A 55,996-nucleotide genomic window follows, 5' to 3' on the forward strand; every position below is an offset into this window, starting at 1 on the left:
ATCGCGTCAAGCGAGTAAGATCCCTCAGAGATGATGAGGTTGATAGGTCTGGTGTGGAAGCGTGGTGACACGTGAAGCTGACAGATACTAATCGATCGAGGACTTAACCACAATACTTAAACATCGAAGATGTTTTCAAGAACCGTTATCTAGTTTTGAAGGAATGGTTCCTTCAACTTCATAGTCTGGTGACGATGGCGAAGAGGTCACACCCGTTCCCATGCCGAACACGGAAGTTAAGCTCTTCAGCGTCAATGGTAATTGGGGGCTTCCCCCTGTGAGAGTAGAACGTCGCCGGGCAACAACAGAGCAGCCTTATGAGGCTGTTCTTTTTTGTGTTTCAAAAGAAGGACCGTAAGGTCCAAAGGCTACGAAGTTGAGGGTTGAGAGGAACAAGGAGGTCGAGGAAACAAGAGAGCCACGACCGGAGCGTATGATATACGCGAGGACGGAGGCGAGTGCAGATGACGAAGAGATCCGCCGTTCATCGCAAGCCGAAGACTGAACACGGAAGTTAAGCTCGCGCGTCAATGGACTATTAAAAGGATCTTCGACTAAGTACCAGCACGTCCTGTGCTGAACGTCGAAGTCAGTACATCCTGTACAAGTCCTGTGAGAGTAGGACATCGCCGGGCACATCGAAAGGACAGCTGCGAAGCTGTTCTTTTTTGTGTTTCAAAAGAAGCTCGGAGGTCTAATCATCGAAGTGAGACTATGAGATCCATCGTTTATTGCAGGAAAAAGTAGCAACATTTTACTAAATTCCCTAAGTCAGCTTGAAAGTTCCCCAATTGAGAAACAAAAATCTTCTCACGAAGGGAATAAGGGAGAAAATGCCACAACATTTTCTCTTCAAAAGAGGTGATTTTTACTCCTCTGCGCAAAAAACAGTTCCAAAGAGTAATAAATCGCTTTTAAATCAATTCTTTTAGGTTTAAAACCAGATTTTTATTAAGCTCGTGGTCCAATGTTATTAAGTAAAGGATCATCGGCTAAAGACTACCACATCCTGTGGAAGTGAGGCTCGCGGTTCGCCCGCGGAAAGGGATTGAATTTCGAAGAAATCAACCTTCCACATTTACCTTTTTCCCTCGATTGCCTATAATTGAATACTATAAACCATAAGATGATAATAATTAGACATATTGGGAGAGATGACAATGGACTTATTATCCTATGATTGGATATCAGATAAAACAGTGACCATTACAGTTCGCTTACTCATCGCAGCTATATTATGCGGACTCGTCGGAATCGAACGGGAGTTCAAACGACACCCTGCGGGATTCCGTACACATCTGCTAGTAGGGGTAGGTTCTTGTCTCATGATGCTCTTATCGATATTCGGATTCGAAGACTTCTTATCCACACATGAACAAGTCCAGGGCTTTGATCCATCCCGTTTACCAGCTTATGTTGTCAGTGGAATCGGCTTCTTGGGTGCAGGAACGATTCTTGTCCATGGCGTTACAGTAAGAGGATTGACGACCGCTGCTTCCATCTGGGTCGTAGCAGGTATAGGGTTGGTCGTTGGAATCGGCATGTATTACGAAGCGATTTTCACAACATTTGTCATGATCCTGAGCTTGCTTTTCTTAAACAAATTTGAAGATCTCTACCTACGTAAACAGCGATTCCATCATGTGACGGTGATTGTAGAAAATAAAGAGGTTCCACTCTCTCTAATCATCAATGAACTGGAATCGTGCAAGGTGCCCATCTCGCACGTGACAATCGACGATCATCCGAATGATGCATCGACCTCATTGATAAAGTATTCTTTTAAAATTCAAGTTTCGAACACAAAAAAGCTTCCTGAAGTATATGACAAGATTCAATCGATCGATCACGTTCATAAAGTATTTGCAACAGAGTAATTTCACTCATTCTCTTCATATGCTTCCCGCAAAATCGGGAAGCATCTTCTTTCCTTCTGCTTCGAACAAATTTAACAAAACCTAAAGTTTATAACAAAAAATCCCTGTCTATAATAGAAACATCAAACACTTTGCAACTTGCACCCAATTGTATATAATTATAGTCAAAGAAAGTCAAAGTCAGAGCAGAAGGAGGGGCTGTGATGGGATGAAAAACATTTCTGACATCATTGAGGCGCATTTGAAAGAAATTTTAAAGGGAAGCAACAAGAAGGAAATTGAGATCAAGCGCAGTGAAATTGCTGAAAAGTTTCAATGTGTCCCCTCACAAATCAATTACGTAATCAATACGCGGTTTACGATTGAGAAAGGCTTTATTGTGGAAAGTAAAAGAGGAGGAGGAGGATATATTCGGATCATTAAGGTAGAGACGGATAGTACGACAATCCTGCTCGATCAGATCCTTAAATTGATTAAGAACCGCATCAGTGAGTCTGCCGCTGAAAACATCATTTATAGATTGTTAGAAGAACAAATCATCAGTATACGTGAAGCAAGGTTGATGAAGAGTGTAATCGATCGATCCACCATCAATATCGTGCTTCCTTACCGAGATGAACTCAGAGCAAACCTGATGAAATCCATGATCTACAGCTTAAAGTATAAGAACTAAAAAGGGGAGTGTAAGGCGTGTATTGTCAAGAATGTCAACAACGACCAGCAACTTTGCACTTCACGAAAATCATTAACGGGGAAAAGAACGAATTCCATATTTGTGAACAGTGTGCAAAGGAAAAAGGGGACTTCATACCAGGCTCTAATTCGTTCTCGATTCATAACTTGCTGTCGGGGTTATTGAATTTTGAACAACCACTTAATGAGACCAATGCTGCGCCACGAAGCAAACAGGTCACTCAGTGTTCGAAGTGTGGCATGACGTATCCTGAGTTCGCGAAAATCGGTCGGTTCGGGTGTACGGAATGTTATAAGACATTCGCATCGAAACTCGATCCGGTTTTTAAAAGGATTCATGGAGGCAACACGGACCACTCAGGGAAAATTCCGAAACGTCTAGGAAATGATTTGTTGGAACGGAAAAAAATCGATCAGCTTAGACAAAAATTACAACAGCTCATTAATGAAGAAGAGTTTGAAGAAGCAGCACATGTACGAGACCAAATCCGTTCTATGCAAAAGCGGCTTGAGGGGAGGGATTGACGGTGTCGTTGAAAAGATTCATGAGTGAAGCCATCAGTCCATGGATGAAACGGGAAGGACCAGACTCGGATATTGTATTGAGCAGTCGGATCCGGTTAGCCCGTAATCTCGAAAATCACGTCTTTCCCCTGGTTGCAAACGAGCAACAGTCCAAAGAAGTGAACGAACAAATCCGCAATCATTATGAAAATCAGGCATATGGTAGTGTAGGCAGCTTATCGTATATCGATGTGGATCAATTGAAACCGATCGAAAAACGAGTGCTCGTCGAAAAACATTTGATCAGCCCGAACCTTGCTGATGAACCAAAGCATTCAGCTGTTTTGATGAGTGAGGATGAATCGATCAGCATCATGATCAATGAAGAGGATCATATTCGCATCCAATGTCTTTTCCCAGGTTTTCAATTATCGGAAGCTCTGACATTAGCGAGTGGAATCGATGATTGGTTTGAGGAAAAGGTGAACTATGCGTTTGATGAAAGGCATGGATATTTAACGAGCTGCCCGACCAATGTCGGTACTGGAATGCGAGCTTCTGTCATGATGCATCTACCCGCACTGGTCATGACCCAGAAGATGCATCGGATCGTCCCCGCGATCAACCAGTTAGGGCTTGTCGTAAGAGGAATTTATGGTGAAGGAAGCGAAGCACAAGGTAACGTCTTCCAAGTTTCCAACCAGATGACCCTCGGTAAATCAGAACAGGATATTGTCGAAGATTTAAGAGGAGTCGTCATGCAGCTCATTGAGGAAGAGAGAGCAGCCAGAAATAACTTGCTCGAAACCTCGAGAATACAGCTTGAAGACCGGGTATACCGTTCCCTGGGTACCCTCGAAAACAGTCGAATCATCCAGTCGAAAGAAGCGACGAAGTGCTTGTCGGATGTTAGACTCGGAATTGATTTGCAAATGATAGAAGGGATTTCACGGAAAATATTGAATGAACTAATGATACTTACCCAACCTGGATTTCTACAACAGTATGCGGGGGAGACATTGACCCCGGATCAGAGGGATATCCGACGTGCTACATTGATTCGCGAAAGATTGAAGTTAGAGAAGAACAACGAATAGGAAGGTGATCACGATGATGTTTGGACGTTTTACTGAACGAGCTCAAAAGGTACTTGCACTTGCACAAGAAGAAGCGATTCGTTTAGGTCATAATAATGTAGGTACAGAGCATATCCTGCTCGGCCTGGTTCGTGAAGGCGAAGGAATAGCTGCAAAAGCACTTTCTGTTCTTGGTTTAAGTCCTGAAAAGATTCAAAAAGAAGTAGAAACCCTCATCGGTAAAGGTCAGGAGTCGGTTCAAACGATCCACTATACTCCACGAGCGAAGAAAGTCATCGAACTATCAATGGATGAAGCTCGTAAACTCGGCCACTCGTATGTGGGTACAGAACATATATTATTAGGTTTGATCCGTGAAGGAGAAGGGGTAGCAGCGCGCGTCCTCAATAACCTTGGAGTCAGCCTTAACAAAGCTCGCCAACAAGTATTGCAGCTTCTTGGTAGCAATGAATCTTCCTCTTCAGCTGGAGGTTCATCAGTCAATGCGAATACACCGACACTTGATAGTCTTGCAAGAGACCTGACGGCTGTTGCTCGAGATGGTAGCCTTGACCCTGTCATCGGCCGAAGCAAGGAAATTGAACGTGTCATCGAGGTGTTGAGCCGTCGTACGAAGAACAATCCGGTACTGATCGGAGAGCCAGGTGTTGGTAAAACTGCGATTGCAGAAGGCTTGGCGCAACAGATCATCAATAACGAAGTACCAGAAACGTTACGTGATAAGCGCGTCATGACACTCGATATGGGTACAGTCGTTGCGGGTACCAAATATCGTGGTGAGTTTGAGGACCGTCTGAAAAAGGTCATGGATGAGATCCGTCAGGCCGGTAACATCATTCTCTTCATCGACGAGCTTCATACGTTGATCGGAGCGGGGGGAGCAGAAGGTGCAATCGATGCTTCCAACATCCTTAAACCTGCGTTAGCTCGCGGTGAGTTGCAATGTATCGGAGCGACGACACTTGATGAATACCGTAAATACATTGAAAAGGATGCGGCATTGGAGCGTCGTTTCCAACCGATCCGAGTCAATGAGCCGAACAATGATGAATCCATTCAAATTCTGAAAGGGCTACGTGACCGTTATGAAGCACACCATCGGGTGACGATTACAGATGATGCCATCGATGCAGCTGTCAAACTATCAGACCGCTATATCTCCGATCGTTTCCTTCCGGATAAGGCGATTGATTTGATTGATGAAGCGGCTTCTAAAGTTCGCTTACGCTCTTATACAGCACCACCGAATCTTAAAGAGCTTGAACAGCGACTCGAAGGTGTACGTAAGGAAAAAGACGCAGCTGTCCAAAGTCAGGAGTTCGAAAAAGCAGCATCTCTCAGAGACTCCGAACAGAAGTTGAGAGAAGAGCTAGAAACGACGAAAAACAGCTGGAAAGAAAAACAAGGACAAGAAAATACAGAAGTGACTCCAGAAGATATTGCGCTTGTTGTAGCAAACTGGACTGGAATTCCGGTATCCAAGCTGAAGCAAGAGGAAACGGAACGACTATTGAATATGGAATCCATCTTGCATGACCGCGTTATCGGTCAAGACGAAGCGGTGAAGGCGATTTCCAAAGCGATCCGTCGAGCACGCGCAGGCTTGAAAGATCCGAAACGACCGATCGGTTCCTTCATTTTCCTAGGACCAACAGGGGTCGGTAAAACGGAATTGGCGAGAGCGCTGGCGGAAGCGTTATTCGGAGATGAAGATTCCATCATCCGTATCGATATGTCCGAGTATATGGAAAAACATACAACGAGCCGTCTTGTCGGTTCACCTCCAGGGTATGTCGGTCACGAAGAAGGCGGCCAGCTCACCGAGAAGGTCCGTCGTAACCCATATTCCGTCATCCTTCTGGATGAAATCGAAAAGGCGCACCCTGAAGTGTTCAACATCTTACTTCAAGTGCTAGAAGATGGTCGTCTGACAGACTCGAAAGGACGCACGGTAGACTTCCGAAACACCGTCGTCATCATGACTTCCAACGTCGGAGCAAGTACGTTGAAGCGAGGTAAGAGTCTTGGATTCACAGCACAATCTGAGAACCAAGAGTATGAAAACATGAAATCGAAGGTCATGGATGAAATGAAAAAAGCATTCCGTCCTGAGTTCTTGAACCGTATCGATGAGACAATCGTGTTCCATACGCTTCAAAAAGAACACCTCAAGCACATCATCAGCTTGATGTCGAACCAGCTTCAGAAGCGGCTTTCTGAACAAGGCATAGATATCGAGTTGACGAATGCAGCGCTTGATAAGATTGCGGATGAAGGCTACGATCCAGACTATGGTGCACGTCCACTACGTCGTGCATTGCAGCGTCAGATTGAAGACCGCCTCTCTGAAGAGTTGCTCAGAGGAACCATCGCAAAAGGGCAAACCGTCAAGATCGATGTGGAGAACAATGACTTCACAGTGAATACGGTCGGAGCAGGTACGTAAAGAAATCATAAAAAATGTCAGGCACCATATGTGGTGTCTGGCTTTTTTATTGGATGGGAATTCCCATTACCATCAACAATTACGCCTGACAAGGACAGGTCTCATTTCCTTAACACTTTATAACAATCGAGCGGTTTTACCCATATGCTCGAGATTATCGAATACAATACATATATAAGGTGTTCCCTGACGCGTTTGTGATATGATGGCAGTAACTTAAAACGATACGGAAGATGTCAGGGAAATGGGGAATAGTAATAATGGCTAAGAAAAAAACCGTGTTTTTATGTCAGGACTGTGGGTACGATTCACCTAAGTGGATGGGGAAATGTCCTGGTTGTAATAAATGGAATACGATGGTCGAAGAAATCATCCAGCCGGATAAAGGGCATAGAAGATCCTTTCAGACGGGGAATACGACAAGTCAAAAACCTGAACCGATCTCTCAAATCAAGAGCGAAAAAGAACCGAGAATCGATACGCGGATCAATGAGTTGAACAGAGTACTAGGTGGCGGTGTCGTGCCTGGCTCCCTAGTCCTTGTCGGCGGGGACCCAGGAATCGGGAAATCGACGTTGCTATTACAGGCCTCAGCAAAACTTGCAGAATCCTCTCAACGAGTCTTGTATATTTCAGGAGAAGAATCAATCAAACAGACGAAGCTCAGGGCACAGCGGCTTGGAATCAATCAAGACCAGCTCTATGTCCATGCTGAAACCGATATGGATCTCATCGAGAAGGCGATACAAGACATTAAACCGACATTGTTGATCATCGACTCGATTCAGACGGTCTATCGATCCGAAGTGACCTCTGCTCCAGGGAGCGTATCGCAAGTCCGGGAATGTACCTCCCAGTTCATGCGAATCTCCAAGTCGAATGGAATCGCCACGTTCATTGTCGGACACGTTACGAAGGAAGGGTCCATTGCCGGACCGAGATTGCTTGAGCACATGGTTGATGCGGTCCTTTACTTCGAAGGAGAACGGCACCATACGTACCGGATTTTAAGAGCGGTGAAAAACCGGTTCGGATCGACGAATGAAATCGGAGTCTTTGAAATGAAAGAGGCAGGGTTGGATGAAGTAGAAAACCCTTCTGAAGTCTTTTTGGAGGAACGTTCGAACGGAGCGGCAGGTTCTGCGATCGTCGCTTCTATGGAAGGTACGAGACCTGTCCTGGTCGAGATTCAGGCGTTGGTCTCACCGACAAGCTTTGGTAACCCGAGACGGATGGGGAACGGAATCGACCATAATAAAGTCTCGTTATTGATGGCCGTCCTTGAAAAACGAGTCGGCTTATTGATGCAGAATCAAGATGCTTACGTAAATGTCGCTGGAGGGGTCCGTCTGGATGAACCAGCCATTGATTTAGCGATTGCTATGAGTATCGCATCGAGCTTTCGGGATCAACCAACGAACCCGACAGATGTGTTTATCGGCGAGATCGGTTTGACAGGAGAGGTACGAAGAGTGTCTCGTGTCGAGCAAAGAGTCCATGAAGTGGCTAAGCTCGGATTCAAACGTGTCATTCTTCCAGAGAAGAACATTGGTGGATGGACAGTACCGAAAGGCATTGAAGTGGTAGGTGTAGCGACTGTCCAGGATGCACTACGTCATACACAAGGAGGATAACGTATGGATACTGCGATGAGGGAGTTGATCGTAAGTAAAATGCTACAATATGTTGCACCGGGAACACCATTGCGTGATGGGATTGACAACGTGTTACGTGCTGAAACAGGTGGATTGATCGTTGTCGGTTTTAACGAGAAAGTGCAAAAACTCGTTGATGGCGGCTTTTCAATCAACTGTCGCTTCTCTCCCGCTTATTTATACGAGCTAGCGAAAATGGATGGTGCAATCATCCTCAATGACGAAGGAAACAAGATTTTATATGCCAATACTCAACTGATCCCCGATACAACGATTCCATCGAAAGAAACGGGAATTCGTCACCGGACGGCAGAACGCGTTGCGAAGCAAACTGGGAATTTGGTCATATCCATCTCTCAACGGAGACGTGTCATCACCTTATATCAAGGGCATATCCGTTATTCCCTTCAAGATATCGGTGTGATTTTAACCAAGGCGAATCAGGCCTTACAGACATTGGAAAAATACAAGTCTGTCCTTGATCAGAGCTTGACTGATCTTGGCGCATTAGAGTTTGAAGAACTTGTTACTTTCCAGGAAGTATCACAGGTTATCCATCGGATTGAAATGGTGCTGCGCATCCGGAATGAAATCATCAAGTATGTAAACGAGCTTGGTTCCGAAGGGCGACTGATCAGCATGCAAATGGAAGAACTCGTCGCGAACATTGAGTCGGAAGCCGCTCTGATCATCAAAGATTATTCAAAGGATTCAAAAGTCGACCCGTTCTACATCCTCAATGAGTTGAAGAAGCTTTCCAGTGAAGAATTGTTAGAAGAAAATGCGATTGTGCGGTTATTAGGCTACCTGCCATCTTCGAATATCTATGAAGAACCAGTCAAGCCTAGAGGGTATCGTATACTCCATAAGATTCCTCGTCTGCCGTCTTTGATCATTGAAAATCTGGTCCACCATTTTGAACATTTACAAATGACACTCAAGGCATCGATTGAGGAGCTGGATGATGTAGAAGGCATCGGAGAAATCCGTGCCCGTAAGATTAAAGACGGCCTGAAGCGGATTCAGGAGCAATTATTCCTTGATCGTCATATTTGAGGAAATTTGGAAGAGAAGAACTTGCCCAAAAGGTTTGTAATTTACATGTTATTTTATGTAAAATTAGAGATAAGCAGGTTTCAAATCTATTGAAATGTCTATAATGAAGAGAAGGAGGTGAACAATTTTGCTGAAACGAATTGTTCAATTATTTTTCATTATCGTTGGTGGAACACTAGGTTATTTATATGTACCTGAACTTATTCTAATATTAAATGATTTGGTCAATTTAGGAGATTTACCTGGTTTTATAACATCACCTTATATCGGTTCGATCATTGGCGCATTATTATTCTTTGTCAGCACGTTTTGGTTAGCAGATTATATTGTCGGTTTCATTCAATGGATTGAAGAATCATTGATGAAAGCACCTGTCGCAGATGTGTTGTTCGGTTCATTCGGTCTTATTTTCGGATTGGTCGTCGCTTATCTCGCGATGTTCGCTTTGAATAGTATGGAGCTCAGTATCGTCGTGAATGTCATCGGCTTTTTCTGTACAGCCCTTCTAGGTTATATCGGTTTCCGTTTCGGGTTTAAAAAGCGTGAAGAGCTTGTGAATGTGTTTACGTCAGCCCGCTTTGCCAACAAGAAAAAGGAAGCGGAAGCAGAAGGAAAGTCAGAGAACAGCAGCGTGTTGAAAATCCTTGATACGAGTGTCATAATTGACGGTAGAATTGCAGATGTTTGTCAGACAGGATTTCTGGAAGGTCCGATTGTCATCCCACAATTTGTCCTGGAAGAATTGCAGCACATTGCGGATTCATCGGATGTTCTGAAAAGAAATCGCGGTCGAAGAGGTTTGGATATCCTCAATCGGATCCAAAAAGAACTCGCCATTAAAGTTGAAATCTATGAAGGCGACTTCGAGGACGTTCAAGAAGTGGATAGTAAACTGGTCAAGCTCGGAAAGCTCGTATCAGGTATGGTCGTAACAAATGACTATAACTTGAACAAAGTATGTGAGTTCCAGGGTGTACCGGTCCTCAATATCAATGATTTAGCCAATGCTGTCAAACCGGTCGTCCTACCTGGTGAAGAGTTGAATGTACAGGTCATTAAAGACGGCAAGGAGCAGAACCAAGGTGTCGGGTATCTTGATGACGGAACGATGATCGTCGTTGAAGATGGTCGGGATTACATTGGTAAAACTATCGAAGTCCTCGTCACGAGTGTCTTGCAAACATCTGCTGGTCGAATGATTTTTGCAAAGCCTAAGTTGTTGGAAAAGGCATTGTAATTCTTTCTGAAAGTAGATGAGAAATCGTGGATTATGTCGTAGTCATACCTGCTGCAGGTCAAGGGAAGAGAATGCAGGCAGGAAAGAATAAACAGTTTTTGATGCTGGATGGCACACCATTGATCATTCATACCTTACGCATTTTTCAGGAGGATGAATGGTGTAGCGGGATTATCTTGGTCGGAAATGAGAATGAGTTGGATGACCTTCGTCTTCTCGTCGATCAGCATCAAGTGAATAAAGTGGATAAAATTGTTCCTGGAGGAAAGGAACGTCAGCATAGTGTCTTTGAAGGTTTGAAGGCAGTTGAAAATAATCCGCTCGTGCTGATCCACGATGGTGCCCGCCCGTTCGTTTCCATCGAGTCGATACACAACCTTGTGTTGGAAACTGTAGATAGCGGAGCCGCTGTACTCGGTGTGCCGATCAAGGATACGGTCAAGCAAATTGAACAGCAAAAAGTCGTCAAGACTGTAGACAGAAGTAGCTTGTGGGGGGTTCAAACCCCACAAGCTTTTCATCTGCCTCTAATTCTGGAAGCACACGAACGAGCTGTGAAGAATGGATATCTTGGAACAGATGATGCAAGCTTAATGGAACATATCGGATATGAAGTTTCAATCGTCCAGGGGGATTATCTGAATATCAAACTGACGACACAAGAAGATCTATTGTTCGCGAAAGCGATCATCCGTGAGAGGGAGGAGCAGCAAAGCAATGTTTAGAATTGGACAAGGATTCGATGTACATCAGTTGATAGAAGGAAGACCATTGATTATCGGTGGAGTCACCATTCCGCATGAAAAAGGATTGCTCGGTCATTCCGATGCCGATGTATTATTGCATGTGATTACAGATGCCGTTCTTGGAGCGATCGGGGAAGGGGATCTTGGAAAGCATTTTCCTGATACGAGCGCCGATTTCAAGGACATTGATTCTAAGATTCTATTGGAACGTGCCTACCAATTAGCGAAAGAGAAAGGCTACTCCCTAGGGAATGTAGATGCGACGATCATTGCACAACAACCTAAGATGGCGCCGCACATTTCCGACATGCGTAAAGTAATTGCTGAACTATTAGAAGCGGAACTCGATCAAGTGAACGTGAAGGCGACGACAACTGAGAAACTCGGTTTTACCGGTAGAGGCGAAGGAATTGCAGCACAAGCGGTTGTGCTTATGGAAAAATAAACCTGTTGGACATACATAGGTTTACGATTTTGAACTATGATAAACTATCAACAAAAGAATGTGGAAGGTGAGATGAACTCATGTCAGATCAAGTTAGAGTACGTTATGCGCCAAGCCCGACTGGACATTTACATATAGGAAATGCACGTGCAGCGCTATTCAACTATTTATTCGCACGCAGTCAAAACGGAACATTCGTCATCCGTATTGAAGATACCGACCAGAAACGAAATGTGGAAGGCGGAGAATACAGCCAGCTGAACTATTTGAAATGGCTCGGAATCGATTGGGATGAGAGCGTTGATGTTGGTGGAGATTATGGACCATACCGACAAATGGAACGTCTTGATATTTACCGTGAACATTATCAAGATCTTCTAGACCGTGGTCTTGCATATAAATGTTACTGTACTGAGGAAGAACTTGAGCAGGAAAGAGAAGCTCAACAAGCACGTGGAGAAATGCCACGTTACTCCGGGAAATGCCGTCATCTGACAGAAGAGGAGCAAGAAAGACTTGCAAGTGAGGGAAGGAAACCGAGTATTCGTTTTGCGGTTCCTCGTGACAAAGAATATTCATTCATCGATATCGTCAAAGAGAAAGTGACATTTGAATCGAATGGTATCGGAGATTGGGTCATCGTCAAAAAAGATGGCATCCCGACTTATAACTATGCGGTTGCGATTGACGACCACCATATGAAGATCAGCCATGTATTGCGTGGGGATGATCATATTTCCAATACACCGAAACAGCTCATGATCTATGAAGCATTCGGCTGGGAACCACCGAAATTCGGACATATGACATTGATCGTTAATGAAAATCGTAAAAAGTTAAGTAAACGGGATGAGTCTACGATCCAGTTCATCGAGCAATATGAAGACCTTGGCTACCTGCCTGAGGCACTCTTCAACTTCATCGCACTACTTGGGTGGTCTCCAAAAGGAGAAGAAGAATTGTTCACGAAAGAGCAGTTCATTGAAATCTTTGATGCAGACCGTCTGTCCAAAGCAGCAGCTGTCTTTGATACGAAGAAGCTCGAGTGGATGAACAACCAGTACATCAAAAATGCAGACTTTGATCGTGTTCTTGAGTTGACTGTGCCTCACTTGGAGCGAGCGGGTCGCATTTCAGAAGATCGTACACCTGAAGAAGACGAGTGGGTGAAGAAGCTCGTATCTCTTTATCAAGAGCAACTTTCTCATGGTGCGGAAATCGTAGTTCTCACTGAGCTCTTCTTTAACAAATCGGTTGCATACAACGATGCAGCAGCGGAGATTTTAAGTGAAGAGCAAGTTCCGGAAGTGTTGAATGGATTGAAAGATCAAATTCAACCGATGGAAACGTTCGAGCCTGCTGAAATTAAAGCTGCAATCAAAGCAACACAAAAAGCGACTGGTCACAAGGGCAAGAAGTTGTTCATGCCGATTCGTGTCGCTGCGACTGGGCAAACCCACGGACCTGAACTGCCAGACTCTCTTTCTCTACTTGGAAAAGAGGTCGTCCTTTCAAGACTGGATGAAGCGGTTCAACAATTTGCGAAGTAAATAATACACATTTTGAATAAAATATAATATAGTAAAGAAAACATGAAACGTTAAATCGACGATGAGGAGAAGTAAAGAAGCTCGTTCCTTTTTCAGAGAGGGCCACATATGGTGAAAGTGGTCTAAAGGTCGACTCTTGAAATGCACCTCAGAGACCCCTGTTGAAATAGAGTAGGTGGGGGCGGTTCTTCCACCGTTAGAGGAAGCCTGAGAGGGAAGGGTTGTTTTGATTCTTCTAAACAGAGTGGGACCGCGCCGTAAGCGTCTCTGTGATTTGTTGTCACAGAGGCGTTTTTTTATTTTCGGTTCAAAACTGCTCCCCTTTACATCTATTGGGTCTAAATGAATCCTTACAAGTAAACTTGACGTATTCAATTTACCCAATAGATACTCGTTACACTCGTCAAAGATTTTTTTAAAGGGGAGCAGTGAAGAATACTCGAAGGTGTCCTTATTTCAGTGGTGCCATTGGTGCAAAGGAAGTATCGTTAAACTTTATTTTTGAAAGAAATCACTGATCATCATTCTGATAATCATAGAAAATACTCGAGAGGAGGCGTGACGTTCATGTTTAAGACCTTGAAGGAAGATATCGATGTGGTGTTTGACCAGGATCCAGCTGCCCGTAGTTATTTCGAGGTGATCTTGACCTATTCCGGCTTGCATGCGATCTGGGCGCATCGGTTTGCACATCTGTTCTGGAGAAAGAAAATGTTCTTTCTTGCTCGTGTCATATCCCAAATCAGCCGTTTTTTCACCGGAATTGAAATCCACCCTGGAGCGAAGGTGGGTAGACGATGTTTTATCGACCATGGCATGGGGGTCGTCATCGGGGAAACGTGTGAAATCGGCGATAATGTCACCTTGTTCCAGGGCGTGACATTAGGCGGGACCGGAAAAGAAAAAGGGAAACGTCACCCGACACTTGAGGATCATACATTGGTTGCAACAGGTGCGAAGGTTTTGGGTTCGATTACAATCGGGCAATATTCTAAAGTCGGTGCCGGATCTGTTGTTTTGCAAGATGTACCGCCGAATTCTACTGTCGTCGGTATACCGGGGAAAGTCGTCATTCAGGATGGCGTCAAAATCAAAGGCAATCTGGACCATCATAAATTACCCGATCCTGTTTCGGATAAATTCAAGCAGATGGAAAATGAATTGGAACGTTTGAAAGAAGAAATCGAACAAATGAAAAGGAGTGGGCACAATTGAGCATACAAATTTATAATACTTTGACACGACAAAAAGAAACCTTCCAACCGATCGAAGAAGGAAAAGTAAAGATGTACGTGTGCGGACCTACCGTTTACAACTATATTCACATAGGAAATGCCCGCCCTCCAATCGTTTTCGATACGGTTCGTCGCTATTTGGAATATCGAGGGTATGACGTACATTTCGTCTCTAATTTTACCGATGTCGATGATAAAATCATTAAAGCTGCGAATGAACTAGGCGAAGAAGTGCCGACATTGTCCAAACGATTCATTGAAGCCTATCACGAAGACACTTCCGCTCTGAACGTAAGAAAAGCGGATCTCCATCCGACGGTGACGGATACGATGGAAGACATCATCGCATTCATTGAAAAGCTCGTGGAGAAAGATTATGCATATGCTTCTGGAGGCGATGTCTATTTCCGTACGAAAAAATTCGATGAGTATGGTAAGCTTTCTCATCAATCCATCGACGAACTCCGCTTAGGTTCAAGAATTCAAGTGGGAGAGAATAAGGAAGATCCACTAGACTTTGTTCTCTGGAAAGCTGCGAAAGAGGGAGAAATCTATTGGGAGAGCCCATGGGGGCAAGGGAGACCTGGTTGGCATATCGAGTGCTCGGCGATGGTGAAGAAGTATCTTGGGGATACAATTGACATCCATGCGGGTGGGCAGGACTTGTCATTCCCACACCATGAAAATGAAATCGCCCAATCCGAAGCGCTCAATGAGAAGACGATGGCGAATTATTGGATGCATAACGGGTATATCAATATCAATAATGAAAAAATGTCCAAATCTCTTGGCAACTTTATTTTACTGCACGATTTGATCCAAAAGTATGATCCACAAGCCTTCCGATTCTTCATGTTGAACGTCCATTATCGTCATCCGATCAACTTTACGGATGAACTGCTGGAAAGCGCCAAGACGAGTCTCGAACGTATCCGTACGACTGTTGAAAACCTCGAACATCGTATTACACATAGTGCGGATCTTGGTCTTGAAAATGAGAAATGGCTTGAAAAGATCGACCAGTACAAATTAAGATTCATCGAAGAGATGGACGATGATTTTAACACGTCAAATGCCATTGCAACATTGTTCGACTTATCGAAAGAGGCTAACGTCTACCTTCAAGAGGAAAATACGACAGTTAAGGTGCTGGAGCGTTTCGTTGCACTCTTTGATGAATTCGGCGATGTGTTGGGTCTTGAATTGAAGCAAGCAAAAGACTTGTTGGATGAAGAAATCGAGTCCTTGATAGAACAACGGAATCAAGCGCGTAAAGAAAAGAACTTCCAACTCGCAGACCAAATCCGTGACGATCTCGCTGACCAAGGGATCATCCTGGAGGATACTCCACAAGGTGTCAGGTGGAAACGAAAATCATGAAGGAACCATACAGTGGAGCAGTCTCCAATCCAAAATTATTAAAATCATCAGCTCTCGCTTACATGGGAGATGCCGTCTTTGAAGTATATATCCGTTCTTACTTGTTAGGAAAAGGTGAGGTCAAACCACAACAACTCCACAAACTTGCTACAAAATATGTTTCTGCAAAGGCTCAAGCGATCGCTATTTTAGCGTTGCTTGAGCAACAGGAACTTTCAGAAGAGGAGCAAGGGGTTGTCCGCCGCGGGCGGAACAGTAAGATGGGCGCAGTACCAAAGAACACCGATATACAGACATACCGTTACGGGACGGCTTTTGAAGCCTTGATCGGTTTTCTTTATTTGTCACAAGAACAAGAACGTATGGATGATATCATTCGTCAATCCATCTCGATCATTGAACAAGCAGAAGGAGGGAAATCAGTTGAATAACGATATTGTAATCGGACGTAATCCAGTCCTCGAAGCCCTTCGATCTGGTCGGGATATCAATAAGATCATGGTGGCAGAAGGGGCTCAGAAAGGTTCAATCGGACAAGTCATCAGTTTAGCAAAGAAAGAGCGGATCCAAGTCCAATATGTCCCGAAAAAGAAAATCGACACCTTAGCAGAAGGCGTCAATCACCAGGGTGTATTGGCTTATGTCGCGGCCTATGATTATGCGGACATCGAAGACATTTTCCAACTAGCATCAGAGCGGAACGAGGATCCGTTTTTCCTCGTATTGGACGAAATCGAAGATCCACATAACTTAGGTTCTATCTTACGGACGGCGGATGCATCAGGTGCACATGGCGTCATCATTCCAAAGCGAAGAGCGGTTGGACTGACTTCTGCCGTTGCCAAATCATCTACAGGTGCAATCGAATATATACCTGTTGTCCGTGTAACCAACATCGCCCGGACCATTGAAGATTTGAAAGGCAGAGGTGTCTGGTTTGTCGCTACTGATGCAAAAGGTGATCAAGATTACACACAAGCACGGTATGATATGCCGATCGGCCTTGTAATCGGAAGTGAAGGTAAAGGAATCGGCAGACTCGTAAAGGAAAAGTGTGATTTCCTCGTCTCATTACCGATGAAGGGGAAAGTAACGTCTCTGAACGCATCGGTTGCAGCCGGTCTACTCATGTACGAGGTCTATCGTCAGCGCATGTCAGCAGGGGAATAACAATGGAAATTCTCTTGGTAGACGGTTATAACATGATAGGGGATTGGCCGGAGCTCAGAGTTTTAAGAGAGAAAGACCTTGCAGCCGCACGTGACATTCTGGTGGACAAGATGGCTGAATATCAGGCGTATACGGGCATGAGAGTCATTGTCGTTTTCGATGCACACTTCGTCCCAGGGACGGAGACGAAATATAAGAATTACCGGATCGAGGTCATTTTTACAAAAGAAAATGAATCAGCAGATGAGCGAATTGAAAAATTAGCAAAAGAATTAAAAGACATACGCACAAAGATCCATGTAGCGACTTCTGACTTCCTGGAACAATGGGTAACTTTCGGTCTCGGAGCGCTTAGGAAATCGGCGCGAGAGCTTGCTATAGAAGTAAATCAGATCGAAAAAAGGATCAGCAGACAGGTGGATGACATGAAGAAACAACGTCGGTCATCCAGCCTGACTTTATCCGATGAAGTGGCTGAAATTTTTGAAAAATGGCGCCGAGGGGACCGTTGAGCGGTTGACGTTTGTCGAATGCCTACTGTATAATATTTCTATATATAGGTCGCCATGGTCGGAGGGATTCTCGTGAGCACAGAACTCAAAGAGATTGTACACCCGGAATTTGACGAGCTTGAAGATGAGTCGATTGTGGAGCAGGTTCACGAAGGACAAAGCGCCGCACTTGAATACTTAATCAACAAGTATAAGAATTTCGTCCGCGCTAAAGCACGGTCTTATTTTTTGATCGGTGCTGATCGCGAAGACATCATTCAAGAAGGTATGATTGGTCTGTATAAGGCTATCCGTGATTTTAAAGAGGACAAGCTTTCTTCTTTCAAAGCCTTCGCTGAACTCTGTATCACCCGCCAGATGATCACCGCCATTAAAACGGCAACGAGACAAAAACACATTCCGCTGAATTCATATGTATCACTTGATAAGCCAATATACGATGAAGAATCGGACCGAACGTTACTAGACGTCATATGTGGATCAAGGGTAACAGACCCCGAAGAGCTGATCATAAATCAGGAAGAATTTGATGATATCGAGCTCAAAATGGGGGAGCTTCTGAGTGATTTGGAACGAAAAGTTTTGATGTTGTATTTAGATGGGCGATCTTATCAAGAGATATCTGTTGATTTGAATCGTCACGTGAAATCAATCGACAATGCCCTGCAACGGGTTAAACGGAAGTTGGAAAGGTATCTTGAGCTTAGAGAAGTCGGCTTATGACCTACCGCTTCAAGCAGGGAAAAGTGTAATTTAAAATGTAAGAATACTTCGACAGGGATCCTTCCCTGTTTTTTTCTTGGGGTAAGTACTGAACAACCATTACTGTTGATTTCAAACGGAATTTACGAGTATAGGATCTTCGACTAAACACCATCACGTCCTGTGATGAACGTCGAAGCCACCACATCCTGTGGAAGTGAGGAGGCTCGCGGTTCACCCGCGGAAAACGAGTGAATTTCGATGAAATCAACGCAGGAAAACTCTTGTTACAACAGGCTTGGAACGTTCAGGACGCGTTGACAGGACTATACCCCTATGATAAAGTGTATAGCATAAAATGGACATAGTATGGATAAAACTCGGACTTGATTCGGGTCTAACGGTTTTCTGGAGAGGGTTACAGATGCGCACGAAAATGATACTTGCATGTGAACAATGTAAACAACGAAATTATACGACTGCGAAGAACAAGGACAGCGATCAAGGTCGTATTGAAATGAAGAAGTTCTGTAAGCATTGCCAAATGCACACTGTGCACCGTGAAACGAAATAAAATCCGATCAATTTTCAAATAAATAGAACCGTGTTGCCTGTATTCAGCAATAGTTTTTCATTTTAGACTTGTTATTCACGAAGCGTAGGCAAAGCGGAATGTTTTAATGAGTTTTTATCATAACCAATTTATTCTGGGGGTAAGATGATGGCTGGAATTGTACAAAAGACTGGTAGATTTTTCTCAAATGTCGTCAAGGAACTGAAGCGTGTTTCTTGGCCAAACCGTAAGGAATTGACTCGTTATACGATCACGGTCATTACGACTGTGTTATTTATCGTTTTATTCTTTACTGTAATTGATTTAGGATTAAGTTGGGTAATTGAAACATTCCTGGAAAACTAGAATCTAGCTGATTAAGCTGAAATACAAATGGCTACAATGGTAAAGTAAATCCGTTTGGGAGGGAAAGGACGACCATGTCCTCACAAGTTATGGAAAAAAGATGGTATGTAGTACACACGTATTCTGGATACGAGAATAAAGTTAAAGCGAATCTGGAAAAACGCGTTGAGTCAATGGGTATGGAGGACAAGATCTTCCGCGTGCTCGTCCCGCAAGAAGAAGAGACAGAAATCAAAAACGGCAAAAAGAAAACAGCTATGAAGAAAGTTTTCCCTGGATATGTCTTGACGGAAATGGTCATGACAGATGATTCTTGGTATGTCGTACGAAATACACCTGGAGTGACTGGGTTCGTAGGTTCGACTGGGTCAGGCTCAAAGCCGACGCCGCTCTTACCGGAAGAAGTGGACCGTATCCTTCATAGCATGGGTATGGAGAAGCCGAAAGCTGAAGTAGACTTTGAGATTAAAGAAAGCGTCAAGATCAAAGAAGGTCCTTTCGCGAATTTCGTTGGCTCTGTAGAAGATATAGATGCCGACAAACAAAAGCTGAAAGTCCACGTCAACATGTTCGGCCGTGAAACACCGGTTGAGGTTGGCTTTACACAGGTCGATAAACTGACTTAAGTAAGTATGGATTCTGTCATTTCTTATAGCTGTTCTAACGGGATGGTAAGGAATTTTTAAGAAACCGTTGAAAAACACAAAAAGAAATGATAGAATTTTAATGTTTGAAATAACCCGATAAAACAAAACGGGGAGCTTTCGAAATCTGAAGGCTCGTTTTTATGAGTGGGAGGGCCAAAAGAGCCCAATATACCACATCACGGACTAAGGAGGTGTGTCACGTGGCTAAAAAGGTAATTAAGGTAGTTAAATTGCAAATCCCAGCAGGGAAAGCAAACCCAGCACCACCAGTAGGACCAGCATTGGGTCAAGCAGGTGTTAACATCATGGGATTCTGTAAAGAGTTTAACGCTCGTACATCTGATCAAGCTGGTATGATTATTCCGGTTGAAATTACGGTGTTTGAAGACCGTTCATTTACATTCATTACAAAAACTCCACCAGCTGCAGTCTTGTTGAAGAAAGCAGCAGGTATCGAGTCAGGTTCCGGTGAGCCGAACCGCAACAAAGTTGCGACGGTGAAGCGTGATAAGGTGAAAGAAATCGCTGAAACGAAAATGCCTGACCTTAACGCTGCAGACGTTGAAGCTGCCATGAGAATGGTAGAAGGAACTGCGCGCAGCATGGGTATTGTAATCGAAGACTAATCATGCATAGCACATAAGGTTGCGAGCTTCGCAACCTTTCTTATGGCGCCGAACAGGCGCAAAAGTGGGAGGATATTCCGTAAAAACCACAATTAAGGAGGAAATTAAATTGGCTAAAAAAGGAAAGAAGTATCAAGAAGCTGCGAAGCTTGTTGATCGTTCCGTTCAATATGACGCAAACGAAGCAATTGAGCTTGTGAAAAAAGCAGCTCCAGCGAACTTCGACGAAACAGTTGAAGTTGCTGTCCGCCTTGGGGTTGACCCTAAGAAAGCTGACCAACAAGTACGTGGAGCAGTTGTACTTCCTAACGGAACTGGTAAGACACAACGTGTTCTTGTATTTGCAAAAGGTGAAAAAGCGAAGGAAGCAGAAGCTGCAGGAGCTGACTATGTTGGAGATGCAGATTACATCAACAAGATCAACCAAGGTTGGTTCGAGTTCGACGTAATCGTTGCAACACCAGACATGATGGGAGAGGTTGGTAAGCTTGGACGTGTCCTAGGACCGAAAGGCTTGATGCCGAACCCGAAAACTGGAACAGTAACATTCGAAGTTGAAAAAGCTGTTCAAGAAATCAAAGCTGGTAAAGTCGAGTACCGTGTAGACAAGCAAAGTAATGTTCACGTACCAATCGGGAAAGTTTCTTTCGATAACGAAAAGCTTACTGAGAACTTGACTACGATCATCGACACGTTGATCAAAGTGAAGCCATCAGCTGCTAAAGGAACTTACATCAAGAACATTGCGATCGCTTCTACAATGGGACCTGGAATCAAAGTTACACCAAACAGCTTCAACGTAAAATAAGCTGTTGACATTCTCGCACACCCGGGTTATAATTGCTTTTGGAAATTGAATAGGTCATACCGTAGACAGTAGGTGCGAACAATCGCTTAATTTCCTGCCGAGGTGTGTTGGGATTTCATACATTGCTATGATTTTATAACACTACGCCTTCATGTCTACTGACATGAAGGCTTTTTACATGATGAAAATCACTACGGTATGAAATAACAGGAGGTGTAGAAATGAGCGTACTTGAGCAAAAGAAACAGTTGGTTTCAACAATTGCTGATCAATTGAAGAACAGCAAAACGACAATCCTTGTGGACTACCGTGGTTTAGATGTTGCAGAAGTTACAGAACTTCGTAAGCAACTTCGTGAAGCTGGTGTCACTTTCAAGGTATACAAGAACACGATGACTCGTCGTGCAGCTGAAGAAGCTGGTCTTGCTGAGTTGAACGAAACTCTAGTTGGTCCTACAGCGATCGCTTTCAGTGAAGACGAAGTTGTAGCTCCAGCGAAGATTTTGAACAACTTTTCAAAAGAGCACGAAGCACTTGTTATCAAGGCTGGTGTGGTTGAAGGACAAATCACATCTGTTGAAAACATCAAAGCACTTGCGGAACTTCCATCTCGCGAAGGACTTCTTTCTATGTTGCTTAGCGTACTTCAAGCACCAATGCGTAACTTCGCATTGGCTACGAAGGCTGTTGCAGATCAAAAAGAAGAGCAAGGTGCATAATCTGAATTTCAGATTGACCGAATCGTTTGTTTAAATAAAACTAATAAGAATTAATAGGAGGATTTTCACAATGAGTAAAGAGCAAATCATTGATGCAATCAAAGAAATGTCTGTACTAGAACTTAACGATCTAGTAAAAGCAATCGAAGAAGAATTTGGAGTAACTGCTGCTGCACCTGTAGCTGTAGCTGGTGGCGCTGCTGAAGGTGCTGCTGAAGAGAAGTCTGAATTCGACGTAATCCTTGAAAGTGCTGGATCTTCTAAGATCAAAGTTATCAAGGTAGTACGTGAAATCACTGGTCTTGGACTTAAAGACGCTAAAGAACTAGTTGACGGAGCTCCTAAGCCACTTAAAGAAGGCGTAGCTAAAGAAGAAGCTGAAGAAATGAAAGCTAAGCTTGAAGAAGTTGGAGCAACGATCGAACTTAAGTAATTCTACGAATTACTTTACAAAAGAAGCTCGCGTGATACGCGGGCTTTTTTCATGTAAAAGAATCAACTCTCGTTTGAACTAGAGTTGATGATTCTTTAAAAAATGATTTCGGAGAAATCGTTATAAAGGTATATGAAACCATGAAAAGAGTCATAAAGAATGATAGAAGCCTATGATCGCATTGTCTAAGGAGATGGCAATATGGGAGATCATTATTACTCAAACAAACCGACATCAGAAAGCAATCGAAAAGATTGGTCTTTTACACTGAGGGGGAAAACGATCCGTTTTTACTCAGATTCTGGTGTGTTTTCGAAGAATGAAGTAGACTTTGGCAGCCGTTTGTTGATTGAATCTTTCACGAAACCGCAAGTTACAGGGGGCATGCTCGATATGGGCTGCGGATATGGACCGATCGGCTTGTCGCTAGCGGCGTCGTATCCTGAAACCAAAGTGACGATGGTAGATGTGAATGAACGGGCGATCGAACTTTCAAAAAAGAATGCAGATCGTAACCAGATCAACAACGTAGAAATCTATCAGAGCGATTTGTTTGAAAACGTGAAAGAAACAAATTATAGTTGTATCCTTACCAATCCACCGATTCGTGCCGGTAAAGATGTGGTGCATGCCATTTTTGAAAAAGCATACGACCACCTTATGCCTGGAGGGGAATTGTGGATTGTGATCCAAAAGAAACAAGGGGCTCCATCTGCAATGGATAAATTGGAATCCATTTTCGATGAAGTAGAAATGGTAGAAAGGAAAAAAGGCTACTATATCATTCGTTCGAAAAGATGTTGACTCGATTTTGGGTCTATGGTAATATTATAAAATGCCAAAGATACGTGTATTTTCACCAGCCTGATTTTTACGTTGAAAATTGCATAAAAATCAAAAGGTATGGGAAAAATAGTATAATCATTTGTTTGTTTGGAAAAAATGAGGTTATATGACCCTTTTTTTCTTTTTGCACCTTATGAAAGTGGTGAAACGCTACTTTCAAAGAGTTTGTGCAAGAGCCTTTAGTAAGCCTTTAGGATTTAAGGCTATTGCCGCTGTTTGAGCTTGGCACTAGCCAAGTTTTTCTTTTTTCCTCTGGTACATATGACGTTCAGATGGATTCTGAATCAGGATCCGCTCTTACACTGTCATCTGCCAGGGTTGAAAGATAGATGAGCAACCGCCAACACAAATAAGGCGTTGCTATGTTTTTTTCTAGTTTTCCTTAAAAACTAGTTGTATGACGATACTATGCTGGATTTGAGGGGTGAATCAGTTGACAGGTCAACTCATTCAGTTTGGACGCCACCGCCAACGGAGAAGCTATGCAAGAATTAATGAAGTTTTGGAACTTCCAAACCTCATTGAAATCCAAACTTCCTCCTATCAATGGTTTCTTGATGAGGGTTTGAGAGAAATGTTCCACGACATTTCTCCAATTGAGGATTTCACAGGTAACTTGGTGCTTGAATTTATCGATTATAGTTTAGGAGAGCCTAAGTATTCTGTCGAGGAGTCCAAAGAAAGGGACGTCACTTATGCGGCGCCGCTTCGTGTTAAGGTACGCCTGATCAATAAAGAGACAGGCGAAGTGAAAGAGCAAGAGGTCTTCATGGGAGATTTCCCTCTTATGACGGACACAGGAACATTCATTATCAACGGAGCAGAACGCGTAATCGTCTCACAGCTCGTCCGTTCACCGAGCGTTTATTATAATCAAAAATTGGACAAAAACGGCAAGAGAGGTTTCACAGCTACGGTAATTCCAAACCGAGGCGCTTGGTTAGAGCTTGAAACAGATGCGAAAGATGTCGTGCATGTTCGAATCGACCGTACTCGAAAAATACCGGTAACGGTCTTGTTGCGTGCATTAGGGTTCGGTTCTGATCAAGAAATCATCGATTTGCTAGGGGAAGATGAGTACCTACGTAATTCACTTGAGAAAGACAACACAGAAGGTACTGAAAAAGCGCTTCTTGAAATTTATGAGCGTTTACGTCCTGGAGAACCCCCTACAGTTGATAACGCAAAAAGTCTATTAGAGTCCCGTTTCTTTGATCCGAAACGATATGATCTTGCAAACGTTGGACGCTATAAGATCAATAAAAAGCTTCACATCAAAAACCGTCTTTTCAATCAGCGTTTGGCTGAAACGATTGCGGACCCTGAAACAGGGGAAGTCATCGCGGAAGAAGGAACGGTTCTTGATCGTCGATTGCTAGAGCGTATTCTACCTATGCTCGAAAACCAAGATTCATTTAAAGAAGTGACACCGGCTGGTGGTGTCATTGAAGATGAAACGATCCGTCTTCAGTCTATTAAAATATATTCACCTGTAGAAGGTGAAACCGATCAAGTCATCAACGTTATCGGAAATGGTGAGATCGATCGTACAATCAAGAATATTACGCCGGCTGATATCATTTCAGCAATCAACTATTTCTTCAACCTATTGCATGGCGTCGGACTAACGGATGATATCGATCACTTAGGTAACCGTCGACTACGCTCAGTAGGTGAATTGTTGCAAAACCAATTCCGTATCGGACTTTCTCGTATGGAGCGTGTCGTACGTGAGCGTATGTCAATCCAGGATACGAATTCGATCACACCACAAGCGTTGATCAACATTCGTCCGGTTATCGCTTCTATCAAAGAGTTCTTCGGAAGCTCTCAGCTCTCTCAATTCATGGATCAAACGAATCCATTGGCAGAGCTGACACACAAACGTCGTCTTTCTGCACTAGGACCTGGTGGTCTGACGCGTGAACGTGCTGGATTTGAAGTGCGTGACGTTCACTATTCCCACTATGGACGTATGTGTCCGATCGAAACGCCGGAAGGTCCGAACATCGGACTGATCAACTCACTTTCAAGTTATGCGAAAGTGAATGAGTATGGTTTCATTGAAACGCCATACCGTCGTGTCGATCCTGAAACAGGGAAAGTGACTGCGCAGATCGACTACTTGACTGCAGATGAGCAAGATAACTATGTTGTCGCTCAGGCAAATGCGAAACTAGGTGAAGATGGATCCTTCCTTGATGAGGAAGTCATCGCACGTTACCGTGATCAGAACACGATTGCAAAACGTGACAAGATCGACTATATGGATGTATCTCCTAAGCAGGTTGTCTCTGCAGCGACTGCATGTATCCCGTTCCTTGAAAATGACGACTCGAACCGTGCATTGATGGGTGCGAACATGCAACGACAAGCTGTACCGTTGATGGTACCGGAATCACCGATTGTCGGTACAGGTATGGAACACGTCTCTGCAAAAGACTCTGGTGCTGCAGTCATCTGTAAGTACGAAGGAATTGTAGAGAAAGTATCTGCCGCTACGGTTTACGTGCGTCGTATTGAAACAGTCGACGGCAAGGAAGTAAAAGGCGACCTTGACCGCTATAACTTGATGAAATTCATCCGTTCCAACCAAGGAACATGTTATAACCAGAAGCCGATTGTAAGCGAGGGAGACCGCGTAACGAAAGGTGAAATCCTTGCAGACGGTCCTTCTATGGAAAAAGGCGAACTCGCACTTGGTCGTAACGTACTCGTAGGATTCATGACCTGGGATGGTTACAACTATGAGGATGCGGTCATCATGAGCGAGCGTCTTGTGAAAGATGATGTTTATACTTCAATTCACATTGAAGAATATGAATCAGAAGCACGAGACACGAAACTTGGACCAGAAGAAATTACACGCGACATTCCGAACGTTGGTGAAGATGCGCTTAAGAATCTTGACGAACGCGGAATCATCCGTGTCGGTGCAGAAGTGAAAGACGGAGATATCCTAGTCGGTAAAGTAACGCCAAAAGGTGTAACAGAACTGACAGCTGAGGAACGTCTATTGCACGCGATCTTCGGAGAAAAAGCGCGTGAAGTACGAGACACTTCATTACGTGTACCGCACGGTGGAGATGGAATCGTACACGATGTGAAAGTATTCAACCGTGAAGATGGGGATGAATTACCTCCAGGTGTGAATCAACTCGTACGTGCTTACATCGTACAGAAGCGTAAGATCCATGAAGGAGATAAGATGGCCGGCCGTCACGGAAACAAAGGTGTTATCTCTAGAATCCTACCTGAAGAAGATATGCCGTATCTTCCAGATGGAACGCCGATCGATATCATGTTGAATCCTCTTGGGGTTCCATCTCGTATGAATATCGGTCAGGTATTGGAGCTTCACCTCGGAATGGCTGCTCGTGAATTGAACCTTCACATGGCTACGCCGGTATTTGATGGAGCGCGTGAAGAAGATGTTTGGGCAACGTTAGATGAAGCAGGCCTATCAAGAGATGGTAAGACAGTACTTTACGATGGTCGAACAGGAGAGCCGTTCGATAACCGTATCTCTGTCGGAGTCATGTATATGATCAAGCTTGCTCACATGGTAGACGATAAGCTACACGCTCGTTCTACTGGACCTTACTCGCTTGTCACGCAACAACCACTTGGTGGTAAAGCGCAGTTCGGTGGACAACGTTTCGGTGAGATGGAGGTATGGGCACTTGAAGCATACGGTGCAGCATACACGCTCCAAGAGATCCTCACTGTCAAATCAGATGATGTTGTCGGCCGTGTGAAGACATATGAAGCGATTGTCAAAGGTGAAAACGTTCCTGAGCCTGGTGTTCCAGAATCATTCAAAGTCTTGATCAAAGAGCTTCAAAGTCTCGGTATGGATGTCAAGATGCTCACGAGTGACGAACAAGAAATCGAAATGCGTGAGATTGATGAAGATGAGGAAAACCCTAACGATAAATTGAACTTGAACGTAGAAACCCAACCTGTCGGTGAATAAGGGTATAGCAGCATATCATAAGGGAGGTAGACCCCTTGATCGATGTAAATAACTTTGAGTATATGAAAATAGGTCTTGCTTCACCTGATAAGATCCGCTCTTGGTCACGCGGTGAAGTTAAGAAGCCGGAAACGATCAACTATCGTACATTGAAGCCTGAAAAAGATGGGCTTTTCTGTGAAAGAATCTTCGGTCCTCAAAAAGACTGGGAGTGTCACTGTGGAAAATACAAGCGCGTCCGTTATAAGGGCGTCGTTTGTGACCGCTGTGGTGTAGAAGTGACTCGAGCAAAAGTTCGACGTGAGCGCATGGGGCACATTGAACTAGCTGCTCCTGTTTCTCACATTTGGTATTTCAAAGGTATTCCTAGCCGTATGGGTCTCGTATTGGATATGTCTCCAAGAGCGTTGGAAGAAGTCATCTACTTCGCTTCTTGGGTCGTAACCGAACCAGGTGAGACACCACTCGAAAAGAAACAATTGCTATCTGAAAAAGAATACCGTGCGTACCGTGAAAAATATGGTCAAGGATTCACTGCACAAATGGGTGCGGAATCCATCAAAAAACTACTCGCAGACATCGACCTTGATAAAGAAGTCGAAGTTCTGAAAGAAGAGTTGAAGACGGCACAAGGACAAAGAAGAACACGTGCCATCAAGCGTCTTGAAGTTCTAGAAGCTTTCCGTCACTCTGGAAACCTGACTTCATGGATGATCTTGGACGTACTTCCAGTCATCCCGCCTGAATTGCGACCGATGGTCCAATTAGATGGTGGACGTTTCGCTACTTCTGACTTGAATGACCTATACCGTCGTGTCATCAACCGTAACAACCGTTTGAAGCGTCTATTGGACCTTGGTGCACCGAACATCATCGTTCAAAACGAAAAACGTATGTTGCAAGAAGCAGTCGATGCATTGATTGACAACGGTCGTCGTGGTCGACCTGTCACTGGACCAGGAAACCGTCCATTGAAGTCCCTTTCTCACATGTTGAAAGGTAAACAAGGTCGTTTCCGTCAAAACCTTCTCGGTAAACGTGTCGACTACTCTGGTCGTTCCGTTATCGTCGTAGGGCCAAACTTGAAAATGTACCAATGTGGACTACCAAAAGAAATGGCGCTTGAGCTGTTCAAGCCATTCGTCATGAAAGAATTGGTCAGCAAAGGCTTGGCACACAACATCAAGAGTGCAAAACGTAAAGTTGAACGTGTTCAACCGGAAGTTTGGGATGTACTTGAAGAAGTCATCAAAGAACATCCAGTTCTCTTGAACCGTGCACCAACGCTTCACCGTTTGGGAATTCAAGCGTTCGAACCGACATTGGTCGAAGGACGCGCGATCCGTCTTCACCCGCTTGTTTGTACAGCGTACAACGCGGACTTTGACGGTGACCAAATGGCTGTCCACGTTCCATTATCAGCAGAAGCACAAGCGGAAGCTCGCTTGCTCATGCTTGCTGCGCAGAACATCCTGAACCCGAAAGATGGTAAACCGGTCGTTACACCTTCACAGGATATGGTATTAGGTAACTACTACCTGACTCTTGAAAGAAAAGAAGCGATTGGTGAAGGAATGGTCGTCAACGACACGAATGAAGCGCTCACTGCATACCAAAATGGATATGTACACCTTCATACGCGTGTTGCGATTCCAGCAAAAGCACTCGGTAAAGGATCGTTTACTGAAGAGCAAAATCGCAAATTATTGATTACTACGGTTGGTAAGTTGATCTTCAACGAAATCTTGCCTCCGTCATTCCCATACATCAATGAACCGACAGAATATAACTTGGAAGTTGCGACTCCTGAGAAGTACTTCGTCGATCCGACAGTTGATGTAAAAGAAGAAATCAACAGCCGTGAGCTCATCACACCTTTCAAAAAAGGTATATTAGGTAAAATCATCGCTGAGGTATTCAAGCGATTCAAGATCACTGAAACCTCTAAGATGCTAGACCGTATGAAGGACCTTGGATTCAAGTATGCAACGAAAGCAGGTATTACAGTTGGTGTATCTGACATCGTTGTCCTTGCTGAGAAGAAGGAAATCCTTGAAGAGGCGGAAGAGAAAGTAACGAAAGTTATGCAACAATTCCGCAGAGGTTTGATTACGGAAGAAGAACGTTATGACCGCATCATTTCGATTTGGAGTAATGCGAAAGATGTCATTCAGGAGAAACTGATGGTTTCCTTGGATCCATATAACCCGATCTTCATGATGAGTGACTCCGGTGCCCGTGGTAACGCATCAAACTTCACTCAGCTTGCAGGTATGCGTGGACTCATGGCGAACCCGGCTGGTCGAATCATCGAACTTCCGATCAAGTCCAGCTTCCGTGAAGGTCTGACGGTACTTGAATACTTCATTTCCACTCACGGTGCGCGTAAAGGTCTTGCCGATACAGCACTTAAGACAGCTGACTCAGGTTACCTGACTCGTCGTCTTGTAGACGTGGCACAGGATGTCATCGTCCGTGAAAAAGATTGTGGAACAGACCGTGGACTTACGGTCAAAGCGATCAAAGAAGGAAATGAAGTCATTGAACCGCTTGATGAGCGTCTCGTTGGACGTGTTGCGTTCAAGACGATCCATCATCCGGAAAACGATTCTGTCGTCGTTGGTCGTAATGACCTGATTACAGAAGATATCGCGAAAGAAATCATCGATCTTGGAATCGAAGAAGTCGTCATCCGTTCAGCATTTACATGTAACACGCGCCACGGCGTATGTAAGCTTTGCTACGGACGTAACCTTGCAACCGGTTCTGAAGTGGAAGTTGGAGAAGCAGTCGGAATCATCGCTGCACAATCCATCGGTGAGCCAGGTACACAGCTTACGATGCGTACATTCCACACAGGTGGGGTTGCTGGAGACGACATCACACAAGGTCTTCCGCGTATCCAAGAATTGTTCGAAGCGCGTAACCCTAAAGGTCAAGCTGTCATTTCTGAACTTGACGGAACGGTTACTGCAATCAATGAAGTTCGTGAAAAACGCGAAATCACCGTACAAGGTGAAGCGGAATCACGAAACTACACAATCCCATACGGTGCCCGCATAAAGGTAAAAGTGGACGATCAGATCGTCGCTGGTCAAGAACTGACAGAAGGTTCCATCGATCCGAAAGAATTGATGAAAGTTTCCGGCGTAGACGCTGTTCAAAACTACCTGTTGCGTGAAGTTCAAAAGGTATACCGTATGCAAGGGGTTGAAATCGGCGATAAGCACGTCGAGGTAATGGTTCGTCAAATGATGCGTAAGATCCGTGTCATCGAAGCAGGAGATACGAAAGTTCTTCCGGGATCACTCGTCGACATCAACAATTTCACTGACGTCAACACAGGTGTTCTATTGGAAGGCGGCCAACCGGCTACCGGTCGACCGATCTTGCTCGGTATCACGAAAGCATCTCTTGAGACAGAATCATTCTTGTCTGCTGCATCCTTCCAGGAAACGACAAGAGTTCTTACAGACGCAGCCATCAAAGGTAAGCGTGATGAATTACTCGGCTTGAAAGAGAATGTCATCATCGGTAAACTAGTACCTGCAGGAACGGGTATGTCGCGATACCGCAACATCGTTCCATCCGGGGAAAGTTCCGAAGTGGAAGCGAATGAAGAAGCAGTCGTGACGGAAGAACTCGTTACACAAGATTAATAAAGTGTTGTTGACAACATTTTTCGATTTTGATAATATAACGTAGTGCTTCCATCTAAAACCTGTAGCTTTGGAGGATATCAAAACCAAATGTCTTATGAAAAAGTAATGCAGGCGACAAATGTTATTGTTGGCACAAAGCAAACAATAAAAGCCCTTCAGAATGGGGAAGTGAAAGAGCTAATCGTTGCGGATGATGCAGATCAGCGTGTAACGAATAAAGTCGTTCACATCGCAAAAGAGAAAAGCGTTCCTGTCTCAAACGTCGAATCTATGAAAAAGCTTGGAAAAGCTTGTGGAATCGATGTCGGGGCTGCAACGGTTGCGATAATAGGATAAAATGTTTTTGCCGGGGCGGTCCCCGCCCTGGGCAAAAACTTTATTTTGTCCAAAAATGAACCACCTGGATGTGTGGGCTAGGAATACGAAGAAAGAAGGGAGGATAAACAGAATGCCTACTATTAACCAATTAGTACGTAAAGGTCGTCACTCAAAAGGTAAAAAGTCTGACTCACCAGCATTGAACAAAGGTTACAACAGCTTCAAGAAAGCGAACACTGACCTTTCTTCTCCACAAAAACGTGGTGTTTGTACACGTGTTGGTACAATGACGCCTAAGAAACCGAACTCTGCACTACGTAAATACGCGCGTGTTCGTTTGACTAACCAGATTGAAGTTACAGCTTACATTCCTGGAATTGGTCACAACCTACAAGAACACAGTGTTGTATTGATCCGCGGAGGTCGTGTTAAGGACTTACCAGGGGTACGTTACCACATCGTTCGTGGTGCGCTTGACACTGCTGGAGTCAATGACCGTCGTCAAGGTCGTTCTAAGTATGGAACGAAGAAACCTAAAGATGAAAAGAAATAAGCTGATAGCTTAATCCAATAGGAACAATTTAAGGAAGGAGGGGACCACATGCCTCGTAAAGGACCTGTAGAACGTCGTGATGTATTACCAGATCCAATTTATAAATCTAAGCTTGTGACACGCCTAATCAACAAAATCATGGTTGATGGAAAAAGAGGTGTAGCGCAAAAGCTTCTATATAATGCATTCAACATCGTTCAAGAGAAAACGAACCAAGATCCAATGGAAGTACTTGATCAAGCACTTAAGAACATCATGCCAGTTCTTGAAGTAAGAGCTCGCCGTGTCGGTGGTGCAAACTATCAAGTACCAGTTGAAGTACGCCCTGAGCGTCGTTCAACACTTGGACTTCGTTGGTTGGTAAACTACTCTCGTCTTCGTGGTGAAAAGACCATGGAAGAGCGCTTGGCTTACGAAATCATGGATGCTGCAAACAACACTGGTGCATCTGTGAAGAAGCGTGAAGACATGCATAAGATGGCTGAAGCGAACAAAGCATTCGCTCACTATCGTTGGTAAGATCTACTTTATAAAAAACTATCAATCCCATTTTAGGAAGGAGAAAGACCCAAATGGCAAGAGAGTTCTCCTTGAAAGATACACGTAATATCGGTATCATGGCTCACATCGATGCCGGTAAGACAACTACGACTGAGCGTATTCTATTTTACACTGGTCGTATCCACAAAATTGGTGAAACTCACGAAGGAGCTTCACAAATGGACTGGATGGAGCAGGAACAGGAGCGTGGAATCACAATCACTTCCGCTGCGACAACTGCTCAATGGAAAGACCACCGTATCAACATCATCGACACACCTGGACACGTAGACTTCACAGTTGAAGTTGAACGTTCATTGCGTGTACTTGATGGTGCGGTAGCGGTACTTGATGCTCAATCTGGTGTTGAGCCTCAAACAGAAACTGTATGGCGTCAGGCGACGACATACCACGTACCACGTGTTGTATTCATCAACAAGATGGACAAAATCGGAGCAGACTTCATCTACTCCCTTGGAACACTACGCGAACGCCTAGGTGCTAACGCACATGCGATCCAGCTTCCAATCGGTGCTGAAGATGACTTCGAAGGAATCATCGATCTTGTTGAAATGAAAGCTTATTTCTATGAAGATGACCTTGGTACACGTACAAAAGCTGGTGAAATCCCAGATGAGTACAAAGAACTTGCTGAAGAGTATCATGGTAAACTAGTTGAAGCAGTTGCTGAACTAGATGAAGAACTCATGATGAAGTATTTAGAAGGTGAAGAGCTAACAGTTGAAGAACTGAAAGCTGGAATCCGTAAAGGTACTGTAGACGTTGAATTCTACCCAGTACTATGTGGTTCAGCATTTAAAAACAAAGGTGTTCAGCTTGTACTAGACGCTGCCCTTGACTACTTGCCTTCTCCATTAGATGTACCTCCAATCAAAGGTTTCATCGCTGGAGATGAAGAACAAAAGGAAGTAACACGAGAAGCTGACGATAACGGTCCTTTCTCTGCCTTAGCATTTAAGGTAATGACAGATCCTTACGTTGGTAAGCTTACTTTCTTCCGTGTGTACTCTGGAACATTAGATTCAGGTTCATACATCAAAAACTCTACGAAGGACAAGCGTGAGCGTGTAGGACGTATCCTACAAATGCACGCTAACTCCCGTGAAGAAATCTCAACTGTATACGCAGGGGACATCGCTGCTGCAGTTGGATTGAAAGATACTTCAACAGGGGACACACTATGTGATGAAGGTGACGCAGTCATCCTTGAATCCATGGACTTCCCTGAGCCAGTTATCTCATTGTCTGTTGAGCCTAAATCAAAGGCTGACCAAGACAAGATGGCAATCGCTCTTGCGAAATTGGCTGAAGAGGATCCAACTTTCAAAACTGAAACAAACCAAGAAACTGGTCAAACGATCATCTCTGGTATGGGTGAACTTCACCTTGACATCATCGTAGACCGTTTGAAGCGTGAGTTCAAAGTTGAAGCAAACGTTGGTGCTCCTCAAGTTGCTTACCGTGAAACTATCCGCAAAGCTGCGAAAGTTGAAGGTAAGTTCGTACGACAATCCGGTGGACGTGGACAATACGGACACGTTTGGATTGAGTTCGAACCAAACGAAGAGGGTGCAGGATTTGAATTCGTCAACAAGATCGTTGGTGGAGTTGTACCACGTGAATACATTCCGGCGGTACAAAATGGTGTCGAGGAAGCATTGCAAAACGGTATGATTGCTGGATATCAAGTAATCGACGTTAAAGCAACAATCTTCGACGGTTCTTACCACGATGTCGACTCCAACGAAATGGCATTTAAGATTGCTGGATCTATGGCATTGAAGAATGCTAAGCAATACTGTAGCCCAGTTCTTCTTGAGCCGATGATGAAAGTTGAAGTCGTCGTTCCAGAAGAGTACATGGGAGACATCATGGGAGATGTAACATCTCGCCGTGGACGAGTTGAAGGTATGGAAGCACGTGGTAACGCTCAAGTTATCCGCGCAATGGTACCTCTTTCTGAGATGTTTGGTTACGCTACGACTCTACGTTCTAGAACGCAAGGTCGTGGAACGTACACAATGCACTTTGAAAAGTACGAAGAAGTACCGAAGTCGATTTCTGAAGAAATCATCAAAAAAGTAAGCGGTCAGTAATCGTTTACGACTTGTACAATGAAGTACATTTATTGTAAGCTAAGATAGGTGAGACATAGCCTTTCACCTATCTTACAAATAAAACTAAACCATTTTCATATTTAAAGGAGGAACATACTCATGGGTAAAGAAAAATTCGATCGTTCCAAAGACCACGTTAACATTGGTACAATTGGACACGTTGACCATGGTAAAACTACACTAACTGCTGCGATCACTACAGTACTTCACAAGAAGTCTGGTAAAGGTGAAGCTCGTGCATACGACCAAATCGACGGTGCACCAGAAGAGCGTGAGCGTGGAATCACAATCGCGACAGCACACGTTGAGTACGAAACTGACAACCGTCACTATGCTCACGTTGACTGCCCAGGACACGCTGACTACGTTAAGAACATGATCACAGGTGCTGCACAAATGGACGGCGGAATCCTTGTTGTTTCTGCTGCTGATGGCCCAATGCCACAAACTCGTGAGCACATCCTTCTATCTCGTCAAGTAGGTGTACCTTACCTTGTTGTATTCATGAACAAGTGTGACATGGTAGACGACGAAGAACTACTTGAACTAGTAGAAATGGAAGTACGTGACCTTCTTTCTGAGTACGACTTCCCTGGTGACGATGTACCTGTAATCAAAGGTTCTGCTCTTAAAGCTCTTGAAGGAGACGCTGATTGGGAAGCTAAAATCTTTGAACTAATGGATGCGGTTGATGAGTACATCCCAACTCCAGAACGTGACCACGACAAGCCATTCATGATGCCAGTTGAGGACGTATTCTCAATCACTGGACGTGGAACAGTTGCTACTGGTCGTGTTGAGCGTGGTAAGGTTAAAGTTGGAGACGAAATCGAAATCCTTGGTCTTACTGAAGAGCCTAAGAAAACTACAGTAACTGGTGTAGAAATGTTCCGTAAGCTTCTTGACTACGCTGAAGCTGGTGACAACATCGGTGCACTACTTCGTGGTGTATCCCGTGAAGACATCGAGCGTGGACAAGTTCTTGTTCAACCAGGAACAGTTAAAGCTCACACTAAGTTCAAAGCTGAAGTTTATGTTCTATCAAAAGAAGAAGGTGGACGTCACACTCCATTCTTCGCTAACTACCGTCCTCAGTTCTACTTCCGTACTACGGACGTAACTGGAACAATCGCGCTTCCAGAAGGAACTGAAATGGTAATGCCTGGCGACAACATCGAAATGACTGTTGAACTAATCGCGCCAATCGCGATCGAAGACGGTACTAAGTTCTCTATCCGTGAGGGTGGACGTACTGTAGGTGCTGGTGTCGTTTCAACAATCATCGAATAGTCGATAGATTATTGAGATCAAAAGCACTCCTTTCGGGGAGTGCTTTTTTCTATTGATGAAAAGAGTGTGGAATTTGGCGTTTTCTAAAACGATTCCTCGTTTTTACAAAACACCTGTGGTTTTTTCTAAAACTCCACCCGAATTTTCTAAGACCGCACTCTGTTTTTTTAAAACCTCAACTCATTTTTCTAAAACACCCATTCACCACCTACACAAATCGCCTCAAAACATAGCCTGCGCAACGTAAAATCACCACTTGCCCTCAACAATATTTTTCCAACCGCGAAATTTATCATATAACCCAAAAAAACCTTGCAAAACATAGGCGAAACCTTTATAATTGTTCAAGTGTGGCTGAAACATTATTGTTCTGGAGATGTTGCAAAACCCTTGCAACTCTAGTATAATCAGTAATGTTGGCCATCTAGCGATGAAGTAGAAGGTTGCGGACACACCCGGCCCCTTTGCCATGGCGGGAACGTTCGGTAAATTTCTACTGAGAATTGTCTATATTTAATGGACGAGAAGGAGGGGAAATAATGGCAAAGCAAAAGATTCGTATTCGTTTAAAGGCTTATGATCACCGCATTCTAGACCAATCCGGTGAAAAGATCGTTGAAACTGCAAAGCGATCTGGTGCTAAGGTATCGGGACCAATCCCACTACCAACTGAAAAGTCTGTATACACAATCTTGCGAGCTGTACACAAGTACAAAGATTCTCGTGAGCAATTCGAAATGCGTACTCACAAGCGTTTGATCGACATCATCGAGCCAACGCCTCAGACTGTTGATTCACTTATGCGTTTGGATCTACCATCTGGCGTTGACATCGAAATCAAGCTATAAAACAAATTAAATTTTTCATATTTTAGGAGGTGTGACGAATGACCAAAGGAATCTTAGGTAAGAAGATCGGTATGACACAAATCTTTGCAGAGAACGGTGAAGTGATTCCAGTAACTGTTGTTGAAGCTAGTTCTAACGTTGTTCTACAAGTGAAGACAGCTGAAAACGACGGCTACGAAGCAATCCAAATCGGTTATGCTGACAAGAAAGAATCTCGTACCAACAAACCTGCAAAGGGCCATGCTGAAAAAGCAAACACAAACCCTAAGCGCTACGTTAAAGAACTTCGCGGAGTAGAACTCGGAAGTTATGAAGTTGGTCAGGAAGTCAAAGTAGATATTTTCCAGGAAGGCGACAGTGTAGACGTCACTGGAACATCAAAAGGTAAAGGATTCCAAGGTGCAATCAAGCGACACGGACAATCTCGCGGACCGATGACTCACGGTTCTCGTTACCACCGTCGTCCTGGTTCAATGGGTGCTGTTGACCCAATGCGCGTATTCAAAGGTAAAAAACTACCTGGACGTATGGGCGGCAAGACAGTTACTGTTCAAAACCTTGAAATCGTTAAGGTCGACACAGACCGTAATCTACTATTGATCAAAGGTAACGTACCTGGAGCGAAGAAGAGCTACGTTACTGTCGAATCTGCTGTTAAGGCAAAAGAAGCTAAGTAAGAAAGGAGGATACACCGGTGCCAAAAGTAACGCTATTTAACCAATCCGGTTCTGAAATCGGAGAAATCGAATTGAATGACAATGTATTTGGTATTGAGCCAAATAACCACGTGCTTTTTGAAGCTGTTGTAATGCAACAATCTTCAACTCGTCAAGGAACTCACGCTGTCAAAAACCGTTCTGCGGTACGAGGCGGAGGTCGTAAGCCTTGGCGTCAAAAAGGAACTGGCCGTGCTCGTCAAGGATCAATCCGTTCACCACAATGGGTAGGCGGTGGAACTGTATTCGGTCCAACACCACGAAGCTACAGCTACAAGCTTCCTAAAAAAGTACGTCGTTTAGCAATCAAATCTGCACTATCATCTAAAGTGCAAGAGAACAACATGGTTGTCTTGGAAGATCTTAAATTTGATGCTCCAAAGACAAAAGAAATGGCTAGTGTATTAGCAAACTTCTCTTCAGCATCTAAAACGCTCGTCGTTACAGCTGACTATAACGAATTTGCAGCTTTATCTGCTCGCAATATCCCTGGAGTAACACTGATCACTGCTGACGGTGTAAACGTCTTGGATGTGTTGAACCACGACAAGCTATTCATGACGAAAGATGCTGTAGAAAAGGTAGAGGAGGTGCTCGCATAATGGCAGACGCACGTGAAATTATCAAGCGCCCCGTTATCACTGAACGTTCTACAGAAATCATGGGTGACAGAAAGTACACGTTCGAGGTTGACCCTCGCGCGAACAAAACCCAGATCAAAAACGCAATTGAAGAGATTTTCGGTGTGAAAGTCGAAAATGTTAACACTCAAAACTATAAAGGAAAGAAGAAACGTGTAGGTCGTTACTTCGGATTCACTGCTAAGCGCAAAAAAGCGATTGTTCAGTTGACATCTGATAGTAAAGAACTCGATTTCTTCGAAGGAGTATAAACCTACTCGTAAAGGAGGGACCGTAAAATGGCTATCAAAAAGTATAAACCAACAACAAATGGTCGTCGTCACATGACGTCATCTGATTTTAGTGAAATTACAACAGACCAACCCGAAAAGTCGTTGTTAGCGCCACTTAGCAAAAAAGCTGGACGTAACAACCACGGGCGTATTACTACTCGTCACCAAGGTGGAGGCCACAAGCGTAAGTATCGTATCATCGATTTCAAACGTGACAAAGATGGAATACCAGGGCGCGTTGCTACGATCGAATATGATCCGAACCGTTCTGCAAACATCGCACTAGTCCACTATGCTGACGGAGAAAAACGTTACATCCTTGCAACTAAAGGTATGGCAGTAGGACAAGAAGTAATGTCAGGACCAGACGCGGACATCAAGAATGGTAACGCAATGGCTCTTAAAGATATCCCAGTGGGTACAACAATCCACAATATCGAAATGAAGCCTGGTCGCGGAGGACAGCTTGTACGTTCTGCAGGTGCTGAAGCACAACTTCTAGGTAAAGAAGAGCGTTACGCACTAGTACGTCTTCGTTCTGGAGAAACTCGTCGTATCCTATTGACTTGCCGTGCGACAATCGGTCAAGTAGGAAACCTTGAGCACGAATTGATCAACATCGGTAAAGCTGGACGTTCTCGCTGGTTAGGTAAGCGCCCTACAGTTCGTGGTTCTGTTATGAACCCTAGTGATCACCCACACGGTGGTGGTGAAGGACGCGCGCCAATCGGACGTAAGTCACCAATGTCACCTTGGGGCAAACCAACTCTTGGTTACAAGACTCGTCAGAAGAACAAGCCAAGTGACAAGTATATTGTACGTCGTCGTAAAAAATAACGGGATTGAACTACGGTTCAAACGAACCGTAGCGCAATCGCGAAGGGAGGTACTAGAATGGGTCGTAGTTTGAAAAAGGGACCTTTCGTAGATGACCATCTAATGAAAAAAGTTGAAGCACAAGGTGAAACCAACGACAAGAAAGTCATCAAGACTTGGTCTCGTCGATCTACTATTTTTCCACAGTTCATCGGACACACAATTGCCGTTTATGACGGACGTAAGCATGTGCCAGTGTACGTGACAGAAGACATGGTCGGACACAAGTTGGGAGAATTCGCTCCAACACGTACGTACAAAGGCCACGCTGCTGATGATAAGAAAACAAGACGTTAACAAGAGAGGAGGTACTCGGAATGGAAGCTAAAGCTGTTGCAAAACAGGTTCGAATTGCTCCTCGTAAAGCTCGCCTAGTCGTCGATCTCATTCGAGGAAAGGAAGTTGGAGAAGCGATTGCGATCTTGCGTCATACGCACAAAGGTGCATCTCCAATTGTAGAAAAGGTGTTGAACTCTGCGATCGCAAATGCAGAACACAACTACGAAATGGAGCCTAACAACCTTGTAATCAAAACCGCTTATGTTGATGAAGGTGTAACATTGAAACGATTCCGCCCACGTGCTATGGGTCGTGCAAGCCGTATCAACAAACGCACAAGCCACATCACAATCGTGGTATCAGAAAAGAAGGAGGGATAAATCGTGGGTCAAAAAGTAAATCCAGTAGGTCTTCGTGTCGGCGTCATCCGTGACTGGGAATCAAAATGGTACGCAGACAAAGACTACGCAGATCTATTACATGAAGACATCAAAATTCGTGAATACATTGAAACTCGCTTGAAAGACGCTGCAGTATCTGCAGTTGAAATCGAACGTGCAGCAAACCGTGTAAACATCACAGTTAAAACTGCTAAGCCAGGAATGGTCATCGGTAAAGGTGGTTCTGAAGTCGAAGCACTTCGTAAATCCCTGAACGACTTGACTGGTAAGCGAGTTCATGTCAATATCTTTGAAATCAAACAAGCTGATCTTGATTCTAAACTTGTTGCTGAAAACATTGCTCGTCAACTTGAGAACCGTATTTCATTCCGTCGTGCAATGAAACAGACAATCCAACGTGCAATGCGCGCAGGTGCGAAAGGTATTAAAACGGAAGTATCAGGACGTCTTGGTGGCGCTGATATCGCTCGTTCTGAATCTTACAGCGAAGGAACTGTTCCGCTTCACACGCTTCGTGCAGACATCGACTATGGAACTGCAGAAGCAGACACAACTTACGGTAAATTGGGAGTTAAAGTCTGGATCTATCGTGGTGAAGTCCTTCCAACGAAAGGAACGAAACAAGAGGAAGGAGGAAAATAATTATGTTGATGCCAAAACGTGTTAAATATCGTAGAGAACACCGTGGTAAAATGCGCGGACGCGCTAAAGGCGGCCAAGAAGTCGCTTTCGGTGAATACGGTCTACAAGCAGTAGAAGCGTCATGGATCACAAACCGCCAGATCGAAGCAGCTCGTATCGCGATGACGCGTTACATGAAGCGTGGCGGTAAAGTATGGATTAAAATTTTCCCTTCTAAGCCTTACACAGCGAAGCCTCTAGAAGTCCGAATGGGTTCTGGTAAAGGTGCTCCTGAAGGATGGGTAGCAGTTGTAAAGCCTGGGAAAATCATGTTTGAGGTAGCTGGAGTATCAGAGGAAGTAGCTCGTGAAGCTCTTCGTCTTGCATCTCACAAGCTTCCAATCAAAACGAAATTTGTAAAACGCGAAGAAGTGGGTGGTGACACAAATGAAAGCTAATGATTTCCGTAATTTAACCACTGCAGAAATCGAACAGAACGTTAAAACTCTTAAAGAAGAGCTATTCAACCTTCGCTTTCAATTAGCAACTGGCCAATTAGAAAACCCTGCCCGCATTCGTGAAGTCCGCAAAGCCATTGCACGTGCAAAGACTGTATTGCGCGAACGTGAGCTCGGAATTACGAACGCCTAAATTGAAGGGAGGACTTAAAAAATGAGCGAACGCAACCAACGTAAAGTATATGTAGGTCGTGTGGTATCCGACAAAATGGATAAGACGATCACAGTACTAGTTGAAACTTATAAAAATGACCAATTGTACGGAAAGCGCGTTAAGTACTCTAAGAAGTTCAAGGCGCACGATGAGAACAACACCGCTAAAATGGGTGACATCGTTCGAATCATGGAAACTCGTCCATTGTCTAAAGACAAGCGTTTCCGTTTAGTAGAAGTGGTAGAAGAATCCATCATTATCTAATAAAAGTTTCGGATCGATACTTTCAGTCCGAAAGGAGGTACACGTAAATGATTCAACAAGAATCCCGTTTAAAAGTTGCTGACAACTCTGGAGCTCGTGAACTACTAGCGATCAAGGTCCTCGGTGGATCTGGACGTAAGTATGCAAACATCGGTGATATGATTGTGTGTTCTGTTAAATCTGCAACACCAGGCGGCGTTGTTAAGAAGGGTGACGTTGTACGCGCGGTTGTCGTACGTACTAAGCGCGGTGTGCGCCGTCCAGACGGATCTTACATCCGCTTTGACGAGAACGCTGCAGTCATCGTACGTGATGACAAGAGCCCAAGAGGAACACGTATTTTCGGACCAGTTGCACGTGAACTACGTGACAACCAATTCATGAAAATCGTTTCACTAGCGCCAGAAGTACTCTAATAATTGAATTTCAAGCATTGTCTTGTAAGGAGGTGCGCAAGCCGCTATGCCTAAAATGCACGTGAAAAAAGGCGATAAAGTTCAAGTTATCTCAGGTAAGGATAAAGGGAAGCAAGGTGTGATCCTTCAAGCATTACCAAAGGAAAACCGTGTGATCGTTGAAGGAGTGAACGTCGTTAAAAAACACGCTAAACCTTCTCAAGATAATCCACAAGGTGGAATCCTTAATGTTGAAGCTTCAATCCACGCTTCTAACGTTATGCCGATTGACCCTAAGTCTGGAGAACCTACACGCGTAGGTCATGAAGAAAAGGACGGAAAGAAAGTACGAGTTGCTAAAAAATCAGGGGAAGCTCTTGATAAATAAGCAAAGGTGAAAGGAGGTTACCTAGAATGAATCGTCTACAAGAAAGATACAAGCAAGAAATCGTTCCTTCTCTACAAGAGAAGTTCGAATATAGCTCAGTAATGCAAGTACCAAAAATCGATAAGATCGTAATCAACATGGGACTAGGAGATGCTGTTTCCAACGCGAAGGCACTTGACGTTGCAGTTGAAGAATTGACTGAAATCGCTGGTCAAAAGCCGGTTGTTACGAAAGCGAAGAAATCCATCGCTGGATTCAAACTTCGTGAAGGTATGCCAATCGGTGCGAAAGTTACATTACGCGGTGAGCGTATGTACGATTTCCTAGACAAACTAATCAGCGTTTCTCTTCCACGTGTACGTGACTTCCGTGGTATTTCTAAGAAATCATTCGACGGTCGTGGAAACTACACACTTGGTGTGAAAGAACAGCTTATTTTCCCAGAGATCGATTATGATAAGGTCAACAAAGTGCGCGGTATGGATATCGTTATCGTAACTACTGCAAACTCAGACGAAGAGGCTCGTGAACTACTTACTCAAGTAGGTATGCCATTCCAAAAATAATGAGCCAAAGGAGGGAAAACTGTGGCGAAAAAATCAATGATCGCTAAACAAAAGCGTAAGCAGAAGTTCAAAGTACAAGAATACACTCGTTGTGAACGCTGCGGACGTCCGCATTCCGTAATCCGTAAGTTCAAGCTTTGCAGAATTTGTTTCCGCGAACTTGCATATAAAGGTCAAATCCCTGGCGTCAAAAAAGCTAGTTGGTAAACCCCGTTGACGGGAAGGAGGTAATTAGTAATGGTCATGACAGATCCAATTGCAGATATGTTAACTCGCATTCGTAATGCGAACACTGTAGGTCACGATAAATTAGAGGTTCCTGCATCCAAGCTAAAGAAAGAGATCGCAGAAATCCTTAAGAGCGAAGGCTTCGTACGTGACGTAGAGCTAATCGAAGATAACAAGCAAGGTGTTATCCGTATTTTCTTAAAGTATGGTCCAAACAACGAACGTGTTATTACGGGCCTTAAGAGAATCAGTAAGCCTGGTTTGCGTGTCTACGCGAAAGCTTATGAGGTACCACGTGTACTTGGTGGACTAGGAATTGCTCTAGTTTCTACATCAAAAGGAATTATGACAGACAAAGACGCTCGTAACCAACAAGTTGGCGGAGAAGTCTTAGCATACGTTTGGTAATAAAAGAAAGAAAGAATGGAGGTGCAGCTGAATGTCTCGTATTGGTAACAGAAGATTACAAATTCCAAGCGGCGTAACCGTCGAGAACAAAGGTAACAACGTCGTTACTGTTAAAGGACCAAAAGGTGAATTGACTCGCTCTTTCAGTCCAGATATGAAAATCAACATCCAAGAAAACGAAGTGACATGTGAGCGTCCAAGTGAGCACAAAGATCACAAAGCGCTTCATGGAACAACTGTTAGCTTGATCGACAACATGATCCACGGTGTTTCCAACGGATACGAAAAGTCTCTTGAACTAGTCGGTGTCGGATATCGTGCAAACAAATCTGGTAACAAACTAGTCTTGAACGTTGGATACTCTCATCCAGTGGAAATCGTTCCTGAAGAAGGAATCGAAATCGAAGTACCTGCGAATACGAAAGTAATCGTCAAAGGTATCGATAAAGAACGTGTTGGTGCTGTTGCAGCGAATATTCGCTCTATTCGTCTTCCTGAACCGTATAAAGGGAAAGGTATCCGTTACGAAGGAGAATATGTTCGTCGTAAGGAAGGTAAGACTGGTAAATAGTAACGTAAGATTACGGAAAGGAGTGGCGTAGGATGATTACAAAGCCTGATAAAAATGTTGCGCGTAAGAAACGACATGCTCGTGTACGCCGTAGTATTTTCGGAACAGCAGAACGTCCTCGCTTGAACGTATTCCGTTCATCTAAGCACATCTACGCTCAGTTGATCGACGATGAAAACGGAGTAACGTTAGCGTCTGCTTCTACAATGGATAACGATGTAGAAGTTGAGAATGGCGGAAATGTTGAAGCTGCTAAGAAAGTCGGCGAAGCAATCGCAAAGCGCGCAGTTGAAGCTGGACACAAAGAAGTCGTATTCGACCGCGGTGGATATATCTATCACGGACGTGTCAAAGCATTAGCTGACGCAGCTCGCGAAGCAGGACTACAATTTTAATAGAAGGAGGGAAACTCAATCATGCGTGCAATCGATCCAAACAAACTAGAACTTGAAGAACGTGTTGTTACCGTTAACCGTGTTGCAAAGGTTGTTAAAGGTGGACGTCGCTTTCGTTTTGCTGCGGTTGTGGTAGTAGGAGATAAAAACGGTCATGTTGGATTCGGTACTGGTAAAGCACAAGAAGTACCAGAAGCGATCCGCAAGGCAATTGAGGATGCAAAGAAAAACTTAGTAACTGTACCGATCGTTGGTACAACACTTCCTCACCAAATCAACGGACGTTATGGAGCAGGGAACGTATTATTGAAGCCTGCATCTGAGGGTACAGGAGTCATCGCTGGAGGACCTGTACGTGCGGTACTAGAGTTGGCTGGAGTTGGTGACATCCTTTCTAAATCACTAGGATCAAACAACCCGATCAACATGGTCCGTGCAACAATCGAAGGACTAAAAAATCTCAAAAAAGCTGAAGATGTTGCGAAGCTACGCGGCAAATCAGTTGAAGATCTATTAGGTTAAGGAGGGAATTTGAATGGCTAAGAAATTAGAAGTCACCCTCACTCGTAGTTTAATTGGTCGTCCGGAAAATCAACGTGTTACAGTGAAGACACTAGGATTGCGTAAGATGCACCAAACAGTCGTACACGAAGACAACGAAGCGATTCGTGGTATGGTGAACAAAGTGTCTCACCTTGTAACAGTTAAAGAAATCAACGCTTAATAAGACGATATAAATCATGAGGAGGTGCCGATAATGAAACTTCATGAACTAAAGCCATCTGAAGGTTCTCGTCGCGAACGCAATCGTGTTGGACGTGGAATCGGATCAGGTAACGGTAAAACAAGTGGACGTGGACACAAGGGGCAAAACGCTCGTTCTGGCGGCGGAGTACGCCCAGGATTCGAGGGTGGACAAAACCCACTTGCACGTCGTTTGCCAAAACGTGGATTCACAAACCCATCTCGCGTCGAGTATGCGGTCGTGAACCTAGAAACGTTGAACCGTTTTGAAGAGGGTACAGAAGTAACCCCTGAACTTCTTCTTGAAACTGGCGTAATCAGCAAGTTGAAAGACGGAGTGAAGATTCTTGGAAACGGGAAACTAGAAACGAAGTTGACTGTCAAAGCTCACAAGTTTTCTGCTTCTGCGAAAGAAGCAATCGAAGCAGCGGGCGGAAACACTGAGGTGATGTAATGTTCCGTACAATCTCCAACATTATGCGCGTAAGTGATATAAGAAATAAAGTGTTATTCACACTAGCAATGCTTGTCATCTTCCGGATCGGAACATTCATTCCAGTCCCGAATGTAGACAAGACAGTACTTGATTTTCAAAATCAAATGAACGTATTCGGATTCCTGAATACGTTTGGTGGCGGAGCCCTGCAAAACTATTCCATTTTTGCAATGGGTATCATGCCATACATCACAGCATCAATCATCGTCCAGTTGTTACAGATGGATGTTGTGCCGAAGTTCACCGAATGGTCGAAGCAAGGTGAGGTAGGGCGTCGTAAGCTTGCTCAATTCACTCGATATGGTACGATTGTTCTTGGATTCGTCCAGGCAATCGGAATGTCTATCGGATTCAACAACTTGTTTCCAGGACTTATTCCAAACCCGAATGTCGCGACTTACCTGATGATTGCTTTGATCCTTACGGCAGGTACTGCGTTCTTGATGTGGTTGGGTGAACAGATTACAGCTCATGGAGTAGGAAACGGTATTTCAATTCTGATCTTTGCTGGTATCGTTGCAGCTGTACCAGGTGCAGTGAACCAGTTCTACGCTCAACAATTTGAGGGTACGGAACAGACATTGTTCATCGGTATCGTAAAAGTCCTACTTATTGCGCTTGCAGTCATTGCATTGACTGTATTCGTCATCTTCATCCAACAAGGTCTCCGTAAGATACCGATCCAATACGCGAAGCGTGTTGTGAACAACAAGCCGGTTGGAGGACAGCAAACGCACCTTCCAATCAAGGTGAACGCTGCAGGGGTAATTCCAGTCATCTTTGCAATCTCACTGATCATCGCACCACCAACGATTGCGGGATTCTTTGATGAGAATGCAGTGACTCGATTTATCACACAGACTTTTGATTATACAACGCCGGTGGGAATGATCGTTTATTCGGCCTTGATCATCGGATTCACGTATTTCTATACATTCGTTCAGGTCAATCCTGAGCAAATGGCAGAGAACTTGAAGAAACAAGGTGGATACATTCCAGGAATCCGTCCAGGAAAGAACACGGAAACGTACATTGTGCGAATCCTTTATCGTCTGACGTTCGTCGGAGCGATGTTCTTGGCACTTGTTTCGATCCTGCCGATCTTTTTCATCAAGTTCGCGGGTCTTCCACAATCGCTACAAATCGGCGGAACGAGTCTATTGATTGTGGTCGGTGTTGCACTTGATTCTATGAAACAAATTGAAAGCCAATTAATTAAACGTCATTATAAAGGCTTCATCAAATAAAAAGAGAAACGGGGATCCAACGTATTCCCCTTCTCTTGACAATGTACGTTTGTGACCGTATGGAGGGATTAGATGAATCTAGTACTCATGGGTCTGCCAGGTGCCGGAAAGGGAACCCAGGCTGCCAAGATCGTTGATAAATATGGTATCCCCCATATCTCAACAGGTGACATGTTCCGAGCTGCGATTAAAGAAGGAACCGAATTAGGTATAAAAGCCAAGTCCTACATGGATGCTGGTAACCTTGTACCTGACGAGGTCACGATTGGGATCGTCGACGAGCGATTGAACAAAAGTGACTGTAAGGACGGTTTCCTGCTTGATGGGTTTCCTCGGACAGTCGCACAGGCTGAAGCGCTTGAGAATATCCTTTCCAAAAGCGAGCGTTCAATCGACTACGTTCTGAACATCGATGTCGATAAAGAACAGTTGATGGAACGATTGTCTGGCCGCAGAATCTGTAAACAATGTGGAGCGACATATCATGTGATATTCAATCCACCTTCACAAGAAGATGTTTGTGATAAGTGCGGTGGGGAACTTTATCAGCGCGAAGATGATAACGAAGAAACAGTCAAAACAAGGCTTGAAGTGAATATCGAACAATCGAAGCCGCTGCTCAAGTTTTATGAACAGAAAGGCTATCTCCGTAACATCGACGGAAACCGGGATATCGATGAGGTATTTGTAGATATCGATCGACTCCTTGGAGGGTTGAAGTAATGATCATTTCAAAGACACCGCGCGAGATTGATATCATGCGTGAGGCTGGAAAGATTGTTGCTCTGACTCATAAAGAACTCCAGAAGCACATCAAGCCGGGAGTGACAACGAAAGAGCTCGACAAGATTGCAGAAGAATTCATTCGCAGTCACGATGCAATTCCTTCTTTTAAAGGCTATAATGGTTTTACAGGAAGTATATGTGCATCGGTAAATGAAGAACTCGTTCACGGCATTCCTGGAAAGAAAGTGCTAAAAGATGGAGACATCATTTCCATTGATATCGGTGCGAAATATAACGGATATCATGGTGACTCAGCTTGGACTTACGGTGTCGGAGAAATCTCCGATGAGAACCAACATCTTTTAGAGGTAACCGAACAATCGTTATATAAAGGTCTTGCAGAGGCAAAACCTGGAGAAAGACTCACGAACATCTCCCATGCGATTCAATCGTATGTTGAAGCAGAGGGCTTTTCGGTAGTACGTGAATACGTCGGCCACGGAGTCGGACAAAATTTGCACGAGGATCCGCAAATCCCCCACTTTGGACCGCCGGGAAAAGGGCCGAGGCTTAAACCAGGTATGGTTCTTGCCATCGAGCCGATGGTAAACGCAGGATCACGATATGTTCGAACACTAGCAGATAATTGGACCGTCGTTACGCAAGATGGTAAGAATTGTGCGCATTTCGAGCATACCATTGCCATTCTTGAAGATGGTTATGAAATCTTAACGAAAGCCTAAAATGAAGGTGATAAATGGTGAGTGAATCCGAACCGGTACCGCAAATTGGACAATTCGTTCATATCTTGCGGGGGCGGGACGCTGGTCAAATCAATGTAATAGTGGGTATCGTGGACGAGAAGTTTGTCCTCATTGCTGACGGTGATAAACGGAAATATGACCGAGCTAAAAAGAAGAACATCAATCATCTTGAGCTGTTTCAATATATTTCGCCCGAAGTAAAGCGAAGCATCGATGAAACAGGACGTGTAACAAACGGTAAATTGCGTTTCGCCGTGTCGAAATTCTTGAATGATCAAGCAAATACGCTTGAGAAGGGAGAACAAATCGATGGCTAAAGAAGATGTAATCGAGGTTGAAGGTACCGTTATCGAGCCCCTGCCGAACGCTATGTTCCGTGTGGAGCTTGAGAATGGTCACAAAATCTTAGCTCACGTTTCTGGTAAGATTCGTATGCATTATATTCGCATTCTGCCAGGCGATAAAGTAACTGTAGAATTGTCTCCGTACGATCTATCGCGTGGTCGTATCACGTATCGTTACAAGTAAGACAATTCCATGTTAAAATAGCCTAGCGCTTGTTTGAAGGTGTATGAATTAGCCCAAACTGTAGTGAGTGAAACGGTTAAGCGAATTGAAGTGCCTCGCTCAATAGGATTTTCGATTATTGTCGTCGAAGTCAGCACAATTTTGTGCAAGTCCGTGGCATAAGGAGGTATTTAGGATGAAGGTAAGACCATCAGTCAAACCAATCTGCGAAAAATGTAAAGTTATTCGTCGTAAAGGAACCGTAATGGTAATTTGCGAAAACCCGAAGCATAAACAAAAACAAGGTTAAGAACAGGAGGTGCACTAATCAATGGCACGTATTGCAGGAATCGATATCCCTCGTGACAAACGAGTTGTGATTTCACTAACGTATATCTATGGAATCGGTAAATCTACTGCTCAGGAAATCCTTGCAGAAGCTGGTGTTTCTGAAGAGACTCGCGTACGCGACCTGACAGAAGAAGAATTGACTAAAATCCGTGATATCGTTGACCGCTTCAAAGTTGAAGGTGATCTTCGTCGTGAAGTTTCCCTTAACATCAAGCGTCTAATCGAGATCGGAAGCTACAGAGGTATCCGTCACCGTCGTGGTCTTCCAGTTCGCGGACAAAAGACTAAAAACAACTCTCGTACACGTAAAGGTCCACGTCGTACAGTAGCGAATAAGAAGAAATAGTAAGGGAGGTTAACACACAATGGCTAAACAACGTAAAACGAACACTCGTAAGAAAAAAGTGAAAAAGAATATTGAGAGTGGAATAGCTCACATCCGTTCCACTTTCAATAACACGATCGTTACAATCACTGACACTCACGGGAATGCAGTTTCTTGGGCTTCATCCGGCAACCTTGGATTCAAAGGCTCTCGTAAATCCACTCCGTTTGCAGCGCAAATGGCAGCCGAAACAGCTGGGAAAACTGCACAGGAACACGGTATGAAAACCCTCGAAGTTACTGTTAAAGGTCCTGGTGCAGGACGTGAAGCGGCAATCCGTGCACTTCAAGCAGTTGGTCTTGAGGTAACAGCGATCCGTGACGTAACGCCAGTTCCTCATAATGGATGCCGTCCGCCAAAACGTCGTCGTGTATAATACTTGAGGTTTCTTTCCTTAAGTATTACAATTTGGAAACCTGTCTATAATGGTTATGTATGAACAATTTTGATCATTGCATAATAATAGGTTACTGATTAGAAACACCTATTTATGGGACTATCGGTTAGATCGACGGGATCTAGCCGAGGTTCGACGTTTTGAAGGAGGGTTTGTTGAATGATTGAAATCGAAAAGCCAAGAATTGAAACGGTAGAGCTCAGTGACGATGCAACTTATGGGAAATTTGTTGTTGAACCTCTAGAGCGTGGATACGGGATTACGTTAGGCAACTCCTTACGTCGTATTTTGTTGTCTTCCCTTCCAGGGGCGGCAGTAACCTCTGTTCAAATCAACGGAGTGTTGCATGAATTTTCGACCATTGATGGTGTCGTAGAAGATGTAACGACAGTCATCTTAAGCTTGAAAAAGCTTGCGTTGAAGATTTACTCTGAAGAAGAGAAGACCCTTGAGATCGACGTTCAAGGTGATGGTGTCGTAACAGCTGCAGATATTACACACGATAGTGATGTCGAAGTGTTGAACCCTGACCTTCATATTGCTACGTTGTCGAAAGATGCACATCTTCAAATGAAGATTACGGCAGTACGCGGTCGAGGATATGTACCTGCGGAAGGAAACAAAACAGAAGAGCAAGCGATCGGTGTCATTCCGATTGACTCCATCTTCACACCAGTTTCCCGCGTTAACTATCAGGTTGAAAACACCCGTATCGGCCAAGTCACAAACTATGACAAACTAACCCTCGATGTCTGGACAGACGGTAGCATTCGACCTGAAGAAGCTGTTTCGCTTGGAGCTAAAATCGTAACGGAACACTTGAACATTTTCGTAGGATTGACAGATCAAGCTCAAAAAGCTGAAATCATGGTTGAAAAAGAAGAAGACCAAAAAGAGAAAGTACTCGAAATGACGATTGAGGAACTCGATCTTTCGGTTCGCTCTTACAACTGTCTGAAGCGCGCAGGCATCAATACGGTTCAAGAGCTTACTCAAAAGTCTGAAGAAGACATGATGAAAGTTCGTAACCTCGGTAAGAAGTCATTAGAAGAAGTCCAGGAGAAGTTAGAAGAGCTTGGACTTGGTTTACGTAACGAAGAATAAGAACGTAGAGATATAAGAATAACAAAAGAAGGAGGGACCTCTCATGGCTTATCAAAAGTTAGGTCGTGTTTCAGCAGCACGAAAAGCTTTACTCCGTGATCTAGCAACAGACCTTATCATCAACGAACGCATCGAAACTACTGAAGCTAAAGCGAAAGAGCTTCGTTCAGTCGTTGAAAAGATGATTACACTTGGCAAACGTGGTGATCTTCACGCTCGTCGTCAAGCTGCTGCATTCGTACGTAATGAAGTAGCGAACGAAGAGTCTGGTGAAGGTGCTATCCAGAAGTTGTTCACTGACATCGCTTCTCGTTATGAAGAGCGCCAAGGTGGTTATACTCGTATTCAGAAGATTGGTCCTCGCCGCGGCGATGGTGCACCAATGGTTATTATTGAACTTGTTTAATCAACAACAAATTCATGTGCAATAACATCGACGAAAAGGGCGGGACAGAATCTACTTATGATACTGCTTCTATGCCCTTTTTTTCGTACCTTTAAAACATTGAACGAAAAGGTTCGAAAGCGACAAAAGTTCCATTCCGGTCGGCATTCCCTTGCGAAGGCAATGGTGAATGCCTTATTTTCTTTAAGAAAAGCGTATGCGACTAGGAATTGAAGCTTAACAAGCTTGTTGATTTCTAACGAAATTCACGACACTCCTGCGGGAATAGCGAGCCAGGCGAGACCCCACAGCGAACATGGAACAACGGAGCTCCTCGGTGAGCGAGGAGGCTCGCGGTTCGTCCGCGGAAAGGGAGTGTATTTCGAAGAAATCAATGTTTTTGTTAGAGATGAGTGGAGATGTGTCTGGGGCAGGCACAGAGGAGGATTTAGAAAATGAAGGATTTGATTCAGGCTCAAGGTGTGTCCTTTCGATACGATGCAGACGGTCCGTATCGTTTGAAAGACATCGACTTGACGATTCAAAAAGGGGAATGGTTGTCCATCGTGGGCCATAACGGGTCCGGGAAGAGTACATTAGCGAAGCATCTGAACGGGTTATTAACGCCTGTAGAAGGATCTGTAGCTGTGAATGAAAAGACAACCGACCAGGAAGAAAACCTATGGGAGATCCGATCTCAGGTCGGCATGGTATTCCAAAATCCGGACAACCAGTTTGTCGGCACGACAGTCATGGATGACGTGGCTTTTGGATTGGAAAACAACGGTGTTCCTCGAGAAGAGATGGTTGATCGAATTGAAGAAGCACTATCAAAAGTTCAAATGACCGGCTTTGAACAGAAGGAGCCTCATCAGTTGTCTGGCGGGCAAAAGCAACGTGTCGCCATAGCTGGTGTTTTGGCACAGAAGCCATCGGTCATCGTTTTGGATGAAGCTACGAGCATGCTTGATCCAAAAGGTCGAAAAGAAGTGCATGACACGATTCGAGAATTGAACAAAGAAGACGGAATTACGGTCATCGCAATTACGCATGATCTAGAAGAAGCCATCCAGTCGGACCGCATCATCGTGATGAAGCAAGGTGAAATCGTCGCTGAAGGAGCACCGAGAGAGGTTTTCCAAAAAACAGAGGTATTGTTGGATGCTGGACTCGAGCTGCCGTTTTCGCTGAAGATCCGTGAATTGTTGGCAGAGAAGGGTATTGAATTACCGACGGCAACCTTAACACAAACAGAATTGGTGGATGCATTATGGAACTATCGACAAAGCAGTTAGCACATGTGTATAGCGAAGGTACACCGAAAGAGCATCGAGCGATTCATGATGTGTCCATTGATGTACCACCAGGGAGCTTTTATGCGATCATCGGACATACGGGGTCTGGTAAGTCAACCTTCATTCAGCACCTGAACGGGTTGTTGAAGCCCACCTCTGGATCTGTCCATATCGGAAATACGACCATTAAAGCGGATGAAAAACCAAAGAGATTGAAGGAAGTTCGTAAACGAGTCGGTATGGTATTCCAATACCCGGAACATCAACTTTTCGAGGAAACGATCGAAAAGGATATCTGCTTCGGTCCTCGTAACTTCGGAGTAAGTGAGAAGGAAGCGAAAAGAAGAGCGAAAGAAACGCTGCGACTTGTCGGTTTGGATGAAGAATACCTTGAACGATCTCCATTTGAACTGAGTGGAGGGCAAATGCGCCGTGTTGCGATTGCGGGTGTACTTGCGATGAACCCAGAGGTGCTGATACTAGATGAGCCGACAGCAGGGCTTGATCCAAGTGGACAACGAGAGATGATGGATCTGTTCATTTCTTTGCAAAAAGAAAAGGAGATTACAATCATTCTGGTTACGCACAGTATGGAAGATGCGGCCCGATATGCGGATCGAATCTTTGTCATGGCAGATGGAACCTTGTATCTTGAAGGGACTCCAGATCAAATCTTTCGTCAGGAAGACAAGCTGAGCGATGTCGGTCTTGATATTCCGGAGTCGACCCGATTCATCAAAGCGGTACAGGAGCGCTTCGGCACGACACTCGAGGCAGGTTATACCATGGAGGATGCAGTTGAGCTAGTTGACCAACTGTTGAAAGTGAGGTCATCAACATGATGGATAATATCATCATTGGGCAATACATCCCAGGAAAATCTCCTATTCACCGGATGGATCCACGAGCTAAGCTCATAGCAGTCTTTTTCTACGTCATCATCGTCTTTCTTGCGAACAATTGGATCAGTTATGGTGTGCTTGGTGTTTTCACGATTGGGACAGCATTATTATCTCGTGTACCGATTTCTTATATGATCAAAGGCTTAAAGCCGATTTTGTGGATCATTCTTTTTACGATGATCCTGCATTTGTTCATGACGAAAGAGGGACCAGTCTTATATGATCTGGGATGGACGACCATCCATGAAGGCGGCGTCGTACAAGGTGTTTTCATTGCTTTAAGGCTATTATTCTTGATCATTCTTACTTCGTTATTGACGTTGACGACGACGCCGATCGATATTACAGATGGGATTGAAAGTGTCCTGGCACCATTGAAAAAAGTGAAGTTCCCTGTTCATGAGTTCGCCTTGATGATGTCGATCTCACTGCGCTTCATCCCGACGCTACTGCAGGAAACGGAGAAGATCATGAAAGCCCAGACGGCTCGAGGCGCAGAGTTTTCTAGTGGACCGATCAAAGAGAGGGTCAAAGCCTTTGTCCCGCTTCTCGTTCCTTTGTTCGTCAGTGCGTTCAAACGTGCTGAAGATTTGGCGCTCGCGATGGAAGCGAGAGGTTACCGAGGCGGAGAGGGCAGAACGAAGCTTCGGCTTTTACAATGGCAAGGGCTTGATACGTTGGGTCTTGTCGGTGTCGGCTTATTGATTGTTCTTTTATTCATATTAAGGTCTTAGAAGGTGAGCACATTGAAACGGATGAGCGGCATACTCAGTTATGATGGAACAGCATTCTCCGGTTATCAAGTCCAACCGGACCAGCGGACGGTACAGGGGACGTTGGATAAAGTCCTTCAACAGATGCATAAAGGGGAAGCGGTCAAAACGACTGCTTCAGGACGGACGGATACAGGCGTGCATGCCGTCGGTCAGGTGTTCCATTTTGATACGCCGTTAACGATTGCACCGGATGCATGGAAGAGAGCATTGAATACGTTACTGCCTGATGATATTCGACTTGTATCTATGAAAGAGGTAGAACCGGAATTCCACGCACGTTTTGATGTGGTGGCAAAGGAATACCGGTATCGGATCCTGAGGTCAGAAGATGGAGATGTGTTCAAACGCCATCATACGTACCATTTTCCGTATGAGATCGATGTGGAGCGGATGCGTGAAGCAGCTTTGTTTTTATTAGGAGAGCATGACTTTACGTCCTTTTGTTCTGCAAAAACGGAGGTCGTTGATAAAGTACGGATTGTCCACCGGTTGGAAATTAAAGAGACAGACGACGAGCTCGTCGTATCGATAGAGGGGAACGGGTTTCTGTACAATATGGTGCGGATTATCGTCGGGACCTTGCTGGAGATTGGATCATGTAAAAAGAGCCCTGAGGATGTCCCTGAAATGCTCGCAGCGAAGGACCGTGACGTAGCTGGGAAAACCGCACCGGGTCATGGATTGTATCTATGGAAAGTACGTTATGTGAATGATGAATAAAATCAGACAAAATGATAGAGACACACTTGACATCGTTGTCTATTTATTATAAGATATTCTTTGGTATTTCTGAAATCCACTAGCCCCGGATGAAGGAAATCGTCGAATTTTGAAAATCACGAATCGTAATCAAATAGATTGATTTGTAAGTGAACGAAACAGGAGGGAAATAAATTGCGTACCTATATGGCAAAGCCTAAAGAAGTAGAACGTAAATGGTATGTGGTAGACGCTGCTGGTAAAACTCTAGGTCGTCTTTCAAGTGAAGTTGCTTCTATCCTTCGTGGTAAGCACAAGCCAACTTACACACCACATGTTGATACTGGTGATCATGTAATTCTATTGAACGCTAGCAAAATTGAATTGACTGGGAAGAAAATGTCTGACAAGATGTATCACCGTCACACAGGACACCCAGGCGGACTTCGCTCAAGAACAGCTCAGGAAATGCGTGACACGCGTCCTGAACAAATGCTCGAAATCGCGATTAAAGGAATGCTTCCTAAGAACAGCCTTGGTCGTAAGATGGGCAAGAAGCTTCATGTGTATGCTGGTAACGAACATCCACATCAAGCACAAAATCCTGAAAACTACGAACTACGCGGATAAATTATAAGGAGGGTTTAACTTGGCTCAAGTACAATATTACGGAACCGGCCGTCGTAAGCATTCTGTTGCTCGTGTACGCCTTGTACCTGGTGATGGACGTTTCATGGTAAACGGTCGCGAACTTGACGAATTTTTCGGACTTGAAACATTGAAAGTTATTTCAAAACAGCCGTTAGTAGAAACGGAAACAGAAGGAAAGTACGATGTACTTGTTAACGTTGATGGCGGTGGATACACTGGTCAAGCTGGTGCAATCCGTCACGGTGT

69 protein-coding genes, 2 rRNA genes and 2 other annotated features (1 of these 73 cut by a window edge) are annotated in these 55,996 nt (G+C 44.3%); all 71 genes read left to right on the forward strand.

The window, feature by feature from the left end:
* Positions 1-111: ribosomal RNA gene (locus ACSVDE_RS18100) — 23S ribosomal RNA — on the forward strand; the annotation flags it as partial.
* Between the two features lie 73 nt (positions 112-184).
* Positions 185-300, forward strand: a 5S ribosomal RNA gene (gene rrf / locus ACSVDE_RS18105).
* A gap of 860 nt (positions 301-1,160) precedes the next feature.
* Positions 1,161-1,877 carry an MgtC/SapB family protein gene (locus ACSVDE_RS18110; RefSeq protein ID WP_439302355.1) on the forward strand — a complete coding sequence of 239 codons (717 nt, stop codon included), beginning with the start codon at positions 1,161-1,163 and terminating at the stop codon, positions 1,875-1,877.
* A 208-nt stretch (positions 1,878-2,085) separates the two neighbouring features.
* Positions 2,086-2,550, forward strand: a complete 465-nt coding sequence (locus tag ACSVDE_RS18115) for a CtsR family transcriptional regulator (protein WP_439302356.1) — start codon at positions 2,086-2,088, stop codon at positions 2,548-2,550.
* Positions 2,551-2,567: 17 nt separating this feature from the next.
* Complete coding sequence (locus ACSVDE_RS18120) at positions 2,568-3,095, forward strand: UvrB/UvrC motif-containing protein (protein ID WP_439302357.1); 528 nt, start codon at positions 2,568-2,570, stop codon at positions 3,093-3,095.
* Between the two features lie 2 nt (positions 3,096-3,097).
* Positions 3,098-4,171, forward strand: a complete 1,074-nt coding sequence (locus ACSVDE_RS18125; protein WP_439302358.1) for a protein arginine kinase — start codon at positions 3,098-3,100, stop codon at positions 4,169-4,171.
* A 13-nt stretch (positions 4,172-4,184) separates the two neighbouring features.
* A complete protein-coding gene (gene clpC, locus ACSVDE_RS18130) occupies positions 4,185-6,617 on the forward strand; it encodes an ATP-dependent protease ATP-binding subunit ClpC (protein ID WP_439302359.1) in 2,433 nt (810 codons plus the stop codon).
* Positions 6,618-6,877: 260 nt separating this feature from the next.
* Positions 6,878-8,251 (forward strand): DNA repair protein RadA, encoded by a 1,374-nt coding sequence (gene radA / locus ACSVDE_RS18135; RefSeq protein WP_439302360.1) that lies wholly within the window; start codon positions 6,878-6,880, stop codon positions 8,249-8,251.
* A 3-nt stretch (positions 8,252-8,254) separates the two neighbouring features.
* On the forward strand, positions 8,255-9,328 hold the full coding sequence (gene disA / locus ACSVDE_RS18140) for a DNA integrity scanning diadenylate cyclase DisA (protein ID WP_439302361.1): 1,074 nt from the start codon (positions 8,255-8,257) through the stop codon (positions 9,326-9,328).
* Between the two features lie 127 nt (positions 9,329-9,455).
* Positions 9,456-10,565: a PIN/TRAM domain-containing protein gene (locus tag ACSVDE_RS18145; protein WP_439302362.1), complete on the forward strand. Its 1,110-nt coding sequence runs from the start codon at positions 9,456-9,458 to the stop codon at positions 10,563-10,565.
* A gap of 26 nt (positions 10,566-10,591) precedes the next feature.
* A complete protein-coding gene (gene ispD / locus ACSVDE_RS18150; RefSeq protein ID WP_439302363.1) occupies positions 10,592-11,290 on the forward strand; it encodes a 2-C-methyl-D-erythritol 4-phosphate cytidylyltransferase in 699 nt (232 codons plus the stop codon).
* Entirely contained in the window at positions 11,283-11,756 is a 474-nt protein-coding gene (gene ispF / locus ACSVDE_RS18155; RefSeq protein ID WP_439302364.1) for a 2-C-methyl-D-erythritol 2,4-cyclodiphosphate synthase, read from the forward strand. Before ispD ends, ispF begins: the two co-directional genes overlap by 8 nt.
* 80 nt (positions 11,757-11,836) lie before the next feature.
* Complete coding sequence (gltX, locus tag ACSVDE_RS18160; RefSeq protein ID WP_439302365.1) at positions 11,837-13,306, forward strand: glutamate--tRNA ligase; 1,470 nt, start codon at positions 11,837-11,839, stop codon at positions 13,304-13,306.
* Positions 13,307-13,355: 49 nt separating this feature from the next.
* Positions 13,356-13,578 (forward strand) — a binding site (T-box leader).
* A 295-nt stretch (positions 13,579-13,873) separates the two neighbouring features.
* Positions 13,874-14,521 carry a serine O-acetyltransferase EpsC gene (gene epsC, locus ACSVDE_RS18165; RefSeq protein WP_439302366.1) on the forward strand — a complete coding sequence of 216 codons (648 nt, stop codon included), beginning with the start codon at positions 13,874-13,876 and terminating at the stop codon, positions 14,519-14,521.
* Positions 14,518-15,921: a cysteine--tRNA ligase gene (cysS, locus tag ACSVDE_RS18170; protein ID WP_439302367.1), complete on the forward strand. Its 1,404-nt coding sequence runs from the start codon at positions 14,518-14,520 to the stop codon at positions 15,919-15,921. Before epsC ends, cysS begins: the two co-directional genes overlap by 4 nt.
* On the forward strand, positions 15,918-16,352 hold the full coding sequence (locus ACSVDE_RS18175) for a Mini-ribonuclease 3 (protein ID WP_439302368.1): 435 nt from the start codon (positions 15,918-15,920) through the stop codon (positions 16,350-16,352). Before cysS ends, ACSVDE_RS18175 begins: the two co-directional genes overlap by 4 nt.
* Positions 16,345-17,091, forward strand: coding sequence for a 23S rRNA (guanosine(2251)-2'-O)-methyltransferase RlmB (gene rlmB, locus ACSVDE_RS18180; RefSeq protein WP_439302369.1), 747 nt, complete (start codon positions 16,345-16,347; stop codon positions 17,089-17,091). Before ACSVDE_RS18175 ends, rlmB begins: the two co-directional genes overlap by 8 nt.
* A 2-nt stretch (positions 17,092-17,093) precedes the next feature.
* Positions 17,094-17,603 carry an NYN domain-containing protein gene (locus ACSVDE_RS18185; RefSeq protein WP_439302370.1) on the forward strand — a complete coding sequence of 170 codons (510 nt, stop codon included), beginning with the start codon at positions 17,094-17,096 and terminating at the stop codon, positions 17,601-17,603.
* 72 nt (positions 17,604-17,675) lie between these two features.
* Positions 17,676-18,326 (forward strand): RNA polymerase sporulation sigma factor SigH, encoded by a 651-nt coding sequence (gene sigH / locus ACSVDE_RS18190; protein WP_226552372.1) that lies wholly within the window; start codon positions 17,676-17,678, stop codon positions 18,324-18,326.
* A 403-nt stretch (positions 18,327-18,729) separates the two neighbouring features.
* Positions 18,730-18,879: a 50S ribosomal protein L33 gene (gene rpmG, locus ACSVDE_RS18195; protein WP_439302371.1), complete on the forward strand. Its 150-nt coding sequence runs from the start codon at positions 18,730-18,732 to the stop codon at positions 18,877-18,879.
* Positions 18,880-19,026: 147 nt separating this feature from the next.
* Positions 19,027-19,224: a preprotein translocase subunit SecE gene (secE, locus tag ACSVDE_RS18200; RefSeq protein ID WP_226552376.1), complete on the forward strand. Its 198-nt coding sequence runs from the start codon at positions 19,027-19,029 to the stop codon at positions 19,222-19,224.
* An 89-nt stretch (positions 19,225-19,313) separates the two neighbouring features.
* Positions 19,314-19,850, forward strand: coding sequence for a transcription termination/antitermination protein NusG (nusG, locus tag ACSVDE_RS18205; RefSeq protein ID WP_226552378.1), 537 nt, complete (start codon positions 19,314-19,316; stop codon positions 19,848-19,850).
* Positions 19,851-20,071: 221 nt separating this feature from the next.
* Positions 20,072-20,497, forward strand: coding sequence for a 50S ribosomal protein L11 (rplK, locus tag ACSVDE_RS18210; protein WP_439302372.1), 426 nt, complete (start codon positions 20,072-20,074; stop codon positions 20,495-20,497).
* A 109-nt stretch (positions 20,498-20,606) separates the two neighbouring features.
* A complete protein-coding gene (rplA, locus tag ACSVDE_RS18215; protein WP_439302373.1) occupies positions 20,607-21,305 on the forward strand; it encodes a 50S ribosomal protein L1 in 699 nt (232 codons plus the stop codon).
* Between the two features lie 41 nt (positions 21,306-21,346).
* Positions 21,347-21,491: a sequence feature (ribosomal protein L10 leader region), on the forward strand.
* Between the two features lie 35 nt (positions 21,492-21,526).
* On the forward strand, positions 21,527-22,024 hold the full coding sequence (gene rplJ, locus ACSVDE_RS18220; protein ID WP_439302374.1) for a 50S ribosomal protein L10: 498 nt from the start codon (positions 21,527-21,529) through the stop codon (positions 22,022-22,024).
* Between the two features lie 70 nt (positions 22,025-22,094).
* The gene (rplL, locus tag ACSVDE_RS18225; protein WP_439302375.1) at positions 22,095-22,457 is read left to right on the forward strand and encodes a 50S ribosomal protein L7/L12; all 363 of its coding nucleotides are present in this window, start codon (positions 22,095-22,097) and stop codon (positions 22,455-22,457) included.
* A 201-nt stretch (positions 22,458-22,658) separates the two neighbouring features.
* Complete coding sequence (locus ACSVDE_RS18230) at positions 22,659-23,261, forward strand: class I SAM-dependent methyltransferase (protein ID WP_439302376.1); 603 nt, start codon at positions 22,659-22,661, stop codon at positions 23,259-23,261.
* A gap of 475 nt (positions 23,262-23,736) precedes the next feature.
* Complete coding sequence (gene rpoB / locus ACSVDE_RS18235; RefSeq protein ID WP_439302377.1) at positions 23,737-27,279, forward strand: DNA-directed RNA polymerase subunit beta; 3,543 nt, start codon at positions 23,737-23,739, stop codon at positions 27,277-27,279.
* A 35-nt stretch (positions 27,280-27,314) separates the two neighbouring features.
* Complete coding sequence (gene rpoC, locus ACSVDE_RS18240) at positions 27,315-30,938, forward strand: DNA-directed RNA polymerase subunit beta' (RefSeq protein WP_439302378.1); 3,624 nt, start codon at positions 27,315-27,317, stop codon at positions 30,936-30,938.
* Between the two features lie 90 nt (positions 30,939-31,028).
* Positions 31,029-31,277: a 50S ribosomal protein L7ae-like protein gene (locus tag ACSVDE_RS18245; protein ID WP_226552392.1), complete on the forward strand. Its 249-nt coding sequence runs from the start codon at positions 31,029-31,031 to the stop codon at positions 31,275-31,277.
* A 112-nt stretch (positions 31,278-31,389) separates the two neighbouring features.
* A complete protein-coding gene (gene rpsL, locus ACSVDE_RS18250; RefSeq protein WP_226552394.1) occupies positions 31,390-31,812 on the forward strand; it encodes a 30S ribosomal protein S12 in 423 nt (140 codons plus the stop codon).
* Between the two features lie 48 nt (positions 31,813-31,860).
* The gene (gene rpsG / locus ACSVDE_RS18255) at positions 31,861-32,331 is read left to right on the forward strand and encodes a 30S ribosomal protein S7 (protein WP_226552396.1); all 471 of its coding nucleotides are present in this window, start codon (positions 31,861-31,863) and stop codon (positions 32,329-32,331) included.
* Between the two features lie 53 nt (positions 32,332-32,384).
* Positions 32,385-34,469 (forward strand): elongation factor G, encoded by a 2,085-nt coding sequence (gene fusA / locus ACSVDE_RS18260; protein ID WP_439302379.1) that lies wholly within the window; start codon positions 32,385-32,387, stop codon positions 34,467-34,469.
* 120 nt (positions 34,470-34,589) lie between these two features.
* Positions 34,590-35,780, forward strand: a complete 1,191-nt coding sequence (tuf, locus tag ACSVDE_RS18265; protein WP_439302380.1) for an elongation factor Tu — start codon at positions 34,590-34,592, stop codon at positions 35,778-35,780.
* A 539-nt stretch (positions 35,781-36,319) separates the two neighbouring features.
* A complete protein-coding gene (gene rpsJ / locus ACSVDE_RS18270; RefSeq protein ID WP_221569190.1) occupies positions 36,320-36,628 on the forward strand; it encodes a 30S ribosomal protein S10 in 309 nt (102 codons plus the stop codon).
* 38 nt (positions 36,629-36,666) lie between these two features.
* Positions 36,667-37,305 carry a 50S ribosomal protein L3 gene (rplC, locus tag ACSVDE_RS18275; protein ID WP_439302381.1) on the forward strand — a complete coding sequence of 213 codons (639 nt, stop codon included), beginning with the start codon at positions 36,667-36,669 and terminating at the stop codon, positions 37,303-37,305.
* 17 nt (positions 37,306-37,322) lie between these two features.
* Complete coding sequence (gene rplD / locus ACSVDE_RS18280) at positions 37,323-37,946, forward strand: 50S ribosomal protein L4 (protein WP_439302382.1); 624 nt, start codon at positions 37,323-37,325, stop codon at positions 37,944-37,946.
* Positions 37,946-38,236, forward strand: coding sequence for a 50S ribosomal protein L23 (gene rplW / locus ACSVDE_RS18285; RefSeq protein WP_439302383.1), 291 nt, complete (start codon positions 37,946-37,948; stop codon positions 38,234-38,236). The genes rplD and rplW overlap by 1 nt, the downstream gene beginning before the upstream one ends.
* 27 nt (positions 38,237-38,263) lie before the next feature.
* Positions 38,264-39,094, forward strand: coding sequence for a 50S ribosomal protein L2 (gene rplB / locus ACSVDE_RS18290; RefSeq protein ID WP_226552408.1), 831 nt, complete (start codon positions 38,264-38,266; stop codon positions 39,092-39,094).
* A gap of 57 nt (positions 39,095-39,151) precedes the next feature.
* The gene (rpsS, locus tag ACSVDE_RS18295) at positions 39,152-39,430 is read left to right on the forward strand and encodes a 30S ribosomal protein S19 (RefSeq protein ID WP_439302384.1); all 279 of its coding nucleotides are present in this window, start codon (positions 39,152-39,154) and stop codon (positions 39,428-39,430) included.
* 20 nt (positions 39,431-39,450) lie between these two features.
* The gene (rplV, locus tag ACSVDE_RS18300) at positions 39,451-39,792 is read left to right on the forward strand and encodes a 50S ribosomal protein L22 (RefSeq protein ID WP_226552411.1); all 342 of its coding nucleotides are present in this window, start codon (positions 39,451-39,453) and stop codon (positions 39,790-39,792) included.
* A 3-nt stretch (positions 39,793-39,795) separates the two neighbouring features.
* Entirely contained in the window at positions 39,796-40,455 is a 660-nt protein-coding gene (gene rpsC / locus ACSVDE_RS18305) for a 30S ribosomal protein S3 (protein ID WP_226552413.1), read from the forward strand.
* A 2-nt stretch (positions 40,456-40,457) separates the two neighbouring features.
* The gene (rplP, locus tag ACSVDE_RS18310) at positions 40,458-40,892 is read left to right on the forward strand and encodes a 50S ribosomal protein L16 (RefSeq protein WP_226552415.1); all 435 of its coding nucleotides are present in this window, start codon (positions 40,458-40,460) and stop codon (positions 40,890-40,892) included.
* The gene (gene rpmC, locus ACSVDE_RS18315) at positions 40,882-41,085 is read left to right on the forward strand and encodes a 50S ribosomal protein L29 (RefSeq protein WP_225067063.1); all 204 of its coding nucleotides are present in this window, start codon (positions 40,882-40,884) and stop codon (positions 41,083-41,085) included. Before rplP ends, rpmC begins: the two co-directional genes overlap by 11 nt.
* Positions 41,086-41,106: 21 nt before the next feature.
* Positions 41,107-41,370 carry a 30S ribosomal protein S17 gene (rpsQ, locus tag ACSVDE_RS18320; RefSeq protein ID WP_226552418.1) on the forward strand — a complete coding sequence of 88 codons (264 nt, stop codon included), beginning with the start codon at positions 41,107-41,109 and terminating at the stop codon, positions 41,368-41,370.
* 47 nt (positions 41,371-41,417) lie between these two features.
* Positions 41,418-41,786: a 50S ribosomal protein L14 gene (gene rplN, locus ACSVDE_RS18325; RefSeq protein ID WP_226552420.1), complete on the forward strand. Its 369-nt coding sequence runs from the start codon at positions 41,418-41,420 to the stop codon at positions 41,784-41,786.
* A 55-nt stretch (positions 41,787-41,841) separates the two neighbouring features.
* Complete coding sequence (gene rplX / locus ACSVDE_RS18330; RefSeq protein ID WP_226552477.1) at positions 41,842-42,153, forward strand: 50S ribosomal protein L24; 312 nt, start codon at positions 41,842-41,844, stop codon at positions 42,151-42,153.
* A 26-nt stretch (positions 42,154-42,179) separates the two neighbouring features.
* Positions 42,180-42,719: a 50S ribosomal protein L5 gene (gene rplE, locus ACSVDE_RS18335; RefSeq protein ID WP_226552422.1), complete on the forward strand. Its 540-nt coding sequence runs from the start codon at positions 42,180-42,182 to the stop codon at positions 42,717-42,719.
* Positions 42,720-42,740: 21 nt separating this feature from the next.
* On the forward strand, positions 42,741-42,926 hold the full coding sequence (gene rpsN, locus ACSVDE_RS18340; protein WP_225067067.1) for a 30S ribosomal protein S14: 186 nt from the start codon (positions 42,741-42,743) through the stop codon (positions 42,924-42,926).
* 30 nt (positions 42,927-42,956) lie between these two features.
* On the forward strand, positions 42,957-43,355 hold the full coding sequence (gene rpsH / locus ACSVDE_RS18345; RefSeq protein ID WP_226552424.1) for a 30S ribosomal protein S8: 399 nt from the start codon (positions 42,957-42,959) through the stop codon (positions 43,353-43,355).
* A gap of 31 nt (positions 43,356-43,386) precedes the next feature.
* Positions 43,387-43,926, forward strand: a complete 540-nt coding sequence (rplF, locus tag ACSVDE_RS18350; RefSeq protein WP_439302385.1) for a 50S ribosomal protein L6 — start codon at positions 43,387-43,389, stop codon at positions 43,924-43,926.
* 32 nt (positions 43,927-43,958) lie between these two features.
* A complete protein-coding gene (gene rplR, locus ACSVDE_RS18355) occupies positions 43,959-44,321 on the forward strand; it encodes a 50S ribosomal protein L18 (RefSeq protein ID WP_439302386.1) in 363 nt (120 codons plus the stop codon).
* A 21-nt stretch (positions 44,322-44,342) separates the two neighbouring features.
* Positions 44,343-44,843 (forward strand): 30S ribosomal protein S5, encoded by a 501-nt coding sequence (gene rpsE, locus ACSVDE_RS18360; protein ID WP_439302387.1) that lies wholly within the window; start codon positions 44,343-44,345, stop codon positions 44,841-44,843.
* A 13-nt stretch (positions 44,844-44,856) separates the two neighbouring features.
* The gene (rpmD, locus tag ACSVDE_RS18365; protein ID WP_226552433.1) at positions 44,857-45,045 is read left to right on the forward strand and encodes a 50S ribosomal protein L30; all 189 of its coding nucleotides are present in this window, start codon (positions 44,857-44,859) and stop codon (positions 45,043-45,045) included.
* A 33-nt stretch (positions 45,046-45,078) separates the two neighbouring features.
* Complete coding sequence (gene rplO / locus ACSVDE_RS18370) at positions 45,079-45,519, forward strand: 50S ribosomal protein L15 (protein WP_439302388.1); 441 nt, start codon at positions 45,079-45,081, stop codon at positions 45,517-45,519.
* A complete protein-coding gene (gene secY, locus ACSVDE_RS18375; RefSeq protein ID WP_439302389.1) occupies positions 45,519-46,808 on the forward strand; it encodes a preprotein translocase subunit SecY in 1,290 nt (429 codons plus the stop codon). Before rplO ends, secY begins: the two co-directional genes overlap by 1 nt.
* Before the next feature lie 72 nt (positions 46,809-46,880).
* A complete protein-coding gene (locus ACSVDE_RS18380; RefSeq protein ID WP_439302390.1) occupies positions 46,881-47,531 on the forward strand; it encodes an adenylate kinase in 651 nt (216 codons plus the stop codon).
* Positions 47,531-48,277, forward strand: a complete 747-nt coding sequence (gene map / locus ACSVDE_RS18385; protein ID WP_439302391.1) for a type I methionyl aminopeptidase — start codon at positions 47,531-47,533, stop codon at positions 48,275-48,277. The genes ACSVDE_RS18380 and map overlap by 1 nt, the downstream gene beginning before the upstream one ends.
* A gap of 17 nt (positions 48,278-48,294) precedes the next feature.
* Positions 48,295-48,615, forward strand: a complete 321-nt coding sequence (locus tag ACSVDE_RS18390) for a KOW domain-containing RNA-binding protein (protein ID WP_226552443.1) — start codon at positions 48,295-48,297, stop codon at positions 48,613-48,615.
* Entirely contained in the window at positions 48,608-48,826 is a 219-nt protein-coding gene (gene infA, locus ACSVDE_RS18395) for a translation initiation factor IF-1 (RefSeq protein WP_093073147.1), read from the forward strand. Before ACSVDE_RS18390 ends, infA begins: the two co-directional genes overlap by 8 nt.
* Before the next feature lie 175 nt (positions 48,827-49,001).
* Positions 49,002-49,115: a 50S ribosomal protein L36 gene (rpmJ, locus tag ACSVDE_RS18400; protein ID WP_003322638.1), complete on the forward strand. Its 114-nt coding sequence runs from the start codon at positions 49,002-49,004 to the stop codon at positions 49,113-49,115.
* A 21-nt stretch (positions 49,116-49,136) separates the two neighbouring features.
* A complete protein-coding gene (gene rpsM, locus ACSVDE_RS18405; RefSeq protein ID WP_226552446.1) occupies positions 49,137-49,502 on the forward strand; it encodes a 30S ribosomal protein S13 in 366 nt (121 codons plus the stop codon).
* A gap of 19 nt (positions 49,503-49,521) precedes the next feature.
* Entirely contained in the window at positions 49,522-49,917 is a 396-nt protein-coding gene (gene rpsK / locus ACSVDE_RS18410) for a 30S ribosomal protein S11 (RefSeq protein WP_349409142.1), read from the forward strand.
* A 180-nt stretch (positions 49,918-50,097) separates the two neighbouring features.
* Positions 50,098-51,042: a DNA-directed RNA polymerase subunit alpha gene (locus ACSVDE_RS18415; RefSeq protein ID WP_226552450.1), complete on the forward strand. Its 945-nt coding sequence runs from the start codon at positions 50,098-50,100 to the stop codon at positions 51,040-51,042.
* Between the two features lie 43 nt (positions 51,043-51,085).
* Complete coding sequence (gene rplQ / locus ACSVDE_RS18420; RefSeq protein WP_226552452.1) at positions 51,086-51,448, forward strand: 50S ribosomal protein L17; 363 nt, start codon at positions 51,086-51,088, stop codon at positions 51,446-51,448.
* Between the two features lie 434 nt (positions 51,449-51,882).
* Entirely contained in the window at positions 51,883-52,722 is an 840-nt protein-coding gene (locus ACSVDE_RS18425; protein ID WP_439302392.1) for an energy-coupling factor ABC transporter ATP-binding protein, read from the forward strand.
* The gene (locus ACSVDE_RS18430; RefSeq protein ID WP_439302393.1) at positions 52,698-53,564 is read left to right on the forward strand and encodes an energy-coupling factor ABC transporter ATP-binding protein; all 867 of its coding nucleotides are present in this window, start codon (positions 52,698-52,700) and stop codon (positions 53,562-53,564) included. Before ACSVDE_RS18425 ends, ACSVDE_RS18430 begins: the two co-directional genes overlap by 25 nt.
* A complete protein-coding gene (locus tag ACSVDE_RS18435) occupies positions 53,561-54,358 on the forward strand; it encodes an energy-coupling factor transporter transmembrane component T family protein (protein WP_439302394.1) in 798 nt (265 codons plus the stop codon). The genes ACSVDE_RS18430 and ACSVDE_RS18435 overlap by 4 nt, the downstream gene beginning before the upstream one ends.
* A 21-nt stretch (positions 54,359-54,379) precedes the next feature.
* A complete protein-coding gene (truA, locus tag ACSVDE_RS18440) occupies positions 54,380-55,120 on the forward strand; it encodes a tRNA pseudouridine(38-40) synthase TruA (RefSeq protein ID WP_439302404.1) in 741 nt (246 codons plus the stop codon).
* A 186-nt stretch (positions 55,121-55,306) separates the two neighbouring features.
* Positions 55,307-55,729, forward strand: a complete 423-nt coding sequence (gene rplM, locus ACSVDE_RS18445) for a 50S ribosomal protein L13 (protein WP_226552479.1) — start codon at positions 55,307-55,309, stop codon at positions 55,727-55,729.
* Positions 55,730-55,748: 19 nt separating this feature from the next.
* Positions 55,749-55,996, forward strand: the 5' portion of a protein-coding gene (gene rpsI, locus ACSVDE_RS18450; protein ID WP_439302395.1) for a 30S ribosomal protein S9. It continues 145 nt past the right edge of the window; 248 of the gene's 393 nt are visible here — the first part of the coding sequence; it begins with the start codon at positions 55,749-55,751; its stop codon lies off the right edge, out of view.

It is taken from the genome of Pseudalkalibacillus sp. Hm43 (assembly GCF_051842935.1).
Taxonomy (GTDB): Bacteria; Bacillota; Bacilli; order Bacillales; family Fictibacillaceae; genus Pseudalkalibacillus.

What these genes read in the sequence shown, in the direction of transcription:
- nusG (WP_226552378.1), top strand. Translation starts at nt 19,314, where the DNA reads ATGGAAAAAAGATGGTATGTAGTACACACGTATTCTGGATACGAGAAT.
- rplB (WP_226552408.1), top strand. Translation starts at nt 38,264, where the DNA reads ATGGCTATCAAAAAGTATAAACCAACAACAAATGGTCGTCGTCACATG.
- ACSVDE_RS18230 (WP_439302376.1), top strand. Translation starts at nt 22,659, where the DNA reads ATGGGAGATCATTATTACTCAAACAAACCGACATCAGAAAGCAATCGA.
- rplM (WP_226552479.1), top strand. Translation starts at nt 55,307, where the DNA reads ATGGCAAAGCCTAAAGAAGTAGAACGTAAATGGTATGTGGTAGACGCT.
- rplF (WP_439302385.1), top strand. Translation starts at nt 43,387, where the DNA reads ATGTCTCGTATTGGTAACAGAAGATTACAAATTCCAAGCGGCGTAACC.
- rplP (WP_226552415.1), top strand. Translation starts at nt 40,458, where the DNA reads ATGTTGATGCCAAAACGTGTTAAATATCGTAGAGAACACCGTGGTAAA.
- ACSVDE_RS18245 (WP_226552392.1), top strand. Translation starts at nt 31,029, where the DNA reads ATGTCTTATGAAAAAGTAATGCAGGCGACAAATGTTATTGTTGGCACA.
- infA (WP_093073147.1), top strand. Translation starts at nt 48,608, where the DNA reads ATGGCTAAAGAAGATGTAATCGAGGTTGAAGGTACCGTTATCGAGCCC.
- ACSVDE_RS18430 (WP_439302393.1), top strand. Translation starts at nt 52,698, where the DNA reads ATGGAACTATCGACAAAGCAGTTAGCACATGTGTATAGCGAAGGTACA.
- rpsK (WP_349409142.1), top strand. Translation starts at nt 49,522, where the DNA reads ATGGCTAAACAACGTAAAACGAACACTCGTAAGAAAAAAGTGAAAAAG.
- radA (WP_439302360.1), top strand. Translation starts at nt 6,878, where the DNA reads ATGGCTAAGAAAAAAACCGTGTTTTTATGTCAGGACTGTGGGTACGAT.
- rpsH (WP_226552424.1), top strand. Translation starts at nt 42,957, where the DNA reads ATGGTCATGACAGATCCAATTGCAGATATGTTAACTCGCATTCGTAAT.
- clpC (WP_439302359.1), top strand. Translation starts at nt 4,185, where the DNA reads ATGATGTTTGGACGTTTTACTGAACGAGCTCAAAAGGTACTTGCACTT.
- rplX (WP_226552477.1), top strand. Translation starts at nt 41,842, where the DNA reads ATGCACGTGAAAAAAGGCGATAAAGTTCAAGTTATCTCAGGTAAGGAT.
- rplJ (WP_439302374.1), top strand. Translation starts at nt 21,527, where the DNA reads ATGAGCGTACTTGAGCAAAAGAAACAGTTGGTTTCAACAATTGCTGAT.
- fusA (WP_439302379.1), top strand. Translation starts at nt 32,385, where the DNA reads ATGGCAAGAGAGTTCTCCTTGAAAGATACACGTAATATCGGTATCATG.
- ACSVDE_RS18435 (WP_439302394.1), top strand. Translation starts at nt 53,561, where the DNA reads ATGATGGATAATATCATCATTGGGCAATACATCCCAGGAAAATCTCCT.
- tuf (WP_439302380.1), top strand. Translation starts at nt 34,590, where the DNA reads ATGGGTAAAGAAAAATTCGATCGTTCCAAAGACCACGTTAACATTGGT.
- rpsQ (WP_226552418.1), top strand. Translation starts at nt 41,107, where the DNA reads ATGAGCGAACGCAACCAACGTAAAGTATATGTAGGTCGTGTGGTATCC.
- rplO (WP_439302388.1), top strand. Translation starts at nt 45,079, where the DNA reads ATGAAACTTCATGAACTAAAGCCATCTGAAGGTTCTCGTCGCGAACGC.
- rpmG (WP_439302371.1), top strand. Translation starts at nt 18,730, where the DNA reads ATGCGCACGAAAATGATACTTGCATGTGAACAATGTAAACAACGAAAT.
- rpmD (WP_226552433.1), top strand. Translation starts at nt 44,857, where the DNA reads ATGGCTAAGAAATTAGAAGTCACCCTCACTCGTAGTTTAATTGGTCGT.
- ACSVDE_RS18115 (WP_439302356.1), top strand. Translation starts at nt 2,086, where the DNA reads ATGAAAAACATTTCTGACATCATTGAGGCGCATTTGAAAGAAATTTTA.
- ACSVDE_RS18415 (WP_226552450.1), top strand. Translation starts at nt 50,098, where the DNA reads ATGATTGAAATCGAAAAGCCAAGAATTGAAACGGTAGAGCTCAGTGAC.
- secE (WP_226552376.1), top strand. Translation starts at nt 19,027, where the DNA reads ATGGCTGGAATTGTACAAAAGACTGGTAGATTTTTCTCAAATGTCGTC.
- rpsL (WP_226552394.1), top strand. Translation starts at nt 31,390, where the DNA reads ATGCCTACTATTAACCAATTAGTACGTAAAGGTCGTCACTCAAAAGGT.
- ACSVDE_RS18175 (WP_439302368.1), top strand. Translation starts at nt 15,918, where the DNA reads ATGAAGGAACCATACAGTGGAGCAGTCTCCAATCCAAAATTATTAAAA.
- rpsJ (WP_221569190.1), top strand. Translation starts at nt 36,320, where the DNA reads ATGGCAAAGCAAAAGATTCGTATTCGTTTAAAGGCTTATGATCACCGC.
- rplN (WP_226552420.1), top strand. Translation starts at nt 41,418, where the DNA reads ATGATTCAACAAGAATCCCGTTTAAAAGTTGCTGACAACTCTGGAGCT.
- ispF (WP_439302364.1), top strand. Translation starts at nt 11,283, where the DNA reads ATGTTTAGAATTGGACAAGGATTCGATGTACATCAGTTGATAGAAGGA.
- ACSVDE_RS18380 (WP_439302390.1), top strand. Translation starts at nt 46,881, where the DNA reads ATGAATCTAGTACTCATGGGTCTGCCAGGTGCCGGAAAGGGAACCCAG.
- rplL (WP_439302375.1), top strand. Translation starts at nt 22,095, where the DNA reads ATGAGTAAAGAGCAAATCATTGATGCAATCAAAGAAATGTCTGTACTA.
- map (WP_439302391.1), top strand. Translation starts at nt 47,531, where the DNA reads ATGATCATTTCAAAGACACCGCGCGAGATTGATATCATGCGTGAGGCT.
- rplC (WP_439302381.1), top strand. Translation starts at nt 36,667, where the DNA reads ATGACCAAAGGAATCTTAGGTAAGAAGATCGGTATGACACAAATCTTT.
- rpsG (WP_226552396.1), top strand. Translation starts at nt 31,861, where the DNA reads ATGCCTCGTAAAGGACCTGTAGAACGTCGTGATGTATTACCAGATCCA.
- rplW (WP_439302383.1), top strand. Translation starts at nt 37,946, where the DNA reads ATGGCAGACGCACGTGAAATTATCAAGCGCCCCGTTATCACTGAACGT.
- rplR (WP_439302386.1), top strand. Translation starts at nt 43,959, where the DNA reads ATGATTACAAAGCCTGATAAAAATGTTGCGCGTAAGAAACGACATGCT.
- epsC (WP_439302366.1), top strand. Translation starts at nt 13,874, where the DNA reads ATGTTTAAGACCTTGAAGGAAGATATCGATGTGGTGTTTGACCAGGAT.
- rpmC (WP_225067063.1), top strand. Translation starts at nt 40,882, where the DNA reads ATGAAAGCTAATGATTTCCGTAATTTAACCACTGCAGAAATCGAACAG.
- ACSVDE_RS18110 (WP_439302355.1), top strand. Translation starts at nt 1,161, where the DNA reads ATGGACTTATTATCCTATGATTGGATATCAGATAAAACAGTGACCATT.
- rpmJ (WP_003322638.1), top strand. Translation starts at nt 49,002, where the DNA reads ATGAAGGTAAGACCATCAGTCAAACCAATCTGCGAAAAATGTAAAGTT.
- rpsE (WP_439302387.1), top strand. Translation starts at nt 44,343, where the DNA reads ATGCGTGCAATCGATCCAAACAAACTAGAACTTGAAGAACGTGTTGTT.
- secY (WP_439302389.1), top strand. Translation starts at nt 45,519, where the DNA reads ATGTTCCGTACAATCTCCAACATTATGCGCGTAAGTGATATAAGAAAT.
- disA (WP_439302361.1), top strand. Translation starts at nt 8,255, where the DNA reads ATGGATACTGCGATGAGGGAGTTGATCGTAAGTAAAATGCTACAATAT.
- gltX (WP_439302365.1), top strand. Translation starts at nt 11,837, where the DNA reads ATGTCAGATCAAGTTAGAGTACGTTATGCGCCAAGCCCGACTGGACAT.
- ACSVDE_RS18185 (WP_439302370.1), top strand. Translation starts at nt 17,094, where the DNA reads ATGGAAATTCTCTTGGTAGACGGTTATAACATGATAGGGGATTGGCCG.
- truA (WP_439302404.1), top strand. Translation starts at nt 54,380, where the DNA reads ATGAGCGGCATACTCAGTTATGATGGAACAGCATTCTCCGGTTATCAA.
- rplV (WP_226552411.1), top strand. Translation starts at nt 39,451, where the DNA reads ATGGAAGCTAAAGCTGTTGCAAAACAGGTTCGAATTGCTCCTCGTAAA.
- rplE (WP_226552422.1), top strand. Translation starts at nt 42,180, where the DNA reads ATGAATCGTCTACAAGAAAGATACAAGCAAGAAATCGTTCCTTCTCTA.
- rpsM (WP_226552446.1), top strand. Translation starts at nt 49,137, where the DNA reads ATGGCACGTATTGCAGGAATCGATATCCCTCGTGACAAACGAGTTGTG.
- rpsS (WP_439302384.1), top strand. Translation starts at nt 39,152, where the DNA reads ATGGGTCGTAGTTTGAAAAAGGGACCTTTCGTAGATGACCATCTAATG.
- ACSVDE_RS18425 (WP_439302392.1), top strand. Translation starts at nt 51,883, where the DNA reads ATGAAGGATTTGATTCAGGCTCAAGGTGTGTCCTTTCGATACGATGCA.
- rplQ (WP_226552452.1), top strand. Translation starts at nt 51,086, where the DNA reads ATGGCTTATCAAAAGTTAGGTCGTGTTTCAGCAGCACGAAAAGCTTTA.